General features: G+C 69.5%; 36 protein-coding genes and 5 pseudogenes (1 of these 41 running past the window's edge). 13 read left to right on the top strand and 28 right to left on the bottom strand.

Annotated features, from left to right (window positions below; translation table 11 throughout):
• Together OG485_RS00210 and OG485_RS00205 are read right to left on the bottom strand one after the other, a co-directional pair.
• Positions 1 to 3,902: the 5' portion of an AAA family ATPase gene (locus OG485_RS00210; RefSeq protein WP_328663250.1), read on the bottom strand. 2,440 nt of this gene lie to the left of the window's left edge; only the first 3,902 of its 6,342 coding nucleotides appear in the window; it begins with the start codon at positions 3,900 to 3,902; the stop codon falls past the left edge of the window.
• A gap of 362 nt (positions 3,903 to 4,264) precedes the next feature.
• On the bottom strand, positions 4,265 to 6,280 hold the full coding sequence (locus OG485_RS00205; RefSeq protein ID WP_328663248.1) for a hypothetical protein: 2,016 nt from the start codon (positions 6,278 to 6,280) through the stop codon (positions 4,265 to 4,267).
• Positions 6,281 to 7,022: 742 nt separating this feature from the next.
• Here OG485_RS00205 and OG485_RS00195 point away from each other — a divergent pair.
• From OG485_RS00195 to OG485_RS00185, 3 genes are all read left to right on the top strand, one after another.
• Positions 7,023 to 7,727 (top strand): hypothetical protein, encoded by a 705-nt coding sequence (locus tag OG485_RS00195; RefSeq protein WP_328663247.1) that lies wholly within the window; start codon positions 7,023 to 7,025, stop codon positions 7,725 to 7,727.
• Between the two features lie 339 nt (positions 7,728 to 8,066).
• On the top strand, positions 8,067 to 8,273 hold the full coding sequence (locus tag OG485_RS00190) for a hypothetical protein (protein WP_328663244.1): 207 nt from the start codon (positions 8,067 to 8,069) through the stop codon (positions 8,271 to 8,273).
• A gap of 314 nt (positions 8,274 to 8,587) precedes the next feature.
• Positions 8,588 to 8,935, top strand: a complete 348-nt coding sequence (locus OG485_RS00185) for a hypothetical protein (protein ID WP_328663243.1) — start codon at positions 8,588 to 8,590, stop codon at positions 8,933 to 8,935.
• Here the strand turns inward: OG485_RS00185 and OG485_RS00180 are convergent.
• Positions 8,901 to 9,125: pseudogene (locus tag OG485_RS00180) on the bottom strand (ATP-binding protein); the annotation flags it as partial. The gene OG485_RS00185 and the pseudogene OG485_RS00180 sit on opposite strands and share 35 nt — an antisense overlap.
• Between OG485_RS00180 and OG485_RS00175 the strand changes: the two are divergent.
• A pseudogene (locus OG485_RS00175) lies at positions 9,105 to 9,277 on the top strand (IS5/IS1182 family transposase); the annotation flags it as partial. The pseudogenes OG485_RS00180 and OG485_RS00175 sit on opposite strands and share 21 nt — an antisense overlap.
• 8 nt (positions 9,278 to 9,285) lie before the next feature.
• Here OG485_RS00175 and OG485_RS00170 read toward each other — a convergent pair.
• Entirely contained in the window at positions 9,286 to 10,071 is a 786-nt protein-coding gene (locus tag OG485_RS00170; protein ID WP_328663241.1) for a hypothetical protein, read from the bottom strand.
• A gap of 275 nt (positions 10,072 to 10,346) precedes the next feature.
• On the opposite strand from OG485_RS00170, the gene OG485_RS00165 reads away from it, so the two are divergent.
• Positions 10,347 to 11,153 carry an IS5 family transposase gene (locus OG485_RS00165; protein ID WP_328663239.1) on the top strand — a complete coding sequence of 269 codons (807 nt, stop codon included), beginning with the start codon at positions 10,347 to 10,349 and terminating at the stop codon, positions 11,151 to 11,153.
• Here OG485_RS00165 and OG485_RS00160 read toward each other — a convergent pair.
• Positions 11,095 to 11,601, bottom strand: coding sequence for a hypothetical protein (locus OG485_RS00160; RefSeq protein WP_328674192.1), 507 nt, complete (start codon positions 11,599 to 11,601; stop codon positions 11,095 to 11,097). The genes OG485_RS00165 and OG485_RS00160 overlap by 59 nt on opposite strands.
• Positions 11,602 to 12,180: 579 nt before the next feature.
• Here OG485_RS00160 and OG485_RS00155 point away from each other — a divergent pair.
• On the top strand, positions 12,181 to 16,584 hold the full coding sequence (locus tag OG485_RS00155) for a CHAT domain-containing protein (RefSeq protein ID WP_328663233.1): 4,404 nt from the start codon (positions 12,181 to 12,183) through the stop codon (positions 16,582 to 16,584).
• A gap of 218 nt (positions 16,585 to 16,802) precedes the next feature.
• On the opposite strand, the gene OG485_RS00150 is transcribed toward OG485_RS00155, so the two are convergent.
• Positions 16,803 to 18,791, bottom strand: a complete 1,989-nt coding sequence (locus OG485_RS00150; RefSeq protein ID WP_328663231.1) for an NACHT domain-containing protein — start codon at positions 18,789 to 18,791, stop codon at positions 16,803 to 16,805.
• Positions 18,792 to 19,086: 295 nt separating this feature from the next.
• Between OG485_RS00150 and OG485_RS00145 the strand changes: the two genes are divergently transcribed.
• The gene (locus tag OG485_RS00145; protein ID WP_328663229.1) at positions 19,087 to 19,236 is read left to right on the top strand and encodes a hypothetical protein; all 150 of its coding nucleotides are present in this window, start codon (positions 19,087 to 19,089) and stop codon (positions 19,234 to 19,236) included.
• 108 nt (positions 19,237 to 19,344) lie between these two features.
• On the opposite strand, the gene OG485_RS00140 is transcribed toward OG485_RS00145, so the two are convergent.
• From OG485_RS00140 to OG485_RS00125, 4 genes and pseudogenes are all read right to left on the bottom strand, one after another.
• Positions 19,345 to 19,881 carry a hypothetical protein gene (locus OG485_RS00140; protein WP_328663227.1) on the bottom strand — a complete coding sequence of 179 codons (537 nt, stop codon included), beginning with the start codon at positions 19,879 to 19,881 and terminating at the stop codon, positions 19,345 to 19,347.
• 661 nt (positions 19,882 to 20,542) lie between these two features.
• Positions 20,543 to 21,445 (bottom strand): annotated as a pseudogene (locus OG485_RS43840) (NACHT domain-containing protein); the annotation flags it as partial.
• Between the two features lie 70 nt (positions 21,446 to 21,515).
• Entirely contained in the window at positions 21,516 to 22,385 is an 870-nt protein-coding gene (locus OG485_RS00130) for an IS5 family transposase (protein WP_328663222.1), read from the bottom strand.
• 272 nt (positions 22,386 to 22,657) lie between these two features.
• Positions 22,658 to 23,163 (bottom strand): annotated as a pseudogene (locus OG485_RS00125) (transposase); the annotation flags it as partial.
• A gap of 397 nt (positions 23,164 to 23,560) precedes the next feature.
• Between OG485_RS00125 and OG485_RS00120 the strand changes: the two are divergent.
• Positions 23,561 to 24,322, top strand: a complete 762-nt coding sequence (locus OG485_RS00120) for a hypothetical protein (protein ID WP_328663221.1) — start codon at positions 23,561 to 23,563, stop codon at positions 24,320 to 24,322.
• A gap of 302 nt (positions 24,323 to 24,624) precedes the next feature.
• On the opposite strand, the gene OG485_RS00115 is transcribed toward OG485_RS00120, so the two are convergent.
• The 3 genes from OG485_RS00115 to tap all read right to left on the bottom strand — a co-directional run bounded on the left by OG485_RS00115 (position 24,625) and on the right by tap (position 27,875).
• Positions 24,625 to 24,894: a hypothetical protein gene (locus OG485_RS00115; RefSeq protein ID WP_328663219.1), complete on the bottom strand. Its 270-nt coding sequence runs from the start codon at positions 24,892 to 24,894 to the stop codon at positions 24,625 to 24,627.
• A 179-nt stretch (positions 24,895 to 25,073) separates the two neighbouring features.
• The gene (gene tpg / locus OG485_RS00110; protein ID WP_328663217.1) at positions 25,074 to 25,631 is read right to left on the bottom strand and encodes a telomere-protecting terminal protein Tpg; all 558 of its coding nucleotides are present in this window, start codon (positions 25,629 to 25,631) and stop codon (positions 25,074 to 25,076) included.
• A gap of 12 nt (positions 25,632 to 25,643) precedes the next feature.
• Complete coding sequence (gene tap, locus OG485_RS00105) at positions 25,644 to 27,875, bottom strand: telomere-associated protein Tap (protein WP_328663215.1); 2,232 nt, start codon at positions 27,873 to 27,875, stop codon at positions 25,644 to 25,646.
• Positions 27,876 to 28,065: 190 nt separating this feature from the next.
• Here tap and OG485_RS00100 point away from each other — a divergent pair, with 190 nt between their 5' ends.
• Positions 28,066 to 30,516: a DEAD/DEAH box helicase gene (locus OG485_RS00100; RefSeq protein WP_328663213.1), complete on the top strand. Its 2,451-nt coding sequence runs from the start codon at positions 28,066 to 28,068 to the stop codon at positions 30,514 to 30,516.
• Between the two features lie 160 nt (positions 30,517 to 30,676).
• A complete protein-coding gene (locus tag OG485_RS00095; RefSeq protein ID WP_328663211.1) occupies positions 30,677 to 32,761 on the top strand; it encodes an NACHT domain-containing protein in 2,085 nt (694 codons plus the stop codon).
• A 659-nt stretch (positions 32,762 to 33,420) separates the two neighbouring features.
• Here OG485_RS00095 and OG485_RS00090 read toward each other — a convergent pair.
• From OG485_RS00090 to OG485_RS00045, 10 genes and pseudogenes are all read right to left on the bottom strand, one after another.
• Positions 33,421 to 33,624 carry a hypothetical protein gene (locus OG485_RS00090; protein ID WP_328663209.1) on the bottom strand — a complete coding sequence of 68 codons (204 nt, stop codon included), beginning with the start codon at positions 33,622 to 33,624 and terminating at the stop codon, positions 33,421 to 33,423.
• 597 nt (positions 33,625 to 34,221) lie between these two features.
• Positions 34,222 to 34,272: a hypothetical protein gene (locus OG485_RS00085; RefSeq protein WP_328674191.1), complete on the bottom strand. Its 51-nt coding sequence runs from the start codon at positions 34,270 to 34,272 to the stop codon at positions 34,222 to 34,224.
• Positions 34,257 to 34,406, bottom strand: a pseudogene (locus tag OG485_RS00080) (chaplin); the annotation flags it as partial. The pseudogene OG485_RS00080 and the gene OG485_RS00085, both read right to left, overlap by 16 nt.
• On the bottom strand, positions 34,394 to 35,641 hold the full coding sequence (locus OG485_RS00075) for a hypothetical protein (protein WP_328663207.1): 1,248 nt from the start codon (positions 35,639 to 35,641) through the stop codon (positions 34,394 to 34,396). The gene OG485_RS00075 and the pseudogene OG485_RS00080, both read right to left, overlap by 13 nt.
• Complete coding sequence (locus tag OG485_RS00070; protein ID WP_328663205.1) at positions 35,638 to 36,222, bottom strand: RNA polymerase sigma factor; 585 nt, start codon at positions 36,220 to 36,222, stop codon at positions 35,638 to 35,640. The genes OG485_RS00075 and OG485_RS00070 overlap by 4 nt, the downstream gene beginning before the upstream one ends.
• A 448-nt stretch (positions 36,223 to 36,670) precedes the next feature.
• The gene (locus OG485_RS00065) at positions 36,671 to 37,489 is read right to left on the bottom strand and encodes a TIGR02391 family protein (RefSeq protein WP_328663202.1); all 819 of its coding nucleotides are present in this window, start codon (positions 37,487 to 37,489) and stop codon (positions 36,671 to 36,673) included.
• Positions 37,490 to 37,771: 282 nt separating this feature from the next.
• Entirely contained in the window at positions 37,772 to 39,166 is a 1,395-nt protein-coding gene (locus tag OG485_RS00060; protein WP_328663200.1) for a DUF2399 domain-containing protein, read from the bottom strand.
• The gene (locus OG485_RS00055) at positions 39,163 to 43,332 is read right to left on the bottom strand and encodes an ATP-binding protein (protein WP_328663198.1); all 4,170 of its coding nucleotides are present in this window, start codon (positions 43,330 to 43,332) and stop codon (positions 39,163 to 39,165) included. Before OG485_RS00055 ends, OG485_RS00060 begins: the two co-directional genes overlap by 4 nt.
• The gene (locus tag OG485_RS00050; RefSeq protein ID WP_328663196.1) at positions 43,329 to 44,570 is read right to left on the bottom strand and encodes a DUF2398 family protein; all 1,242 of its coding nucleotides are present in this window, start codon (positions 44,568 to 44,570) and stop codon (positions 43,329 to 43,331) included. Before OG485_RS00050 ends, OG485_RS00055 begins: the two co-directional genes overlap by 4 nt.
• Positions 44,567 to 46,126 (bottom strand): DUF2397 family protein, encoded by a 1,560-nt coding sequence (locus OG485_RS00045; RefSeq protein WP_328663194.1) that lies wholly within the window; start codon positions 46,124 to 46,126, stop codon positions 44,567 to 44,569. Before OG485_RS00045 ends, OG485_RS00050 begins: the two co-directional genes overlap by 4 nt.
• 375 nt (positions 46,127 to 46,501) lie before the next feature.
• Here OG485_RS00045 and OG485_RS00040 point away from each other — a divergent pair, with 375 nt between their 5' ends.
• Positions 46,502 to 47,878 (top strand): helix-turn-helix transcriptional regulator, encoded by a 1,377-nt coding sequence (locus tag OG485_RS00040; RefSeq protein WP_328663192.1) that lies wholly within the window; start codon positions 46,502 to 46,504, stop codon positions 47,876 to 47,878.
• A gap of 287 nt (positions 47,879 to 48,165) precedes the next feature.
• Here the strand turns inward: OG485_RS00040 and OG485_RS00035 are convergent, their stop codons facing one another.
• The 4 genes from OG485_RS00035 to OG485_RS00020 all read right to left on the bottom strand — a co-directional run bounded on the left by OG485_RS00035 (position 48,166) and on the right by OG485_RS00020 (position 51,644).
• Positions 48,166 to 50,448 (bottom strand): protein kinase domain-containing protein, encoded by a 2,283-nt coding sequence (locus OG485_RS00035; RefSeq protein WP_328663190.1) that lies wholly within the window; start codon positions 50,446 to 50,448, stop codon positions 48,166 to 48,168.
• Between the two features lie 172 nt (positions 50,449 to 50,620).
• Entirely contained in the window at positions 50,621 to 51,019 is a 399-nt protein-coding gene (locus OG485_RS00030; protein ID WP_328663188.1) for a hypothetical protein, read from the bottom strand.
• Complete coding sequence (locus OG485_RS00025; RefSeq protein ID WP_328663187.1) at positions 51,019 to 51,294, bottom strand: hypothetical protein; 276 nt, start codon at positions 51,292 to 51,294, stop codon at positions 51,019 to 51,021. Before OG485_RS00025 ends, OG485_RS00030 begins: the two co-directional genes overlap by 1 nt.
• Before the next feature lie 149 nt (positions 51,295 to 51,443).
• A complete protein-coding gene (locus OG485_RS00020) occupies positions 51,444 to 51,644 on the bottom strand; it encodes a hypothetical protein (RefSeq protein ID WP_328663184.1) in 201 nt (66 codons plus the stop codon).
• A gap of 97 nt (positions 51,645 to 51,741) precedes the next feature.
• Here OG485_RS00020 and OG485_RS00015 point away from each other — a divergent pair, with 97 nt between their 5' ends.
• A complete protein-coding gene (locus OG485_RS00015) occupies positions 51,742 to 54,834 on the top strand; it encodes a tetratricopeptide repeat protein (RefSeq protein WP_328663182.1) in 3,093 nt (1,030 codons plus the stop codon).
• 1,059 nt (positions 54,835 to 55,893) lie between these two features.
• Here OG485_RS00015 and OG485_RS00010 read toward each other — a convergent pair.
• Complete coding sequence (locus tag OG485_RS00010; protein WP_328443333.1) at positions 55,894 to 56,799, bottom strand: hypothetical protein; 906 nt, start codon at positions 56,797 to 56,799, stop codon at positions 55,894 to 55,896.
• 187 nt (positions 56,800 to 56,986) lie between these two features.
• Between OG485_RS00010 and OG485_RS00005 the strand changes: the two genes are divergently transcribed.
• Positions 56,987 to 57,148 (top strand): hypothetical protein, encoded by a 162-nt coding sequence (locus OG485_RS00005; protein ID WP_328443331.1) that lies wholly within the window; start codon positions 56,987 to 56,989, stop codon positions 57,146 to 57,148.
• Positions 57,149 to 57,671 lie beyond the last annotated feature (523 nt).

Genomic DNA, 57,671 nt, shown 5'->3' with positions numbered 1-57,671 from the left:
AGCGTGAGGCGCAGGGCGGTGGCCGTGACCGGGGCGACGGTGTCGCTCCACGCTTCCCAGAGGTCTTCTCGGGCGCCGTCGAGGAGGGTGTTCGGGCCGTTGCAGTCGCTGAGCAGGCCGGTGGCGGCGAAATTGGCGAGGGCCGCGGGATCGGCCCCGGCGAGGACGTTCCACCACCGAGGGCGGGCCGCGCTGGTCTCCTTGCCGTCGGTGTGATTGACCAGACGCTCGCACAGTGGCTGGATGCGCGCCACGCGTGCCCGGCCCCGGGCCGGGTCCGCAGTGACCAGGGCGGGCAGCGGATCCAGGACCTCGTAGACGGTGATGTCCTTGCGCCAGCCATAGGCTGCCAGGAAGCTGCAGGCGGCCAGCCAGAGTTCCTCGGCCTTGGCGAGGTCGTCGCCAGTGAGGGCGAGGCGCGCGTGGAGGAGGCGGTAGCGGGCGAGGTCGCTGTAGAAGCGTCCGCCGGCCTGCTGTAGGAACTCGATGCGGACTGCTTCGTCGACGTCAGCCTGCCGTGCGGGCGTGGTGTGCTCGACGGCGATCGTCAGGAGCGTGTCGGCCGGCAGCGGTCCGCCCATCTCGCCGCGCAGGCTGACGCTGATTTCCCGGCTGACGCGGACGAGGGTCTTCCACGCCTGCGGCCAGTCCTGGTCGGACACGAGGGCGGCCGCCCGGCGCACCGACTCTTCGATGAGTGGATGGATAGGGTAGAGATCACAGGCGCGCGGTTTGCCGGTGAAGGGCCGGAGGTCTGCGGTCAGGAGATCGAGGGCCTCGATGACCAGGACGGACCGGGAGGAGGCTTCGGCAGCTTCGGCGCGGGCCAGGGCGATCGCGTACCGCAGCCAGCAGGGGTACCAGCCAGGCCCCTGGACAAGAGCCGGTACCGCATCAAGGGCGATGGGGTCAGTTCGTGCCGTGATCGCCAGCGCATCGAGCCACCTGGCCACGCTCTCGGGGCTAAACCGGACCTGTTCGTTCTGCACGTCGGAGCTCAGGGCGAACAAGGTGTCGCGGGCCGTCGAGGCTTCTCCTGTCGCAAGTCCTGCGGCGAGATCGGCGGCGGCGACCCCAAGGGCGAGCAGCCGATGCGCCGTTCCCACCACATATCCCAGGTCGGCGGCCTTCTGCGCCCAGTCGTCCGCGCCGACCGCCGCTCCGGGCACCGCGCCTGCGGCGATCTGCTCGGCGAGTGCGAGGCATACCGGGCCGCCTGTCTGAAGGCGCGGCACCAGGTCGGTGACGGCCTCGATTCCGACGGTGTCGAGGAGCGTCTTCACGACGGTATCGGCCGCTGCCTGATCACCCCGTTCGTCAAACCACTCGGCGATGCGGTCCAGCGACACCGGCTGGCCGGGCTCGACCTCACGCGGCTCCTGCATTGTCCCCTGAGCGGTCGCCGACAGGCGCAACCGGCCCCGCAGGTATGCCAGTTCGACAGCCCGGTCGGACTCTGCGTCGTAGGAGGTGTTGTCCGATTCCGCCTCGCGGTCGTGTGCTGTCATGTATTCGTGCCAGGGTGACACGGCGTCTGCCGCGTCGAGGACGGCGCACATCTGCAGACCTGCCCGGGCGGGCATGACGGTCCGCCCGTCGTGCACGAGCCGGTCCGCCAGCGTCTGAGCCCCCATCAAGGCGATCGGCACGTCGGCGAATTCCACCAGGACCGCGTCGAAGCGCTCGAACTCGAACGTTTGTGCGGCCCTGGCAAGTTCGACGTAACGAGCGATTAGGGGCCAGTTCGCCGTCCTGGCGGCGCAGCGCACACCGGTGGCCAGGTTGTCCGTGATCGCCGAGGCCGGGTGGGCGGTGGCGACAGCACGGCTGACGAAGTCCCGCCCGATGTACTCGAGCACCTCCGCGTCGCGTCCCGCTTCGGCGAGGATCTGCAGGAGGCGGCGGAAAGCCCGCGAGTCGTCGAACAGTCCCTTCTTGGCCAGCCAGGTAGCGATCAGCGCCAGCGTCGATTCCAGGGCCCCGGGGTTGTTGTCGTAGCCCAGGCGGAGGTAGCGCGCGAACGACTCGTGGTAGACACGGATTTCTCCGGGTCCGGCTGTCACGGAAAGCACCGGGGCCAGCACCTTCAGCGCGCTGCCGATCCTGTGCACCCGGTCCGGAATGATCTCTCCGAGCTCCTCGTGAGTGACGGACACGCCGAGCAGGGCAATGATGTCCGCGACGACGTCGGCTTCCGCGCCGAGCGTGTCGTACAGGTGTGCGTAATAACCCTCCAGCGATCCCTGGTAGGCCGGGAGCGCCCGTACCACTGCCGCAGCTTTCGTGATCGTCTCCGGCCGGAGGGCGACCTCGCGGCAGAGATATGTTGCGTACAGGGCGTTACCGCCCGAGCGTTCCTGCAGCGCGTCCAGGAAGTCGGTCACGTCGCGGTCGTCGGTCAGGAACGATTCTGCGCGCTCGCCGTCCGCAGCTGGGACAAGCCCGAGCCGCTGCGCGACGGCGCGGCACTCGTGCACCGTCAGCGGCGGCACGGCGACGGATGCCGCACCCGTGTCCTGGAGGGGCACGAGGTGGTCTCCGGGCTGGCTGAGGACGATGAGGACGCTGCCAGGCGGAAGGGGCAGCGAGCCGAGGACCGCGGCGAGGGCCAGGGACGGATCGGCTCTCCTGGTCCTTCCTCCTTGCACGCGGGTGACATGGTCCAGTCCGTCCACGACGAGCGCCACGCGCCGGCCAGGGGCCTTGCCCAGAGCGGCTTCCACCGCCGCGGTCAGCGCTTGAGCATCAGCAGCGAAACGCGGGCGCTGCTCCTGGACAAGGTCGGGGTCCGACTCGGCCAGTCGGCCCAGCAGACTGCCGAAGACCGTTTCCGTGACCACCCGGGTCAACTGGTCGCCGTCGGCGTCACCGAGGTAGCAGTAGTGCTCGGCGGCCAGCCATCCGTCAACGCTAAGTTGGTCGACCAGCTGTTGGCACGCCCAGGACTTGCCCTGCCCCGGAGGGCCCGTGACCAACAGGACTCCCCCGGAAGCCGCCGCTGTCGCGGCCGCTTCCGCCAGGACGCCAACCATGGCGGGCCTTGCCACTTCCAGGGCGCGGTCGACAGGGTTCGCGCGCACGACAGCACCGAGGTCACTGCGCAACTGGGCCTGGCGCAGGAGCTCACGGAATGTCACCTCGGTGCCACGCTGCCGGGCAGAGCGGACCGTGCGGATGAGCGCCTCGGCAACGTCCACCGGCGAGCGCCCCTCGTTGGGGTAGATCCCCGCCCCGAGCTCGCCGCGCACCCGTTGGAGGACAAGCTCTTCGGCCGGCCCCGGCAGCAGGAGGTCCGTCGTCATGGCCGGAGCATTGACTTCCACCACCAAGTGCTCGCACAGCCATTCCAGGTTTTCTTTGGACACGGCCCTGTCACCGCTGGTCAGGAACCCGAAAATGTTGCCCGCCTTACGCCGGCCCCGCGCGGGCAGGTCGAACCCTCGCAAGAGCGCTTCAGCGTCGAACCGCAGGAGTGTGGTGTTCATCCCTGCCAGGAACGGCGAATCGGGGGAGCCGGCGGGCACCATTACCGCGTTCAGGACGTCGTCTTCCGGAGGAGCGTCGCGCATCACAACCCGCAACCGGTGGGCGGTTGCGCCCGCGCCGGGTCCGTCCCGGTCGGCGACGGCAGCCGCCACGAGGCGGTCCAGCCTCAGTCCGCGGGCGTCGGACGTGAACGTGGTGTAGTCGAGGGGGCTTTCCTCGTCCGAGTGCTTGAACTGGGTCCGCTCGCGGGATCCGTCCGCGGTGACCACCGTGAGGTCGTCGAAGCGGTCGTCCGTCACCAGTTTCTCGTCCACATGGACCCTGGCGATCCCACCGAGCAGCAGGTCGACGATGCGCCCTGCCTCCATCAGATCCTGGTACTCGTACCCGCGGTGCGCGGCAGTCAGATCTTTCATGTCGGCCGCATTCTTCCCGGTCGAACACCCTGCTGGCGCGGAAGTGACGAAACCGCGACGAACCTCTCGATCTGGGCCAGGTAACGGCCGGTCCATGACAGCGCAGAGAGCGAGCCGGACACCTTGGGGACTGCCCGGCAGGCCCGCTCACGGCAGTTCCTCCTGCTACAAGCGTGCGATCGGCTGCGTGTGGCAGGCATCGGGAGCTATAGTCCACTCAGGGCCGGAGATACTTCGGGTACGGCGATTCACCATCGCACCGGCTCGCCAGGAGGAGACCGGGGTTTCGAGTCCCCGACCGGCTTTCGAGCCGGTTCGTTCAGTTGGCAGGACACCTCCACTCTCACTTCTTCACCCTGACTTCACGGGCGGTCCAGACCGGTCGATGTGGGACTGGTCAGGTGTGTCAGATGCAGGTCTCGGACGCCTTTGACTTCAAGTTGGTCAAGGATGGACTTCTGGCGTGTGCCGAGGTCACTGACAACCTTGCTTGCCAGGTCCCCGGTGCTCGCGTGCTGGTACCAGTTGCCAAGGACCTCCAATGTGAGATCGACCAGGCCCCGTCCGCCCAGTGCGTCAAGTGTCCCGGTCTCGGATTCGAACCGGCCCTCGTGCAGCGCGGTGTTGCGGGTGGCGTAGAGCCATTCCAGCGCGGCTTTGAAGCGGTCCTCGGCCTCCTCGATCCACTTCGCGGTGGCCTCAGCGTCCGAGAGGCGCTGTTGCCAGGTTCGCACCACGTGGGCGGCCCATCCTCCGACGGCGCGGGTCAGGTCATCGAGCGCGCCGACAGCCTCCGCAAGGCTTGAGGGCACTGCCGGGGGCGGCGCCAGGACGTCAAGCCAGCGGTTGACGTCCGCGATTCGTCCACGGCCTCTAGCCTCCGTCCAGCGGTCGAGCACCTCCAGCGGCTGGCGAAAGACGGCCTCGGCCGCCGCGCACTCGCGCGTGCGGACCTTGACATCCCTCTGGCACGCTTCCACCGCCTCTTTGAGGCGGAGTGGGACCGCGCGGCCCTCGGCCGTTGCCCGGTCGTACTCACGCAGCACTCCTGCCCTGCGCTGCTCAGCAAGCGCGAGCGCACTTGTTGCGGCACTGTGCCTGCCGAGCGCCGCCACGCGTAGCTCCTGGTGGGCGGACGTCACCTGCTGGCGCAGGGCCTGCAGGCTCAAAGTCTTCGCGAGGGCTTGCGTTTTGGACTTCAGGCCCAGTGCCTCGAGGGTCGCCCAGCACAAGCCCGTACTGGCCGTCAGGCCCTGCGTGGACCGGGCGATGTGGGCTGTTCGCATACCTTCGCGCAACTGAGGCGGCCAGTGGCCGGTCAGCGGCTTCGCCGCAGCGGGGGCGGACAGGCTTCCCGCGAAGCGCCTTGTGCGCCCCGTAGTCTCCGCGCAGACCAGGGTCTCTTCGCCCAGCCGCAGCTCGGCGAGACGGTGACCGGCCACGTACTGGTCCAGCAGCTCGGCGGCCTTACGGCGACCGATGAGGGTCGCCGCGCCGTGATCGCAGGCGGGCACCCGGAACGTCAACAGCACCGCCTTGGGGCTCCCGCCCGCCCAGGCCCCCCGCTGCTCCATGCGCTCCCTCACCAGCGTGGCAAGGGCGTCCAGTTCGGCCTTCCCGTGGGCCCACTTCTCGGGCAGCCCATCGACCGGGAACTGTACGCAATCGGCGTCCGCAGGCATCAGCCAGCCTGCGGTGGCCAGCCCGGCAGCGCCTTCGACCACCACAACCACCCGAAACGGCGTCGATGCCGGGAGCAGCACATTGACCAGGTCCTTGCCGCCGATCGGGTTCGGCCGGCGCAGGAGGGCGTGCACGTCGTCAAGCAGGAGGTCGTAGTGTCGCTCGCTCGCCAGGCACAGCGCCGCTGTCTCGGCGGCAATCCACGCCAGGCAGTCGTTCGACGGCGGTGACTGCCACGCGCGGGCCGCGAGGTCGGCGATCGCGTCCTGGAAATCGCGTCGGTGGCGGTCCATCACCTTCGCCAGCGCACGACACTGCGCGGGCTGCTTCAATTTGCCGGCACCATCATTCACGATCTTGTGGAGGAAGGCCTTGGCATCGGCGAGACGCTGATCGGTCGCGGCAAAGGCGCAGGCCCTGTCGACTGCGTTCTTCGCGTCGATCTGGATCTGGAGAACCCGGTCCTCGTAGGGCTGCGCCTCGCGCGCATTGGCTGCGGTGCCGCGGGAATGCAGGACCGCGTGCGCCCTGGAGAGCGCGACCGCCGCTGTGCCCGGGGAGGCGGCGTGCTGGGTGAGCAGGCCGCGCGGATCCAGTGCGCGCAGGATCCCGCCCAGTAGAACCTGCTGGCCGTCCCCGATCCCTCGCTGCGCGAAGCGCTGGACCAGATCGGCTTCCGCTCCCACATTCGACATGACCGCACCCTACCTTTCTGTGAGTGGCGAATTCGCGCCCCGAAATGGGCAGTTGGCCTCGCGAAGTCCTAGGGTTCGTCTTCAAACGGATCTGGCCCAGAATAGGAATGACGCGAGACTGATCGCTGCCTCGTAGGAGGTGGCGGTCTTGTCCTACCTGGTGGCGATGTCGCGGAAGCCTTTGAGCCGGTTGACGCAGCGCTCGACGATGTTGCGGCGGGGTAGATCTACCGGTCGAACACCGGAGGCCGACCGCCGCGACGGCCCCGGTTGTGGCGGTATCGCTGCTGGTCGCGCTTCTCGGGAATGGTGTGTGCGATGCCGCGTCGGCAGAGGTAGGCGCGGAAGGCGGCGGGAGCTGCAGGACTTGTCGGCGACGACCTGGTCAGGCCAGCAGCGGGGGCGGCCGAGGCCGGTGCGCGGGACGCGGTGGGTGTCTCACGTTGACGGTCCGTACTGCCCGAAGCGGGAGCTGGCCGTGGCCGCGCTGACCAGCGAGGTTGGGCCCCGCTGCCCACGACCCCGCAGCCGGCTGTGGGGCCGTAGGCGACGGGCGCGGTGGCAGCGTACGAGCGTCGTATGGCGAAGTAGGCGCGGGAATAGGCGACTTGTGCCAGCGTATGCGGGTGCTTGTAGCCGAGGAGGTCGATTGACCGAGCGATCGGAGCGGAGAGTACGCCTGCGGCTAGCTCGCCGACGGACAGCGCCGCAGGTGGTACGGGCCCGGGTGCCGGAACCGAGAGTGCCCGAGCCTGAGGCGCAGCCTGCCACTGCCCCCGAGCCAGAGCCGGAGCCCGAGCTAGAGCCGGAGCCCGCAGCGCTGAGTGTGCGGGAACGTCTACGGAGGGCTGGGTGGACCCACGCCATCACGGTCGGCACAGCCGTACTTGCCGCTGTCGCCGCGATCGGCGGTCTCTGGGCGCAGGCAGTTGCCACGTACTGGACCCAGCAGACGGCGAAGGATCAACTCAGCCAGTCGCGGGAGGACAGCCAGCGCGAGGAGCAGGCTCAAGCATCACGGGTCACGTTCTGGCTGGAGTACCCGCCGTCGGGCGAGGGGCCTGAACTCCACGTCTTGAACCGTTCCCTCGACCCGGTGACGGACGTTTTCCTCGGAGCTCGACGCTTCACCATTGGGCTCTACTCCGCCCATATGGACGGTAATGATCTGCCTCCATGCACTGAGCGGGTGTTCGATACTGACGAGATGGTCTTGGTCCCTCGGAGCCGGCGGGCCAAAACGAGGGGCGGCATGGAGCGCTTCACGCCGATGCGGGTCGAGTTCAAGTACCTGATGTTCGTCGACAGCCACGGAAAGGAATGGGAGCGCTCGCCGACCGTCCTGTACGACCGCTCGGCGCTGAGGGACGACGACCCGGTGGGATCCATCTCTATGGGCCAGCCGCGCGTGAAGGAGGCGGAAAGCTGCGGCGACGACCGCAGTTGACCCAGACATCAAGTCGACGCTCGCCGGTGTGGCGCAGGTGCACAGGATGCTGGCGAGGTTGAACTTGGGCTTGCTGATCGTCGTCTGAGGCGGCGGACTGGGCTGCCCGGCGTCCTGCTCGCGGCCGCGCGGGCAGGGCCGACAAGCTGCCCCTGGCGGGTGATCTTGGGAAGGGAACCGTGACCGGGCGGGAGGCGGGGTTGATCGCGTATGTACCTGACTCGACGTCTGCTCACCATGGCGGCCGCCGTCCTTGCAACCGCCTTGACCGCTGCTCCGCCGACCGCTGCCGCTGCCGCGCCCTGCGCGTCGACCTGACGGGCCGTGCAGAAGGTGGCGGTGCGCAGGCCGGCGTGGAACGGGGGTCCGGTCGCGACGACGCGTTCGCCGATCGTGCGCTACCTGCGCCGGGGCGAGCGGGTGCGGTCGTGCATCGTCGCCGTCGGCCGGGATCCCTGGTCGCAGTACCGCGAGTGCGGCGGCGGGAGCCTGTGGCGGGTCGTGCCCGGAGGCCAGGTACCGTCCGGATGCCTGCGCCGCGCATGAGCAGACAGTCAGACCTGGCGTATGAGGACTCCCTGGTTGCTGTGATCGCGTGCCGTTGGCCTGCAGTCCTGCAGGTATATGCGATGAGTTCTGGGAGCCACGGAAGGATGTTTGACCTGATGTGCTGCTGGTCATGGCCGTGACGGTTTGAGTCGGCCCCACTTGGACGGTTTGACGTGGCCCCATCCGGAGATCGAATGGGGCGGTGTGACGTGCTCAAGTGGCCCCGGCTGTCGGTGCGAGCTGGCTCCACCGGCCTCGTCTGATGGCATGATCGCGGTATGACTGCAGTGTTTCCGCGGACAATCCGGGCCGTGGACACCGATCAGCTGCTCCTGTTGGAGGAGGAAGCGGCGCGGTTGGGCTTCAGCCAGCGGCTCCCGGCCGATTGGCTGCGGGAGCACGTCCAGGCGGCGGCAGTGCACTATCTGTTCCCGGCGATGGAGCACAGGCTCAGCCATCGACCGGAGGTGTCGCCGCAGTGGCGGTGCGAGTTGTTGCTCACGGTTTGGACCGGCGAGGAGGTATTGAGTCTGCTGGACGTCTGGCCCGCCAGTTTCGAGGAGTTGGCAGAGACACCGGACACGACGGCGAAGACGGACATCGCTGCCCGCATGAAGCGGGCGCTCAGCTTGAGGGAGTGGGCCGAGCGGGGGCGCTGATCCTGTTCCAGCGTGGGTCGCGGGTGCAGAGGACAGCCTTGAGCTGCTGCTGGGCCCTGGTATGTGCGAGGCGGTAGGACTGGGTGCCGGTTTCGATGATCGCTCGGTTGAAGGTGAGGCGGTCGACGATCGCCGCGCAGAAGCCGGGGTCGGTGAAGGTGTTGATCCAGCCTCCGAACGACTCGGACGCCAGAGGCGGGTGATCGAGCGGACCATGCCCTGGTTGACCAGCTACCGCAGACTCAGCCACCGCTACGAACGGAAACCCGGCACCTGCCTCGCCTTTCTGGACCGGCAGCTGTCATCTGCTGCTACAAACGGCTCCTCAAACTGACCGTGTAGGACACCGTCTAAAGTGCAGCGACCGCCTCGGTGATGCGGCAGAGTGTCTCGACGGAGCGACGGAGGGCACGCCAGGAGGCGAAGCACACGAGAACACCGGCGAGCGCCGAGGGCCACCACCAGAGGCCGACGATGGTGAAGGCGAGGCCCCAGACCACAGCCTCGCATGCACGGTCGAACGCGTCGCGGGTGGCGATCAGCGCTTCCCGGGCGGGGTCTGGGGCGGTCAGAACCAGGGTGGTCCAGCTTTCCGCAATGTTGGTGCCTGCCGTCTGCTTGATCCGTTGCTCGGCGGTCCGCAGGCGGTTGCTGGACCAGGTTGGACTGGTGGGCTGGTCAGGAGAGATCCGTGCGCGGCGCGCGTCGAGTCGGGCGGCTCGTGTTTCGTGCCCATTGGCGCGGGCCCGGACGGCCTCCACGGCGATTCTTTCGCGTTGCGACCAGCGGTGGTGGTGACGGTGAGTGAGCTGCTGTGCGAGCGGGGACAGCCACCAGGGCCAGGCCCCACATGTCAGTGCGGCGACCGCACTCGCTGCGAACGGCACGGCAAAAGCGGCCGCGGCCGCCGCTGAGGCGAGCAGGACCAGCACCGCGACGCTGCTGGAGGTGAGGCCTTGGTCGGGCCGCAGCCCGGAGGCAATTCGCTGGCAGGCGAGGTTGAGATCCGACCAGCGCGCCCAGCCGAGCTGCCCGCCCCCAACCACAGCCACCACCACGAACAGGGTGGCAGGCAGCAGGCGACGCAGCAGCCAGCCATCAGGGATGCGCTTTTGGAGTTCGACGAGCAGACCCATCGTCTAACTGGCTGTTCTCTATCCGGCCGTGTGATCGGTGGGGTTCGAACAGGGGCCTGGTTCGGGTGAGTTGTTCTGTGTGCAGGCATGGAAGAAGGGCCTCTTGGTAGCTCGCGGATGTCGAGTCCAGCGAGAAGCAAGAGGCCCTGTTGTCGAAGTGTCGCGTGGTCACGGTTGCCGAGTCCAGTTGGTCCACTCGTGGGTGTGACTGCCTCGCCCACAGGTTCGGGAACGCGGCCGACCGGCCGGATCGCCGGCCCCGGTACGGCTCGGACATGAGCGATTCCGAGTGGGCTCTGGTGAAGGATCTGCTGCCAGTTCCGGGCTGGCTGGCAGGCCGGGGCGGCCGACCGGAGGGCTACTGCCACCGGCAGATGATCGACGCGGTGCGCTACCTCGTCGACAACGGCATCAAGTGGCGGGCGATGCCGTCCGACTTCCCGCCCTGGCCGCGTGTCTACGCCTTCTTCGCCCGCTGGCGGGACGCCGGCCTCGTGACCGAGTTGCACGAACGGCTCCGTGAGGCCGTCCGCACCAGCGAGGGCCGCGGCCCGGAACCCAGTGCCGCGGTCGTGGACTCGCAGTCGGTGAAGGCGGACGCCACCGTCGCCCACGCCTCACGCGGGTTCGACGCGGGCAAGAAGATCAACGGGCGCAAGCGGCATCTGCTCACCGACACGCTCGGACTTCTGCTGAACGTGCTGGTCACACCGGCGTCCACGACCGACCGGGACGCCGCCCGGATCCTTCTGCCCGCGGCAAAGGAGGGCTTTCGGCGGCTGACGCGGGTCTGGGCCGACGGCGGCTACACCGGCCACCTCACCGACTGGACCAGCCGGCATCTCGGGCTCGTCCTCGACGTCGTCCGCCGTCATGAGGACGTCCAAGGTTTCCAGGCACTGCCCCGCCGCTGGGTCGTCGAAAGATCCTTCGCCTGGCTCCTGCGCAGCCGGCGTCTGGTCCGGGACTACGAGCGACGCACCGACACCAGCGAAGCCGTCATCCGCTGGTCGATGATCGCACTCATGAGCCGCCGTCTGGCCGCCCGACATGATCAACCTGTTCCGACGGCGGCGTCGTGAACCTTCCCGGCTTCGCCTCCACCAGCCAGCCCCGTTCCACCAGCCTCTTCAACCGTGCTCTCGCACCCTCGACGCGTGAGACGGAGGCACTGTCCCAGCCGAGTACCACCGCTGTCCGCCGGGCACCCAACCCCTCGACTCCGGCCTCCGCCGCGGCAGCCATCACCGCCCGGTAGTCCACCGACAGATCCTCGACCCCGACCGCGTTCTCCCGATGCGGCACCGCACGGCGCGGACCCACCGGCTTCTTCCGCGACGGCCCGCCGACCACCACGGCCGGCGCTTCCTCCTCGGCCAGCGCCTCCAGATACTGCTCGAGCCCGATCACCCGACGCCTGAGGACTTCTTCGGCGTCCGCCAAGTCCGCCCGCACCCGCTCCAGTTCGGCTTCGAGCTCCTCCACCCGCACCACCGCGGCCTTCCGCCGCGCTTCCAGAACCGCCCGCATCGACGGCATCCGCCACCCCCGCAACATCTCGACCGGCAACAAGCCGAGACTTCCGCGACAGATGCCATCCCATGTCTGACCAGCGGAATCCGCACACAAGGTTCGGAAAGAGAACGACCTCTAACTCAGTCCACTGGGCGGAGTGGCCCGCCGGTGAGTGCGCACAGCGGGCCGGGCGAATCAAGGGTGTTGCCGTCCGGCAGGTCCACGCGAGGGCAGCCGCCGGTGGGGCAGACCCAGCCGACTGCTCTGGGCGGTGGCCCGGCTGGCCAGTCGCCGACGGACATCGTGGAGCCCAGGCCGAGGCCGCCCGGGATGTTGGCATCTACGGCCGCTGTGTGAAGGCTGAGGATGGCTGAGCGCCAGGCGTCGGTTGCGGGTTGAGTGTCGCGGACGGCGGTGAAGTACCTGGTCCAGTCAGCGGGGCTGAAGGCTGTGCGCAATGACTCCGCGTGGCGGCAGAGGTATTCGAGAGCATCCTCGTAGGCGCTTCTGTTCCTGGCGTCGCGCAACACGGTGCCCCCCGCGGATCCTGCCGAATTTATGAAATACCACGCTACGCCACACTACGTTGAGTCGGTGAGTGAACTTCACAACCGCGTTCTGGCACGGCTGTTGACCGCGCGGAAGACCGACAGTCCCGCGCCCTTGCGTGTTCCTGAGGCCGTCGAGGAGGCGTTCGCGCTGCTTTGCAGGGCGGCCCCGTGGCCGGAGGCAGCTATCAACCTGGAGGTGGTCCACGCTGTCCTGTGGACGTTCCATCTCCGGCACCTGGGACCCAGCGACCCTGACGCGGCCCTGAACACTGCCGTCGTGAGCGCCGCGTTCGGCTTCCTGTACCCGCGTGCACCTGAGCACATGGTGTTGCCGGCGGTCGCCGTCGAGGATGCCGATGCTGCCCCGCTTGTCGAGGCCCGCTTCGCGCAGCTCGTCGCCGACGCCCACCACTCGGCCGCCTCCGAGCCCTGGTCCGGGGACGCTGGGCAGATGGCTGCGCTGCAGCGCGCATTAGCCTGGTCCGCGCAGGCGAGGCGGCTCCTTCCGCTCGAACTTGCCCCGAATGCCGAGCTGGAATTGAAGGCCCTCGAGATCGAGTTGACCCGGTTCGAACTGGACGCCGATCCCGACGCACTGGCCCGCGCTGCCCGGCACGGGCAGGTGGTGTGCGACGTGCTGTCCGCGAGCGGGCCCGAGCGCATGGACCCAGACGTGGCCGAGACAGCCGCCATTGCCCTCAGCACGATGGTCCACGCCGCCCAGGTACTCGGGCGGCCCCCGCTCAACGAAGTCGACCGGATGATCGATGCCATGCCCTCTGGACCGCTCCCGCCCGAGACCCGGGATCTGCTGAGCGCCGTGCGGTGGCTCGAAGGCTACGCGACCTCGTGGACGGGGCAGTTCGACCTGCAGATGGGGCTGATGTCCACACGCATCGGCATGCTCAATCACCATGCCGGATGGATCGCCGGCGCCGTACGTCGGCTGCGTGCGGCCCTCGACGCCACCCCGGTCGGCCATCCATCCCGTATCGCAGTCATATCTGCACTGGCCGACGCCCTGGAGGCATTCGCCCACGAACGCGGGGACGCGGCAGCAGCACGTGAGGCAGCCGACCTGCGGGCCCAGGAGCCGGGAGCTGACGCGACCCGACACTACGGCCTCGACTTCCTCACTCGCCTCGGATTGGCAGACGACTTCGACTTCCCCGACGCCGACTTATTCTTGGATGTCGACGCGTTCCTCGACTCGGGCGACTTCCTTGACGACCCGGCGACACTTGAGGAACACGCTGGCGGACAAAGGGAGACTCTGCAGATCGGTGGGGAACTCGCCGAACTCCTGGACAGCATGGTGGCATGGGTCAAGTCATCAGGTGACCCCCTCGAATATGCGGTCTCCGAACAGCAGATCGGACGGTTCCGCTCGGCTCTCGGCGCTGTCCCTGCCGATGACCCGCGCCGTCACCTGTACGTCGCTGTGTTGGCCGGCCTCGTGGGCACTCGGGCCTGCGAGCTCCGTACATCTGAGCCTGGCAGGGCCGCCGAACTGCAAGCGGAAGCTGATTCCCTGGCGGCAGAGACCGCTGCCATCGCACCGCCCGACCTGACGCTGACCGGCTTCCTGGCAGACGGCCATTACCGCATAGCCCTGCAGATCGCCGTCGTCGATGCCGTGAACTGCGAGCCAGACGGTACCGTCGATGATCCGGAACTCGCGCTCTCCGCAACCTTGCTGTCCAAGTACGCCGGCTTGCAGCCCGACGACCCCGCCAGCGATCACAACATCGCCATCATGCGTGAGGCCATGGGGCTCATCCCCGAAGACGACACTGTGCGGCGGGCATACCTGTCGGAGGACCTCGGTGCTGTCCTCCGCGACCGGTTCGGCTCGACCGGCGACCCGGCCACTGGCAATGAAGCCGCAGCGCTGCTGCGCTACGCCCACGCGCACTCGCCCGAGAGCTCTGCACTGACCGACTTCTTGCTGGCTCAGACCCTGACGCTGATCTCGATGGACCGCAGCGACCCGGCAGCCGCGCGCGAGGCCGCAGCCGTTCTGGCCGAGGCGACCGCGCGGGACGCGTCAGCCGCCAAGACCCAGGAGGACGACGGTGCCGAAGCCGAGGACCCGGGACATGAGGTCCGGAAAGCCGTCCTGATCGCTGATCTCGAATTCCACAACGCTGTCGTCAACTATTTGCTCGGCCATGATCCAGCTGAGCTCGACCGGGCCCGGCAGATCGCTGTGCGGCTTAAAGATCTCGGCACCAGCGTGGGCGGTGATGTATCACGCGAGCTGGGGCTCGACGTGATGGGGGACAGCTACCTGAACTTGGTGAACGGAATCGGCCCCAATGGTGGGCTCCACAGGAGTATCACCGATGACCAGGTGGACCGATGCCGGGCAACGCTCGCCCAGTGCCAGCCCGGTCACCCCAAACGGAACTACGCTGCGGGGGCGCTTGCCCGCGCGCTCATCCAGCGGGCCCAAGGGTTCTCGGACATGCCGCTGCGCGCGTTGCCGCTCCTTGCCGAGGCCCTGGACGCCGCCGACGTCCTTGCTCTGGAAGGCTTCGAAGACTCCGCTGACAGCCTGCGGCTTGAAGCCGCGCGGGCCCTGGACATCATCCTTCAACTCCCTCCGCCCGTGGAAATGCCAGAGCCTCAGGATGACGCCGTCCAGGAGAGCACGGAACCTGCCGACCCCATCGCGGATGCGATGCGACGGCTCCGGCATCTGCCGCGTCCAAACGGTGACCAGGCGCAAGTCGATGCCGCGGCGATCGCGCCCGTGTACCACGCACACCTGGAGATGGACAGGGCGACCCATGCCATGAAGGGGACAGATCCACGCTTCCGCGTCGCGCTTTCCCATCTGGATGCGGCCGTCGGGATTCTGTCCCGGATCACTGACCGGGGCAGTGACCAGCAGTCTGCCGAGCATGGGCTGATGTCCTTTGACGGGGTGCTTCGGACGACCATCGCGGCAGTCTTGCTGGTGATCGGCCTCCGAGATGACCGCGGCCATATGCGGGTGCCGGGATTCGACCTGACCGCGTTGCCACGCGCCGCCCTTGCCCACGCGAGACCCGCTACCGGCCCTGACGTGGACCGGGCCCTTGAGGTGCTGGAACGTGGGCGAGGCCTGCTGCTCTCTCGACGGATCGAGACGCGGGCCGATCTCACGGCTCTGCGGACCGCGTACCCCGAACTGGCGGGCGAGTTCGAGCAACTTGCCGAACGCATCACCGCTCCTGCTGGTCGTGTCCCCGAGCGGACCCGGTTCGAGGCACTGGAGGCATCACGTTCCCTCGACGACCTCGTCGAACGCATCCGTGGGCTGCCCGGGTTCGACAGCTTCCTCCATCCGCTCACCGCCGGCCAGTTGCGCGGTCTGGCCTCCCACGGGCCAGTGGTGCTGCTGCTGGAAAGTAAGTCTCTCTGTCAGGCCGTCGTCGTCACGGAGCAGTCGATCACAGCATTTCTCCTCGATGTTGAGAGCCACGAGCTGGCGAAGCAGGCCAGGCAGTTGCGCGATGCGATCCAGGCGATCAATGCCCGAGGTAGGTTCCGGCCGTCCCCCGCCGAGCTGATGGATGCTGCGGCGACGCTCCAGCGGTGCCTGTCCTGGACGTGGCACAGCATTGCCCGCCCTGTACTGGACCACCTGGGCATAGCAGCGCCGGTATCTGAGGGCGGGGACTGGCCGCGGATATGGTGGGTGCCAACAGGGGCGTTCAACGTCCTGCCCCTGCATGCTGCTCAGTGCACTATCGCGGACTGCGGTTTACAGGGGTGCGGTGCCGCGCTCGAAGCCGTTGTGTCGTCCTACGTGCCAGGGTTCCAGGTTCTGGCACACGCGCGCAGACAGGCTGCGCAGCGCGAGCGGCGCGCGGATACCCCCTCTGACGGTGCCCTTGTCGTCGCGGTCTCCGACGACGAGCTGCCCGGTGTGGAGGCAGCGGCCCGCTACGCTGCCGAAGTGCTCGAGGCGCCAGCTCCGCTCGTTGGTGCCGCTGCCACACGCGCCGCCGTGCTCGACGCGCTCGAGGGCGTCCGGTGGGCGCACTTCGGCTGCCACGCCTCCGCCGATCCGGCTGAGCCGTCTGGCGCCTGGCTAGACCTACCGGCCGGTGAGCGGCTGTCCATTGTGGAGATCTGCCGGGCCCGGCCAGCTGCAGCCCGTCTGGCCTTTGTCACGGCATGCGGTACGGCACGTACCTCGGACCGGCTCAGCGATGAGGCGATTCACATCGCAAGCGCGTTCCTGCTGGCGGGATTTCCTGCTGCGGTGGGCACACTCTGGGAGATCGATAGCGTGCACGCTGAACAGGTGACCCGAACCTTCTATCAACACAGCATGGGGAGGTCTGACGGCCCTGATGACAGCGCACACGCTCTGCACCGTGCCGTCCGTGAGCTGCGCCGACGACTGCCGGGCCAGCCGCACCACTGGGCGGCATACGTGCACGCGGGCGCATGAGATCCGGTGCCCTCGCCGTTCATGGACTTCCCTGCGGTGCGGTCAACACGGTTGGCCAGCTCATATCGGCCAGAGGTGTCGCCGATGAAGCGGTTCTTGCTGTACGTGAAATACCACCAGATCAAAAAGCCCGAGTTGGCGGATCGAGGGCCCGCATGCCGGAAGGCCTGATGGGTGGCATCCCTGGGCTGCGCAGATGATCGTGACCCATGCGGGTGTCAGGTGACGGGGTCCGGGTGGGCTGCGAGCCACAGCTGCAACTCGCGATGCCGGAATTGGTAGGCCGGACCTGAGTACCGCATCAACCCTGTGTGGCAACTCCAGTCGAGGAACCGGGCCAGGCGGAACGGCACTTTCCTAAAAGCGCACAAAAGGAACACCAAGTATCTCCACGCACAGCTCGCGGAAAGGAGGCTGCCTGCCAGGCCAGCCGCAATCCCGCCGCACAGCCTCACCGTCAGCCCTACGGCCAGTCCCGACGCCAACCCGACTATCAGCCCAGCCACTAGGCCCGCAACCAGACCGAGCCGTGCGTTCTCGCCGATGACCGCACCGGGCTTGGCAGCGGAATTCTGCGCTGCGCCCAATGCCTGTGTCACCGCCACCAGCAAGAAGAACACCCCCCATGCCAGCCCCCCTGCCAGCCCGGTCCCCAGCGCGACCGTCTGCACGGTCGCCATTCCGAACATCAAACCGACGGGCAGCACGACCACATACAAGGCGAACAGGTAGGTGATCCCCCCGCAGAACAGCGTGAACAGCGTCCCCATCACCAGGTCGTTTGTTAATTGCCTCCACCCTTCGGCGGTCGCCAGCCGGCGAAGACCGAGACGCCCCGCATCTCCTGGTCCGGCGACTATGTAATTGATCCCGATCATCAGGGCTAAAACTCCGATACCGCCGGAGGCGATGTAGGCCACGGGCACAGTGACCTGAATCGGGAACATAAAGGATAAATGCACGGTCGTGGTGACCTGGGCGAAGAGCACGAAAGGCAAAGGAAGGAAAATGATCAGGGTGGTCAGAAGGGCGCCGCAAGTACGGACCAGAGCTTGTCCGGCCAGTGGCCACAGACTGCCCAGGTCGATGTCGGTGCGGGCCGGAGTGGAGGGAGTCGGGGCGAGGTGGGTAGCGAGTTGGTGGAGCCAGTGGTGGATCTGGCGCGGGTCGTATCTGTGAGGGTTGGCGTCTTCGCCGGCTGCCGAGGTGACGGCAGTGATGTAGCGGCCTAAGAGGTGGTCGTCGAGGTCGCCAGGGGTAGTGTGGGCGAGTACTTCCGCGGGGTCACCACTGCGGTGGTAGACGGTGGCGGTCAGACACAGCCTCCACGGCGTCGACAGCAGTACCGCGTGCACGGAACCCGGCTGAGTGGTGATGTGATTCAGCAGGGGCTGCCAGCGCGGCAGGTCGCGAGCGCGGGCCGCCAGGTAGGCAACCGCCGGGCAGGCGTCTACCGGGGCTACAGCGATACGGGCCGAGTCCAACAGGGGATCCATCGTGGCAAGGGCGTCATAGTGCGCGGTGCGGCAGGTGAGCACCAGTGGCGCCGCCGCCCCAGCATTCTGATATTTGCTGAGTTGCTCCAGTGCGGCGCGGGCCCTGGGTGCGGTCGGGTCGGGGTCGCCGTTAGTCAGGGGCGGATCCATTTCGTCCAGGCCGTCCAGCAGCGGAAGGACCAACTCGTGGGCGACGAGATTTTCGGCAACTGCCCGCTGCATTTTGAAAGCATCGACCAGCCGTTGTACGAGAACATCGCGTAGGGGAATGTCAGTGTCCCACTGAGCCAGCGGGACCCGCACCGGCACCGGGTCAACGGTGTCACGTTTTGCAATCAGGCCGAGCAGGAGTTGCAGAGCGAGCACGGTCTTGCCAGCGCCTGGGGCGCCGGTGATGACCAATCTAGCCGGGCGAGTGGAGCGGTAGTAGGCCGTGATGTCTGGGAGCCCCGTAGGGGGGTCCGCAACGGCGAGCCCGGCCACCGGCGCTTGTGCTGCCCGCCCCGGACTCGGCACACGGTCGTAGTGCAGGTCGATCCGCGCAGTGTCGCTGCCCAGCAGCTGCGTGAGGACCAGACCCTCGCTCGTGGCCACCAGGCGAGCCAGCGTTGCCGCCTGCTCCTTCGCACGCGCCGCGTCAGCACCGTCGCGCGGCGCGCGCAATTGCGCAAGACCTACCACCAGGCTGGCTACGGCGAGAGGGACACCCACCACCGTTGCGCAATCCGCAGGTTCGAGCTGTCCACGCGATACCTGCCAGACCGCATATACCAATGCCGCGGCTACCGATCCCGCGCACACGCCAGTCGCCAATTGCAGCCAGCGCCGACCGCTTCGCCCCGTAGCTGAGTTCACAACTCTGATACTTGCCAGCTCGCCCGGAGCTCCACGGGCAGACTGGTGTGCTGTTCTCAAACCGTGACAGGCGGTCCCGAAACGGGTTGTCATGTAGCCAACTGAAGTGCTGAGTCACAGAAGCGGTCTGACTGAGCACTTCAGTTGGCGAGTGCGCGAACCTCGTGGCGGGCTGAGCGTCGGGCCATGGGGCTGGCCGGATGAAGATCCCGTCCCCAGCCGGGTCTGGCGATCCGTCCGGGTCGTGTACTTCGTCACCGCGCTGCGCACCGTCGTGGTCGTCGCGTACATCGAGGTCTAACCGCCGAAGCAGCCCGCGTGCCCTTCCTCGTTCAGCAGCTCTCTGCCCACCGCCAGCTCACTGCGCTGCACACCATCGTGCAGTGCGACATCCGGTAGGGAGCCGTGGTCAGAGAGTGGGGTGTGCGGTGAGCCAGTCCTGTAGTTCCCGGTGGCGGAACTGGTACGCCACACCGGAGATCCGCAGGATTCCTGCCTCGTAGGCCCACTGCAGGAAGGCTCCGAGATGCCAGGGCAACCGGGTTCGGGCACAGCAGAGGAAGACCAGGTAGCGGCGGCCAACCCCAGTGAGCCAGTACAGCCCGCCCGCAAGCCCGATCGCAAACCCGGCGCCGAGCCCGACCATGAGCCCGCCTGCGAACCCGGCACCCAGTTCGCCCGCGAACCCGACCGCGAACCCGGCGCGGAGCCCACCCACGACCCCGCCCACGACCCCGGTCGCGAGCGCGACACCGACCCCGCCCACGAGCCCGACCACGAGATCGTCTCGTACTGGATAGCGCGGGTCTGTTGGCGGAGCAGCACTCAGGGGTGCCGCGAGTCCGGTCACGAGCCCGACCATGAGCCCGGTCGCGAGCCCGACACTGAGCCAGCCCACGAGCCGGCCCGCGAGTCCGGTCGCGAGCCAGCCCGCGAGTCCGGTCACGGGCCCGACACTGAGCCAGCCCACGAGGGTCTGGGATGATGCCGCCGCTGGCCCGCCAGACAGTTCCCAGGGCGACGAGTGCGAACCCTGCGGCGCTGACCTGCTGGCGGGGTGAGAAGCCGATACGGGTCTGGGCTAGGGGCAGTGCGGCGAAGGCGAGGGCAAGGAGGGCAGCGAGCAGGGCGTCGGCGGTGCGGACGCGTCGGGGACCGGCCATGGGCCACAGCTGGTGGAGCACGATGTCGGTGCCGCTTCCGGCTGATGTGGGGATGGTAGTGGTGAGGTGGGCAGCGAGCGTGGCGAGCCAGTGGTGGGCCTGGTCGGGGCGGTAGCGGCCAGGGCGGGTGGGGTGCTGATGGGCGGCCGCGGGCAGGTAGCGGGCGAGGAGGTGGTCGCGGACCGCGCTGGGGGAGCCCATGGTGAGCAGGTGGTCCGGTTCGCGGAGGTAGGCGAGCGTGTCGGGATGGCGTTCTTCGTAGGCGGTAGCGGCCAGGTTGAGGCGCCAGGGGGTGGCAAGAGCGCGGGCCAGGGTGCCGCCGGGCGCGGTCGTGAGCATGTCGATGACAGGCCTCCAGCGGTCGGGGCTGGTGCTACGGGAGGTGAGATACGCGGCGGCCTGGCCCGGGGAGACGGGGTCGAGTTCGATACGGGCGGCCTCACGCATCCGCAGGTCCAGGGCGGCCAGGTCCTCGTACTGGGTGATGCGGCAGGTGAGGATGGCCGGAGCGCTGCCGGTGGAGTGCTGGTAGTCGTTGAGTTCCTGCAGGGCGCGCGCGGCGCGGCGGCGGCCGGCCGGGTTGGCGTCGGTGTCCATCTCGTCCAGGCCATCTAGCACCGGCAGGATGCGGTGCCTGTCCACCAGCACGGCCGCGTCGGCGAGGGTGATGCCCTGGTCCCGGAACTGCTGGTGGACCTGGTGGGCGAGCCATTCCTGCAGAGGGCGGTCGGTGTCCCAGCCGGCCAGAGAGAAACGGACCGGGACAGGGTCGGTGTCGGTGCGGCTGGGGTGGGTCAGCATGCCGAGGATGAGGTCCAAGGCGAGCAGGGTCTTGCCGGCGCCCGGTTCGCCGGTAATGGCCAGACGAGCGGGGCGCAGGCCCTGGTAGTAGGTGACGATGTCGGTGAGGTGGCCGTGAGGGGCGGCGCCGGTTGCGTTGTTCGCGGGCTCGATGCGCTGATGGAAGGCCACATCGATGCGATGAGCGCCGGGCCCGATCAGCTGGGCGCGCTGTCGGGTCTCGGCCGCGGCCACGGCGGCAGCCAGCGTTTTGGCCTTTGCGTCAGTATCCGCTGCGGCCTCGCGGCGGTCGTCACGGTAGGCCGCCCAGGCCAGGTAGGCGCCCGGCAGGGTGGGGGCCAAGGCGATCAGCGCGGGGTACAGCCGCGTCACCTGGGACTGCTTGGACAGCCACAGCGCCAGCGCCACGGTGGCGACCTGCAGGACTACGTAGATGAGGGTAGGCCGGGCGGGTTCGCGATCGTTGCATAGGTTGCATGGTTGCCAGCCCGTCGAGTAACAGCAGACGATCGTCACCTTCGGCGCCGAATTGTGACAAGACGCCATATGCCGACGCCGTGCAGAGAGCAGGTCAGCTACCCATCGCCTCTCTTAGAGGTCGTTTCATCCTGTTGTTTCATCCCTGAATGCGGCTTTGGTGTGCTGGTGTCGGGTCGCGCCAGGAGATGGTGTTCTCGCTGGTGAGGCGGCGGGCCATGAGGTCGGTCATGGCGATGTGGATCATGGCTTCGGAGCGGGCGGGCAGGGTTTCGTAGTCGCGGGCCAGGCGGCGGTGGAGCATCAGCCAGCCGTAGGTCCGCTCGACTGCCCAGCGTTTCGGGATCGGGGTGAATCCCCTGGTCCCGGGCTTGCGTTGAGTGATTTCCATGTCGATGCCGAGGGTGGCTGCATGCTCGACGAGGTGCTGACGGTAGCCGCCGTCGACCCAGACCTTGCGTAGGCCGGGGTGGCTGGCGGCGGCCTGGTCCAGGAGGGTTTTTCCGGCGGTGGAGTCCTGGACGCCGGCCGCGGTGACCAGCACCGCCAGCAGCAGGCCGAGGGTGTCGGTGATGATGCTGCGTTTGCGGCCCACGATCTTCTTGCCCGCATCGATGCCCTGGCTCGCGGCAGGGACACTGGTGGAAGTCTTGACGCTCTGCGCGTCGATCACGCAGGCCGAGGGCTCGGGGCTCTTTCCTTCCTGCTGGCGCACCAACTCCCTCAGCAGACCGTTGAGCTGGGCGAAGACACCGTCCTTTTGCCATCTGGCGAAGTAGCCGTAGACGCTCTGATGCGGTGGGAAGTCGTGCGGGAGATAGGCCCACTGGCAGCCGGTGCGATCCACGTAGAGGATCGCGTTCATGATCTCGCGCAGGTCATGCCTCGGGGGCCGGCCGAAGTCCAGAGCCCGGCCGCGACGCTCGAAGCGCCAGGCTGACAGCACCGACTCAATCAACTCCCAGCGGGCATCGGACAGATCACTCGGATACGCACGACGTTCCGTCATGACCTGGACATACCGCTGCCCGGGGGCGTGCGCCCAGGCGTGCACCCTGCCGCGTCGAAGCACGGAACAGACCTGGACGTCCTGGAATGAGACAGGCGCAAGCAGACCTTCATCCCATCCGTCACACCTCCAGCCTCACCGAGAAGAACCGCCTCCACAGACTCACCAGCAACACACCAAGAGGCGGAACAAACCAACCCAGAGTGCCGCACTCAAGATGAAAACGACCTCTTAAAGAGTGTTTTTCCCGGCGAGGTTGTTTGGTTCGAGGTTCAGGTGTCGCGCCAGTTGGGGGTGGATTCGCTGGTGAGTCGTCGGCTCATGAGGTCGATCATTGCGACGTGAATTATGGCTTCGGAGCGGTGGGGGTCGGTTTCGTAGTCGCGGGCCAGGCGGCGGTGATGCATGAGCCAGCCGAAGGCGCGCTCGACGATCCAGCGCCGCGGGATCACCTTGAAGCCTTTGACGCCCGACTCGCGTTGGTCGACTTCGACGTCGATGCCGAGGCGGGCGCCGTGGTCGATGGCTTTGGTGCGGTAGCCGGTGTCGGCCCATGCTTTGGTCACGCGAGGGTGAGTGGCGGCGATGTGGGACATCAGGTGCATGCCGCCGACGTTGTCGGAAACGCTTGCCGCGGTGACCCAGGCAGCGAGGAGCAGACCGAGAGTGTCCACTCCGATATGACACTTGCGACCTGCGATTTTCTTGCCGGCATCAATGCCTTGGCCGGCCGCGGGCACGTTCGCGGAGGTTTCACGCTCTGCGCGTCCAGCACGCACAGGCCTCAGGATGTGAGAAGCCCGCAGCGCCGGCAGTCTCGACCCCGATTCCACCGCCGAACTCGATGCCCTCGACACGATCTGGGGGCAAGCCCGACGCCTCCCGGCGTGCTCACTTCGCCGCCGCCGCCGACGACCACCGCACTCGCGGCCACCTCGCCGCCCCGGTGACCACTCCTGTCGGCGCCTGGTGCGCAGAACAACGCCACCGCGCCACCAGAAACGCTCTCACCCCCGCCCGCGCCACCGCACTGACGGTCCTCGCCCCGTTGTGCCAGGCCAGCTCACCACAAACGACCCGTGCGAACCCTCAGAAGCCTCCTGCCCACAGGAAACTCGATCTTGCCGCACCCGCAATAGAGTCGCACCGGACCCTCAGCAGAGAGGAGAAGGCACATGGCCGAGACCACTCCGACCGGACCAGAACGACCGGAGTTCACGAGCGGACCGGAGACCGCCAGAAGCCGTGAGGAAACGGCTCTCCAGCTTTTGCGCACAGCCCGTCGGGCCCGCGGCATGCTCGGGGACCTCACCATGCAGGCCGAACTCAAGGCGACAGCGACGGAACTGGTCGGACAGCTGCGAGGGTTCCTCCCGCCGGATTCACCGTGCACGGTGCCGAGCACTCATCGTGAGCTGCAGAGCCTCATCGACAACGCGGCCTGGATCGCGGTCATGATGCGCTCCCACAACTGGGTCTCCTGCGGACTCTCCGACGACTTGATCCAGCAGGAGGCAGACGAGCCCGTACATGCGGGAGAGCGGACGGCGGCAGGGACCATAGACGCCCTGGGGAAGGCAATGCTGCCCGGTTCGGGCATCGAGGGCTGGGTAGGGGAGATCGCCGCCGAAGCCGCGCGCGGTGACAAGCACCTGTCAGCCGTCGTCAAGGCGGCCAAGTACGCCCTGCACCCGACTCCGTTGCTTGTGCTCAACGACACGACACGCATGCTCGGTGAGGCGGTCTACGCACGAAATGTCAGCAAGCTTCGCGGCTACGTCGCGAGCGTTCAGGCAATCTTGGCTCCCAAGGGCGTCAGCCTTGCCGCGCCAGTCGTCGAAGAGCCGAGCCTCGACGAGATCAGGATCAAGGCAGTTGCCATCGCAGCTGCCAGGAGGAAGTTGGGGCGGGGCGGCCGCGGCGGCGTCAGTCTGTGAGGTCGCTCCGGAAGCGGTGGCGTAGTCACTCGGCTTAGGGAAACTCCTCCCGCTGTGGACGGCAGGAAAATCGTTGGGCTGAATCCCTGGTCGTGATGTTGTTCGGCAGCCCCACACCGTCGGTCGGGGCTGGCTGCCGCTGCGACCGCAGATGCCGAGAGTCCTTATCGAGGTTGGTGAGTTCGTCGAAGTCGTCCCATTCGATCTGCGACGGGCGAGTTCCTGCCACCTCCTGCCTGACGGTTCTATCTGGCAGGCCCCGCGCGCTTACGCGCTGACAGGCCCCCGAAGGGGCCAGTCGGTCAGGCGGCTGAGAGACGTTCCTTGCACGCATCGCAGATCGTGAGGGAGATGCCCCGGTTCCGGCAGTCGTCGCAGAGCTGGTCGAGGATGGGTGTCACACGGCCCGCCTTGACGTCGGCCTCGTAGCGTACGACCTGACGCCAGTCCCGCATCTTGCTGAAGCCGAGGCCCAGGAGTACGACCAGGGCGGGGATCGCGAGCCACCACGTGGTCACGAGGGTGCGGGCGGCAGCAGCCCCCCAGACGAAGATCTCAAGAAGGAAGATCATTGTGCTCCTTGGCAGGCCCACCAGCCGCCAGGACCGTGCACCCCACAGTCACAGAGATCATCTTTTTCCTCAGCACACCCGTAGCCCCGGCGTCAGATCGGTCATCCGCCTCAGCGGCTCGCGGCATTGTAGACACCTGCCCTGAAGGCACAACGCGTCGCCGGGGTGTCTGTTCTCGTCTACAGCTCGAACCGGAGGTCGACGAGGTCGGTGAGTTCGACTTCGAGGCCGTGGGCGCGGCGGCCGTTGTCGCGGAAGTAGACCTCGCCGAGGGCTTCGGCGGCGATCTGGCGCAGGTCGTCCTCGTCGGTGCCGTCCTGCTGGGCCTGGAGGAGGCGTGCGGCGTGGTGGGGCGGGAGGGGGAGGGTGAGGTGGCGGACGCGGGACTGGTCGGTGCTGCCGTCGGCGGCGGTGTAGCCGAACCGGCCCTGGACGTCGATCATGATGCCGCTCGTGGTGACCGCGGCCTGCCTGGCCCGGGCTCTGACCTGCGGCTGCCAGCGGGCGAGGACCTCGGCCCCCAGTCGGTCGGCGAGCTGCGGGCGGGGGGTTTTGATCTGGTTGTTCACATAGCGCTCCACGGTGCGCTGGCTGACGCCGAGGAGTTCGGCCACCGGCTTCGTCCTGCCGCCGTGCTGTTTGACGAGGTAACGCATCTGCGCCCCGGCGGACTTGGGAACGGGGCGTGTGAACGCGCCGTGGACCGCCCGCTCGAGTTCTTCCGCGACGGTGACCATGCTGTCCCCCTTCTATTTCCCGGTGTCCGGGCCGTCGGCCCGGCCGGTCTTGATGTAGCGGGCGAGGTTGGCGATGTGGCCGTCGCCGCCGAGCTCCTCGGACTTCTCCGCCCCCCACAGCACGCTCTGGGTGCCCTCGTGCTTGACCATCCCCGGGGACACGCCGAGGCGGAAGCTGCCCGCGACGGTCTTGCCGTCGGCGCCGTAGGGCAGCACGTCCAGCGGGCTGGGTCCGTCGGCGGCGTACACGGCACAGTCCGAGAGGACCGCGATGGGGTAGCGGCCGGTGGCCGCGGCGAGGTTGAGCATCTTGCGGTGCATGTTGATCCGGGCGCGGGAGATGACGGCGGCGCGGATGTCGGGGCGCCAGGTCGGGCGGGCCAGCGCGGGCCAGGTGTTGCCCGGCTTCCAGCCTTGGCCGCGCGCCTTCTCCTGCAATTTGCCGATGCCGCCCTTGACGGTCATCTTCACCGCGTCCAGGACGATCGCCAGTTCCGCATCGCGCTGCTTGTAGCCGTCCATGGCCTCAAGGAACTCGCGCGGGCCCATTTTCTCGCCCACCCCCAGATCGGCCATGGTGGCGACGTAGGCGTCACGCAGCCGCTTGTACCAGCCGTCCAGGTACCGGCCGCTGTCGTGGCGCAGCCAGGCCTCGAGCGGGGCGACGTCATAGCCCAGCTCGACGGCGTAGGCCACCGTCGGGGTGGCGTACCAGGCCGGACCGGTGGGGCGTTCGCCGGTCGGCGTGAACGCGCTGGGCAGCAGGTCGCCGTCCAGGTTGCTCCACTGCTTGCCGATCTTCACCCGGGACGGGTCGACGTGGGAGAGGTCGACCAGCCAGGAGCCGGGCACCGCCGCATCGAACGCCGGACGCACGACGTGCACCGGGGGAGTGGCCAGGCCCACGACCGCGCCGTTCGCGGCCGCGCCGAACGCCAGGTTCACGTCGATGCCCACCAGGAAGCGCTGCATGCACTCGGCTTCCGTCATCTCCCGCGCCCAGTCGTAGGCCTCCTCCATCAGCTTCTCGTCGGGCCCGCGCACGTGGAAGCGGGGCAGGTGCGCCAGGACGGGGTGACCGTCGGTCGCCTCGCACGGCGCCGGATCCAGAGCCTGGGTTCCCAGCGAGCCGGGCCGCAGCTCGCGGTGCCGCTTGCCGTCGGCGTCGGGCTCGCTCGCGCGGGTCGGCGGATTGAGCGCCGTCATCAGGTGAAGCCCCGTCACCGCGGTGGTCCCCACCGGTGTCACGACCCGCTGCGCGTACACGCCCAGCACCCGGGCGAGTTCCGCCGGATCCAGCCGCGCGGCATGTCCCCAGGCACGGTCGTCGAGGGCGTGCCAGGAGGGGATGCACAGCTGCACGCAACTGCGCCGGCCCCCCTGTACGGGACGGTAGATCCGCGCCCACGGGCCGAATCCCCGCTTGGTGAGCTGCCACTCGGCACGCTCGAGCTGGCCCAGCACCTTGTGCCCCTCCGGAAGCCGCCCGGCGAGCCTCGCCGCCTCCGGCAGCTGGGCGGGCAGACCGTAGCGCTCACACGCCGCCGGAGTGAGGACCAGCAGCGGGTCGGCATCCTTGCCCGAACCGTGCAGCCGCTCCGCCCCCAACTGCGCCTCGCTCAGCGCCCACTCGACCAGGTCGGGCAGGGACTTGGCGGGCACGTCCAGGAGCAGACCCTCGACGCCGTAGCCGGTCACCTGACCGTCCGCGTCGGCATTCAGGACCAGCAGCGGACCATGTCCGTGCACGGTCCCGGCGTCGGGCGTACGCACAGCGGCCTTCGGCGCGCCCGGACGCCGCGAGGACGGACGGGACGGCGCGGCAGCAGGCGTCGGATGCGGCGCCTGGGCCGCGTCCCCGGACTCGGAGGCCGGAACGGGCGAGGGTGCGAGGGAAGAGGTGGGCGCGGGGGAGGGCGTGCCCGTCGCCTTCACGGGTCGCGCTGCCGTCGCACCGGACGCCTCCGGTGCGGGGGCCTCGGGCTGCGGGGCTGCGGTCTCCACGGCCGGGTAGAGGAGGGCGAGTTGGGCGAGCAGGCGCGCGTACGCCTCCCGCTGCGGGGGCCTTGGCTCGGCCTTGCCCGATTCCCAGCCGCCGATCGTCGCCCGCCGGACGTCGAGGGCCGCGGCCACCTCGTCCAGGGTCAGGGCGTGCGCCTGCCGCAGTCGCCTGCGTTCGGCCGGCGGCGGCAGCGGGGACCGGGACGCGATCAGCGCGTCGACCGCGTCGAAGAGCTCGGACATGGGACACCTCCGCTACCAACCCTATCCCATGAAACGCACATTCTGCGTACGAGTACCGTACTTTTCGCGTACGAATGATGTGCGGGCTGGTAGGATGCTCGGTTGGTGGGGCTTCAATGGGGTCTCGCCGACCTCCCCGACCGCGGTAGCCCTGTGGCTGCCGCCCCGTTCTCGGATTGAGGAAGCCCGCATGACCGTGGCCGCTGTGTTCACCCCAGACCAGCCGAAGGAGCGGCGGCGGCTGTTCGCCGACCAGGCCGAGGCCCTCTCGCGGCTGGCGCGTCATCTGCGGCGGCCCGGGACGCGCGCCCTGTACGTGTCGGCGACGGGCACCGGCAAGACGCTGGTGTCGATCCGGCTGGCGGACGAACTCGACGCTCGGCTCGTCCTGTTCGTCGTGCCCACCCTGGACCTGGCCGCGCAGACGGCGCTGGCGTGGCGCCGCGACGGGCACCTCGAGCACATGGTGATCGTCTCCTCCATGGACGTGGAGGGCCGTAGCGACCTGGTCGCCGCTCACGTCATGTCGGCCACCGACCCGCGCACCCTGGCCGCGCTGATGTCCGTGGTCGGCGACGAGGAGGACCAGATCCCCGCGCTGACGGTGATCTGCACCTACGACTCCCTGGACAAGATCGAGAAGACCCGCAAGACCCGGTACGCGGTGCCCGCGTTCGATCTCGCGGTCATGGACGAGGCCCACCGCATCGCCGGGCGCGCGGACAAGAAGTGGTCCCGTATCAACGACGCGAAACGCATCCACGCGGACCGCCGCCTCTACATGACCGCCACCCCCCGCACCTTCCTCGCCCCGGAGCTGGCTGAGTCCGCCGACACCAGCCGCCCGCGCCGCCGCCCCGGCACTCCCCAGGCCTCCGACGTCGATGCGTTCGCCAACTCCATGGACAACGAGCAGGTCTACGGCAAAAAAATCTTCGAATATCCGCTCGCACAGGCGGTGGAGGACGGCCGCGCCGCGGACTACCGCATCGTGGTGCCCACGCTGACCGACGCCGACCTGCGCCGCCGCCTGAACATGCCCGCCCCGGGCACCGCGGGCACGGCCCCGGACACCGCGGGGGAGGAGGGCGACGATGGTGCGCTGCGCACCACCGCCCTGCACCTGTCCGTCTTGCGCGCGATGACCGAGCACGGTCTGAAGAAGGTGCTGGTCTACTTCAACCTGGTCGCCGACGCCCGCCGCTTCGCCCGCGAACTCCCGCACACCCTGCGCCTGCTGGCCAGAACCGACCCCGGCCTCGTCCCCGACATCACCCCGCAGATGTTCTTCGCGCACGGAGAGAACACCCCCGCCGAACGCGCCGACACCTTCGCCGCCTTCGCGGCCGCCGACTGCGCGATCCTGGCCAACTCCCGCCTGATCGCCGAAGGCGTCGACATCCCCAGCGTGGACGCGATCGTCTTCGCCGACCCCACCCGCAGCGTCGTGCGCTGCGTCCAGGCTCTGGGCCGCGCGCTGCGCCTGGACGTCTCCGGCAAGACCGCCTCCCTGATCGTCCCCGTCTACATCCCGCCCGGCGCCGACAGCCAGGACATCCTGGGCACCGCCTACGAACCGGTGTGGGCGATCGCCTGCGCGCTGGCCGGCCACGACCACCGCATCATGGAGCGCCTGCCGGACAAGGCCAACCGCCTGCCCCGCGAGACCAGCCAGGTCATTGCGCGCCGCTGGAGTTTCGACTTCACCGTCCACCCCGAGCGCATCGCCCAGGCGATGGACCTGGTCTCCTTCGACCCCCGCGACCAGCCCGTCTCCCGCAGCCGCCGCCTCGGCCTCGCGGCCGCCCAGAACTACCGCGACGAAATGGGCCACCTCGACGTCCCCGCCGACTACACCGACCCCACCGGCTACCGGCTGGGCACCTTTGTCGCCACCATGCGCGACGCCCGGACAGCCGGCCGCCTCGAAGCCGACTGGACCGCCGAACTCGACGCGCTCGACATGATCTGGGACAAGCACGCCGCCGCCTGGCGCGCCCGCCTGACCGCGGCCGCCGACTACCTGCGCGCCCACGGCCACCTTGCCGCCCCCGCCACCACCCCCGTCGGGGCCTGGCTCGCCGAACAACGCCACCTCGCCGCCCACGACCGGCTCGACGCGGCCCGCGCGCAGGATCTGACCGCCCTCGCCCCCGACTGGCGCCTGCCCCACGGCGCGGACTGGCACCGCAAGTACCACCTGCTGCGCGCCCACCTCGCCACCGGCGCCGACCCGGCCGCCCTCACCCGCGACATGGTCCTGGCCGGGGTGAAGATCGGGTCCTGGCTGCAGCGTCAGCTCACCACCTGGCCCGCCCTCACCCCCGGCCAGCGGCAGATGATGACCGCGCTCCGCCTCACTCCTCAGACCAACCCGCTCACCCCCGACCGCCGCACCCGCCGCAGCTTCGAGGAGACCGTCCAGCTCCTGGAACTCTTCCTTCACCGCGAAGGCCGCGCCCCCGCCTCCCGGGAGGAGATCGTCGTCGACGGCGACACCGTCAAGCTCGGCGCCTGGCTCGCCAAAGCCCGCACCAAACACCGCGACGGCCAACTCCCCGAAGCTCACGCCCGCCTGGTCGCCACGCTCTTCGACGGCGACTGGACGACCGAGGGCGCCGTCCCCGCCGCCGTGGCGTAAGCCCATTTCTGGGCTGCCGCCTCGAGGGCCGGGACCCAGCACGGTGGCCACGAGGTCAGAACCCCGAGGGGCGTGCGCTGGCTGTCCGCGCGCCGGGAACCGGCGGCCAAGCGCGGGAAGCGACTGCGTAGCCCAGGTGCGCGCAGGCATCATCACGGGCATGGACATCGGAGGGCGCCGCAAACGGCGGATATGGCAGACGGTGGGCTGGTGCGGCGGGGGAGCAGTAGCAGCGACCGCGGCCTACGCCGGGGTGCAGCTGACCCGGGGCGGGCTCAGCCTCTCGGACACCGTGGGGCTGCTGGGCCTGCCGATCGGCGTTGCCGCGCTGGTGGTTTCGGTACTGGCGCTGCGCAGCCAGCAGGGCAACGAAGCAGAGCAGGCCCGCGGCTGGGCCGCGACGCTGGCCGTGCAGGTCGCCACCGGTGAAGGCCGCGTCTACGAACAGCTCCTTGGCAACGACACCGTCCCCATCGACCTCGCCTACACCCTCCGCCCCGCCCCCGGCCGTGCCGCCACCGCACCCCCCGCAGGCCGACTCCTTCCCACCTCCCACCCACCCACTGCCCTGCTGCTCCCGGCCTCGCATCCGACGGAAGTGCCGGATGTGGCCGCGTACTGGCGCGCCATCCGGCCCTGTCGCCTGGTGATCACCGGCCCGGCCGGGTCGGGCAAGACCGTCACCGCCCTCGCCCTGATCCTCGCGCTGCTCAAGGACCGCGCCGAGACCGACCCGGTGCCACTACGCATCCCCCTGCCCCTGTGGGATACCGACACCCCCCTGGACATCCTGCTCACCGAACGTCTGGTCCGCGCTCACGGCTGCTCCCGGGCGCAGGCGGCAATCCTGGTCGGCCACGGCCTGGTCCTGCCGGTACTGGATGGCCTGGACGAGATGGACCCCCTTCCGGTCAGTGGCGCCCCCGACCCCGAGGCCTCGCGGGCCCGCACCGTCCTGGGCCAACTGGACGGCTACCGGCTTCGCGGGGAGCCGGGACCGGTGGTGCTGACCTGCCGCACCGCCCACTTGGACGCCCTCGGCAACCGCGGCGTCCTGCGCGATGCCGCCCGCATCGACCTTGCCCCCGTCCCCCCGCACGACGCGGTGACCTACCTGACCGCCCGGACCAACGACCCGGCCCGCTGGCAGTCCCTGACCGACCGCCTGACCACGAACCCCACCAGCACCCTGGCACGCCTGCTGTCCACGCCATGGCGGCTGTGCCTGACCGCCACCGCCTACCACCACAGTGGCAACCCAGACGAACTCACCGCCTACACCACCGAACAAGCCCTGGACGACCACCTGCTGGCCTGCTTCATCCCCGCCACCACCCACCCACCCTCCCGCCTCACTCCCGCCACCGCCCACCTCAACCCCCGCGCCTACACACCACAGCAGGTCCACCGATGGCTGCACCACCTCACCGGCGCCCTCACCCCGGCCCCCACCGCACCTGCCTCGGCAGGTGCGAAAACCGACCTGGTGCTGCACGAACTGTGGCCCCTGGCTGGCCGAACCCACGTCCGCACCCTCGACGCCATACTGACCGCCGGCGCTGTACTCCTCACCCTCTCCATGGCCTGGACCACAACCAGCCCCGGAACTACGACATGCCTGATCATTCTGTTCGCCGCCATCGCTGCGGTGACGGCGCAGGCCAAGGCAGGACCCCCACGCCGACTGGGGCTCCCCGTACGCGCCCGCCCAAGACGCATCCTGGCGGCGGGGCTGGCGAACGCGCTGCCAGTCGGACTGACGGTCGCACTGGCGTCCGGGCTGGCCATCGGGCTTCCAGCCGGGCTGGCCTACGGGGCGACATCCATGCTGATGGCCGGGCTGCCGTCCGGAATCAGCCGACCGCTCTCCAGGGAGGCACGCCCCTGGCATCTACTGCGAGACGATCTCTGGGCGGGGCTGACACTTGGAGTGTTGATGGCGCTGACCCTCGGACTGGCGTCAGGACTGGCGTCGGGCCTGATGGCTGGGCTGACCCTCGGACTGTCGTCCGGGCTGATGGCTGGGCTGGCATGCGGGCTGACGTCCGGCGTGGTGCGTCGTTACGCGGTGTTCCTGCTGTGTTCCCGAGGCCAGTTGCCCTTCCGGTTGGTGGTGTTCCTGGACTGGGCCTGTGAAGCCGGGCTGCTCCGCTACGCCGGCCCGGCCTACCAGTTCCGTCACCGTGAGCTGCAGCAGTGGCTGACCACCCGCCCCGAGCCCGCAGAGCCCCTGCCCGGCCCATAACCGCCCGGCGCCCCCGGCGTGAACCGCAGTCATCCTCGCGAGGCTGTCCATATCGGTCGGTGAGTTGTCAGGGGCGGCCTCTACCGTCGAGGGCATGACCAGTCCGCCGAACTCCCCTGGCAACGCATGGGTGTTGCGCGAGCCCGGCCATCGACCCGATCGGCTGTGCGAGCCTGGCCCTGCCGCCGGGCGCCGGTGCGTGAACGGGCGGCGGCTTCGCCAGCCGGGTACGGACCCGGGCAGCCACCCCGGCGCCCAGGGCAGCGGTATACACGCGACTTTGCGGGAAAGTGGAAATGGTATTTCCGTACGGCCGTGAAAACTCTCCTCCGGATTCTTGTCCCGTGAACTGCCGCATGAACTGTGCCGACGGTTGCTTTTCCGGGACGCATAGCATTCATGTCTGAAGCATTTCAAATGCTGCCGACGGGAAAGTTCTGGCACGCCCTGAAATTGGGGGTGGGGATTGTGAATCCTGCCCGGGGCGCGCTAAAATGACTGTGCCCGAAAGTCCGGCAATGCCGAACCTCCGGGCGCAGTCTTGGAAAATTGTTCTCCCGGGAATCTCTGGACTGCAAGACCAGATGGGATTCCCGGGAGGGGTTTCCGGACTGCCGCAGGGTGCGGGGCCACCGGCAAGTGGCTCCGGCCCTGCGGGCCTACAGCGTGTCGATGACCTGCGCGAGCAGGCTGATCAGCTTGCGGAGCGCGGGCCACAGCCAGTGCTCCGTGGTGTAGATGCTGTAGTACACGGTCGCCGTGACGACGTGGAACGCGAGGACCCACTTCCACCAGCGGCGAGCGTCAGATCCGGTCACCTTGCCGCCGGAACTCTCGGGAACCGACTCGTTGGTGCCGGACATCCTTGGCCTTTCTCTTCGAGGCTCTCCTTTTTGCGAGAGTCAGGTTATCAAGGCGCTCTCCCGTCGTTTTCTCCCGGCGAAGTTGATCACCTTTTCGATCTTACTTCCCGGTCTTTTCGATGGGTAATTAGCCCGCTTTTTTCCGCTATCGTGATCGAATTCATTTGCGGCCGCCCCGATTTCTTGTGAAGTGCGTCACATCACGCTCTCTCGGGGTGGGGAGGCCGAGGGGCGGCGCTGTCCGTCCGTCCTCGACGCGCACTGCCGTCGGTTCGGACCCGTCCACCCCGTCCCCTCCTGCCTTCCATCTTCTTCATCGCGCGGGGCGCGGAGGTCGGGTACCGGGCTCTTCAAGATCTTTTAGCCGGTTCGCGGCGAGGGGCCCTATCAAGGAGGGCCGTTGTCGAGCGAGGACTGGCGCAGTCCGGGCGCTGCATGAGTTCGGCGCAACTCGCTGCCGCCGACGGCGGCCGGACCGTCGGCTCCTGCACGCACACGGCCCAGCCGCAGAGCCCGCGCGCCAGCCTCCCTGACCTGGCAGGGAAGCCGGCGCACCGCATCGCCATCCGCGGGCGCAGGTGTTGCCGAACGCCGGATTCAGCCCCCTGCGGTGGACGCGTTGCCGCAGACGTTCACCGGGACGTCGATCGGGACCTGGACCACGTTGCCCGACAGCACGCCGGGGCAGCCCGACAGCAGCCGTTGACGCAGGTGTTGCCGAACACCGGGTTCAGCAGCGCGTTCACGACGATGGTGTTGCCGCAGACGTTCACCGGCACGTGGCATGCCCCGCCTCTTCGACTCCGACACCCTCCGGTTCCGCGCTGTCCTGGTCCGCCTCCGATTCGATCTTCGTCATGGCTTCGCCCTTCAGAACCATCGGCATCCCCAGCCGGAAGGGCACAGGCGTTCTGTCGGACAACGGCCAGAAAGTCTCCTCCCCGTCCGTCAGGTATCCGACAAGAGACATAGCCGTGGCGTAGACGTCCGGCAGGCTGGCAGAGAAGCGGTGCGTGCTCAGCAGGAACTGAGCATGCGGTTCCGCTGACCCCTGCGGCAAGGTCGTGCACGCCCCTAGGAGCACGAAGCGATGTGCCAGCGACGGACCCCCTTCCGCGGTCCACCATCCGTCCGGCACGGCCATCGCGCAGTGAACAGCATCCACATCCACGTCGAAGCCGGTGCCCAAGGCGGCGGGGACCCGCCGGATCTTCAACGGGGCGTGCGGCACGACCACATCCACGGGTTCGCCCTGCAAGGGCTGCGCCGAGATCTGGATCTGCGACACCTCCTGGCGGGCGGCGCGCAGGCCTTCGGCCTGCCGCCGCGTCTTGTCCAGGAGGCCGGAAGCCATCTGGCGGACCCGTTCGGCGACCCGGACAGCCGCACGTACATCGTCTCGGGCCTGCGCGGCAGCACGTACCGCCGCACGCAGATCGTCCCGTGCCTGCCGCCGGGCCTCGTCGAGGATCCCGGCGGCATCGCGGCGGGCCTGCTCCGCGATGCGGGCGGCTTCAGCCCGGGCGAGAGCCACCCGGTCCACCGTCACCGGCTCAAGCCCACGGGTGAAAACGCCACAGATATCCCCAACATCGGGCATCCCGTCCTGACCGGCCGTCCTGACCGGCTGGCCGGTGGTCCCGCGCGGCACGGACCCGTCCGCCCCGCGCGGGATCAGGCTCCCGCCGGCCTGTACCACGCCCAGAGCGAAGCTGGCGATCTCCCGCGCGTCCGTCTCCGCCAGGGTCGCCTCGGCACCGGGGACGCCGTGGCGGGCGGCCACCTTCAGCCACCGCCGCGCCTTGTCGTACGCGCCGCGCTCCAGGTACTCGTGCCCCAGCCCGTACGCCTCGTAGCCAAGGACCGCACCCTCGGCCTCGTTCACGAGCTCGGCGCGCTCGGCCGCGCTGCGGCTGTTGAGCCGCTGCATGACCGCGGCGAACCCGGCCGCCTGCGCTGCGCTCGGGGAGCCGTGCTCCTGCGGCACATCCTGCCCGTTGTCCTCCACGCGCTTCATCGACGCACCTCCTTCACCGCTGCGACCGTCTCGTACGTCTCCATCCGCGGCGACTGCCGCAACGACGCCCGTGCCTTCGAAAGGATCTTCTTCATGTTCTCGACGCCCACCTGGAGTACCGCGGCGCAATCCTTGGTCGAGAGCTCCGCCACGTAGTGCAGCAGCAAGGCCTGTCGCTGCCGTTCGTCCAGTTCAGCCAGTGCACGCTCGAGGTCCAGGCGCACCTCGATGCCTTCGAATCCGGCCTCCCCGTACCATCCTCCGCCGACGGCGAGGATCTCCAGGTCGGCCACCTCGAAGGTCAGCTCCCGGCCCGCCTTGCGCAGATGGTCGTTCAGACGGCAGCTGGCGATCCAGTACAGGAGGGCCACCGGGTTGTCGTGGTCGGGGTTCTTCTGCCAGTAGAGGAAGAACTGCTCGAACACGTGGCCCTGGAGATCACCGGCGTCGTCGCGGCCGACCTTGCGCTGCAGGTAGCGCATAAGAGGGCCGAACTGATCGGTGTAGAACGCGGCGAACTGCTGCCCGCCGTCAACCGCGCCGCCTGGCTCCTGCGGGTACGCGTACTCTTCCCCGGTCACCGGCGCCTCTCCGTCCGGCCCGCCATACGGCCGCCCCGTCCTGGAACTGCGGCGGCCGCCCAGCCGAGCCGGTCGGCGAAGGGGCCGCCCGGCCGTCCCTGCGCCCGAGAGCCGCCCTGTGCGGACACCCCCTTACACACTGGCCACTCCTGCACTTCGCCTACCGCCCTGTTCCTCGTGGTCCGCGCGCTTTCACCCTCTTCATCGCGCGGGCGACCCGGATCGGGTAACGCATCCTCCAAGATCTTTTAGAAGACCCGGGCAGGGACGGATCCGGCCGGGCGCTCGCTGCCCGCGAAGCGGCCACGGACACAGCACCGACGAATCCCCGGCCAGCGCCCATCACCGCCCAGCCCGGTCTCTGGCGGATGCGTCCGGACCGCTGCGGTCGGCCACCGACGAGCCCCCTCCCGCAAGGCCGACACCCCCGCACGCGCCGTGAGGTCCGTCAGGGCTGCACGCGGGCGTGGTCGAGACGGCGGTGGACCATCGACAAGGTGGTCAGCAGTTCCAGTAGTTCTTCGTCGCTGACGGGCCGGTTCAGACGCGGATCGTGGGCTGTGGGATTGCGGTACATGCTGCCCAACCCCTTGATCAGCATTGCGAACCCCTTCTGCTCCCCGGTCTCCGTCGGTGTCGTACCGGTGTTGACGGCCACCCGCGGTGTGCCGGTGGCCCCGGGCATGAGGACGGCGTCGACGAGCTGGGATCCGTCCAGCTGTTCGCCGGTGAGCTGCCGCAGCCGGTCCAAGACGGACTTGGCGGCCTCCAGACTGGCGTGGAAGGCGTTCTTCGTCAGGATCTCCCGGGTGCAGTAGGCCAGGACCTGTGGGTGTGTTCCCCGCCGGCGCAGCTCCGCCCGCAGCGAGTTGGCGTGCCGGGCCGCTTCGTCCAGGGTGCTCGCGGCCGGCCCCCGTGCCACCTGTCCCGCCTCGTTGACTCGCAGGCCGGCATGGACCAGGACCTCGTTGAGGTCGTCACGGCGCCGGGAGAACACCTCGAGCCGCTGCGCATAGCGCACCGGGGCCATCGCCTCGGTGATGAACCGGATCACGCAGTTCGACGCCCCGTCACGCGCCTGCCGCGCCAGCAGGGCGCGGGCCAGCCGCTCACGCTTGTTCGATCCCTCAGCATCCGCAACGCCGGTCAGAGCGAGCAGGTGATCGATCTCCCGGCCGGTCAAGCCGTCGTTCGTGGCGGCGAGGACGTCGGAGACCGCAGTGACCGTGGCGGGCGACCAGAGGGGGTGCTTGGTGGAGGCGCTCATGCCAATGCCCTTCCTGGGCCTGCTCCGTGTACAGGCCAGCCGACCAGGATGACACCAACAGCCCTCGCGCCGTCGGGGATTTCACTCGCAGTCTCTCGATCACACCCCGGGTCGTAGCGACCAGCGCCGCTGGAGCAGCAGGGCCGGGGAGAAGCGCTTCGCCCGGGTGGGTGCAGGAGTTCACCTGGAGAAACGCCACAGCAAAGGGACCTGGAGCCATCCGATGAGTTCCTGCGTATCGGGGCAGGCGGCCATCGGCTCATGCAAGATCCGGTCCTGCCATCAGGCACTGCCTGCCGTGCGACCGACACGCAGGGGCATCTGAGCGCTGACCGGGCCGCTGCGGGCCGGCGCGCTGCCGGGAGGGCGGCTTTGTCGCAGGTCCGCAAGAAGTTCGTCGATGAGGGCTTCTTCGTAGGCGGGCCGGCCGTGGGCGCGCATGACAGCGGCGAGCGAGGGGTCCCAGAGGGTCTCGCCCAGCCGGTCCGTATCCAGCAGGACCGCGTCGAAGGGTGCTGGGTGCAGGCTCGTGGTGTAGTCGGCGGCTGTCATGCGCCACACCTCGGCGTCGGGGACTGCAGCGATGACGGCCCGTACGAGGGCGAGGCCGGCACAGTCGAAGTCGGCGCGCACGGCGATGCGCCACCCTGTCGCCGCCAGGCGTGCCACGGCGTCCAGTTCCGTACGCGAAGGGGTGCCCACCGTGCACAGCAGCCGTACGGCGTCCGGGATGCCGTCCAGGGCTGCGGCGGCGACCGAGGGGTTCTCGGTGAGGAAGACCCAACGGTCCTCGTTGTGCCGGGGCGCAGGCCACAGGGCGCGGTGCAGCACCCAGGGGACCAGAAGGCTGGGCTGGCCCGGGGGGATGTGCCAGCCTGCGGGGTGGACTCCCAGGGTGAGCAGTCCACCGGTGAGGGTGTCGAGGTCGACACCGAGCCGGTCCCAGGCCTCGCGGGCCGATGCTCCGCCGCCGGTATCTGCCTGTGCCGTGGCGGCTTCGGCGAGGACGAGCCCCGCCAGTTCGGTTCCGGCGTCCAGAGCGTGGGGGTTGCCGGCGGCGGTGTGGGCCAGGCGGCGCCGGTCGGCGCGTGTCGAGGCGGGCAGATGCTGCAGGACGGTGAAGGCGGCGGTCAGCAGATGCTCAGGATCGGGGTGCTGCAGGAGGCGGGCGAGGCTGCCGCGGCGGCGCAGGCTGTCCCAGCCGGTGTCGTCCGGCCGTACCGGCGCGGTGGGGGGCAGGGCGCATGCCAGGCGGCTGCGCAGGTGCTGCAGTGTGGTGAGGCGGGCGGTGCGCCGGGCCTTGTCGGCGGCGCGGTGGGCCAGGGGCCTGCCGAGTGCGTGGGCGGCGACCGCACCCGGCGTCAGGTGCGGTCCCCGACGGTTGAGAGTCTGGGTGAGGCGGTGCAGGTCGATGCGCCGGGCGACGCCGGGTGGCAGCGCCCGCGGCGCCAGCAGACCGATCACGGCGGCGCGCTGCGCGGATGAGTCCGGAGTGGTGATCGTGATCGTGCTGCTGTCCATGGCGGCGTCGCCGCGCTGGTCGGCCCGCCGGGCGATCTGTTCCCACAGCCATCGCACCTCGGGTGAGAGCAGGGCGGTGAGATCGGCACTGCGGCAGGCGCCGTTGTGACAGAGCTGTTCGGGACAGTCGGCCTGGCTGCTGCCGGGGGGACTCATGACGTGCCTGCGGGGAGCGCGGCGGCGTGGCCGGTGGCGTGTTGGAGCAGAGGGCTGTAGACGCGGACGGGGAAGGCGATGACGGTGTCCTCGGGGGCTTTCTCGAGTTCGAAGATGTCGATGCCGTCCCAGGCGCCGGGGGAGCCGTCCCAGTTGTGGCTGGTGCTCATCAGGTCCAGGTCGAGGGTGGCGAGGTAGGCGGCGATGCCGTCCCGGCCGTGGTCGTCGACGTCGCCGGGGACTTCGTCCAGGGCGCATAGGCGCGCCGCGTGCGGGGGGAGATCGCGGTACTCGGCGGCCAGAGCGGCGAGCATGGGAGCAAGGACGATCAGGCGGCTCTCACCCTTGGATACGGTCACGCCGCGGGCGCCCCAGCGTTCTTGTCGCGTCGTCCCGGGCCGGGTGATCATGTACTTGACTGTGACCCAGGTGCGGATGTCGATGGCTTCGGCCAGCCGGTCGGCCCGTCTGGAGTCGGGTCCGGCATCGCCCGCCCGCATCTCTTCGCCGAGCCGCATGACCGCCAGGAGTTCCTCCCCGATACGGCGCTGCTGCTCGGGTGTGCGCTCCGCGTCACCGATCTTGCACGTCAGATGGTGGATGGTGGCGATGGAGGGGGGAAGGTCACGGCGCAGCGCAAGCTCGATCTGCACGCCGACTCCGGAGGAAGCGGCGGTCAGCTTCATCTGCTCGTTGACCTGCTGGGCCCAGTCCTGCAATTCGACCCAGGCGGTACTGATGGCCGTGGGGATCCGGCCGAGGACGAAGTTCTCCAGGGCGTTCTCGTCCGCCGCGCTGTAGGCGTGCTGCGCCTCCGCCCGGTGTGCTGCCGCCATCCGTGCGGCTGCGTGCGCGGACATGCGCCGGCCGGCCAGGGACAGTTGGTGGGTGGGCATCCTCTCCGGTGCCGGGCCGTGTCCGAGGCGCCAGTCCTCGTCCGGTGCGGCAGCCAGGTGATGGCGCAGGGCGTCGGCGCACGCATCGATGCCTGCGGGTGGCTGCGGTACGGCCAGCAGGCGGGCACGCAGTTCCCTGAGCCAGGTCCCGGCGTCGCCGTGGCCCGCCGAGCCGTCCTGCGCCGTCGCGGCGAGGGCTTCGGCGAGACCGTCGAGGGCCAAGCACCGGCGCACCGCCTCCACGGACGCCTCAGCCCGGGGCCGGCTCTCCTGCAGGCGCCGCGCGGCGTCCGTCTGCGCCTGCCGTGCCGCTGCCGCGACGGAGTTCGCCTCCGCCAGTTCCCTGCGGGCCCTGCCCAGGCGTTCGCGCACGCCTGTGTGCGCCTGCCGGGCTGCGGACGCCTCCTGCACGAGGGCGAGTTCGTCCATGCCGCTGCGCTGCCTGCAGGCCTCCAGCGTGGCCCGCGCATCGCTGAGCTGTCCGAAACTGTCGCGAACGGTGCGCCTGCTGCGTTCCGCAAGGTGGCGTGCGTCAGCGGCGGTCCGCGCCGCCCGCTGCACGTCTTCGAGCAGGCCGCTGACGCCACGCATCTCCTCGACCGCCCGGCTGAGGAGGTCGGCGCGCCGGGCGGACGCCTCGGCCTCGTCGCGCACCAGGGACAGGCTGTCGGGCAGCCCGTAGGCGGCGGCCTGTTCGCGCCACTGCGCCAGCGCGCGCCGGGTTTGTGCTTCCTTCGCCTGCGCCAGCCTGTCCTCTTCGCACGCGTGAGCACGGGCGTCCTGCTCGGACACCGCACACTGCGCGCGGACGGTCTCGGCCTGCGACGCGGCCCGGGACAGCTCGTGCGGGAACTGGTCGGCCAGATGTCCCAGCAGCGCCGCGTACTGCGTGAACCGGGCCGCAGCCCCGGCATGCCGTGCTGCGGCCAGCTCGAAGCGGTCGCATGCGCGCTGGGCCGCGGCGGCCTCCCGCTGGGCCGCGGCGCGCCGGGCTTCCCTTCCGATGTGCGAGGCCACCGGTGTGCTGTGGCGCACCGCTTGCGGCGGCCGGGCGAGGAGAGGACCGCAGCGGTAGGTACCGTCGGCGCCGATCAGCAGTTCCGGCCTGCCGGTGGTCTCCGTGTCATCGGCGGTGGGCGCGTACCCGATGCGCTTGAGGACGGCCTCGGCCACCTCGCCCAGCCGGTGGCCGGGCACGGCCGTCAGGAGCGAGGCGAGACTGTCCTCCACGGGGAGTTCCGGTCCCAAGGGCCCCACCAGCCAGCCCTCGTCGCCGGCCACGCCCTGCGGTGACAGCTGTGCGCAGAGCAGGCCGGCGGCGGCCATGGCGGCTTCCACCGCGTTCCGGCCCGGCCCGGCGGGCAGGGCGCCCGGGCGCCAGTCGACGGCCACGGCGAAGCACTTGCCCTCGTCCGCTGTCTGAAGCCACGCCGGGCCGGGCAGCGCCGGCAGCTTCCCGCTGCCCCACAGCCGGGCCTGCTCAGCCGCCTGGGCTGCTGCCTGCCGGGCGGCGGCGGTCTGGTGCCGATAGTGCTCGGCTCGCTGCCGGGCACGACTGGAGGCGGCGGCTGCACCGGTACTCACGCGCCTGCCCAGGGCGGCGGCGTCACGGACCGCCGCGGTGAACTCCCCATCCTGTCCCCACGCCCGGGCCCGGACCGCGACGGCTGCCAGGTCGAAGAGAGGCGCGCGCACCTGCGCCTGCGCCCCCAGGGCCCACCCGTGTACGGCCTCGGACAGAGCGGTCACCTTGGCGTGTGCGTCATCGTGAGCACTGCGGTGCCGCGCGACGGCCCGCTCCGCAGTCGCGGCGGCGGCGTTAGACCGGGCGCGCGCCTCCTTGCCCTCCTGCCGCAACGTCTCGACGCCCTGGTGGGCCACCGCGAGCATCTTGGCGTTCGCGCCGCGCTGGCGCAGGCGGTGTTCCGCCTCGGTGAGCGCCGTCACCGACTCCTCCACCACGCCGGGAAACGTCTCGGCGCTGATCTCGGTGGACGGGCCGAAGCTGCGCGCACCGATCGTGACGGGGGCCTGCTCGACGTGCTCCATCCTGACGGGTGAGGCCACCACGCCGGGCACGCCTGCTTCTGCACAGGCGTGCGCCACACCCTCCACCACCTCGCGCACGCCGTTCACCGCGGCTTCCAGCCGCTCGGCGGCGCCCGCTGCTGCCGAGCAGTGCGCCTCCAGCAGCTCTTCGGCCTGGCGGTGTCCCGTTTCGCGCCCCTCGGCCCTCTCACGGGCACGGGCCATGTCGCTGGAGGCCGCATCCCGCTCCAGGGCCTGCGCGCGGGAAGCCGTCTCCCCCTCCGCCACGTCGAGTTCCTCCACAAGGGCCGCCAGTTCGGCATGTCCCTGCGCCGATGCCGCGGCGTGCGCCTGTGCTTCTTCGGCCTGGACCTCGGCGCGTTGGCGCGCCGCAGTGTGTTCCAGGGCGTCGTCCGTGGCGCTCAGCACGGTGCGGGCACACGAGTGCAGCCAGGCCGACGACAGGTCTTCCAGGAGGGCGGAGGTCTTCTCCGCCCGCAGGTACCGCGACCGGGTGGCCTCGGCGGCGGCCAGGGCCTCCCGGGTCACGCGCAGGACCTCGGGGCTGACCCGCGGCAGCACGTCGTGCAGTTCCTGCTCGGCCTGAACGGGTGTCAGATCGCTCAGCAGGCCGGGGTTGCGGACCTTCTTGATGCGGCGGGCGATCTGCTGAAGCCGGGCAGGAGCGCAGCCGAAGACGCGCTCGGCGAGATCGGCGACGTAGTGGTCCAGGCTCTCGAAGACGGTGCCGCCGTGGCCGGTGACGTACTGGGTGAACGCCTCGAGGCTGAGCGTGCTCAGATCGTCGCGGTCCGAGCCGGGCACGAGGGGCATCATGAATCCCACCCGCGTCACCGACGGACTGGTGCCCTGGGCGTAGTCCAGGCGCAGCCCGTAGTGCACAGTGCCGGTGCCGGCCTCGGGAGCGGCCTGCGGCGGACGGAAACTGAGCCAGAGGTACCCGACCCTGCGCCGTCCCGTACTGCCGCTTCTCATCAGGAACTCCAGGGTGGTGCCCCGGTTCTTTCCCGAGCTGAGGTGCGCCGCCGTGGTGGGGTCCAGCAGGTGAGGGCACAGCTTCTCCAGCAGGGTGGTCTTGCCGGTGCCGTTCGGGCCGGTCACCAGGATCCGGCCCGAGGGAGAATCGAAGACCTCCCGGGGGAGCAGCCCGACGTTCTCCACCCCCGCACCGGCCAGACACCACCGGCCGGCCCACCGGGCAGGAATGCTCAACTCGTTCATCGCGTCTCCGTTCCTGCGCCGTCGAGGGGGCCGGGAAACGGTCCGTCGTGAGCGACGACCGTCCAGCGGGCCGCCGCGGGGGACAGCCACCACCAGTCCTCATAGCCCGTGGCCACACGCAGCAGATCGGCCCCTTCGAGCAGCGTCCGGATCTGACCGGCCAGTTGCTCAGGCCGCTGCCGGTACTCTCCCCGCCACCTCGTGTGCCGTACCGCCAGCTCACCCAGGCGGCGGACCACTGCTGACGCGGCGGCGCCGCACCAGCCCTGGCCGGGAGCCGTCGGTCCGCCCCGCTCGCCTTCGCCGCTCAGATAGTCGATGAGGAGCAAGGTGGCGTGCCGGACGGTGCCCGAACCGCCCTGCTGCCGGTGGGGAAAGCGGAACGAGCCCAGCACCCGGGCGTCGCAGATGTCTTCGGGCACCACCAGGCTCGCGCCTTCCAACCGGTGCTCCAGGTGCAGCCCCAACGTCTCGGCCACGTGGGCCCCTTCGCGGGCGAGCCGGGTGCTGAACCACTGCCGCTCCGCCTCGTCCAGGTCGCAGACGTGGACGACCGCCCGGTCGGCGAGCATGCCGACCACCCGCACCGCCTCGTCGCCGGGCCGGTGCAGTGAACGCAGCCAGCCCCCGGGATCCCGCCCCGGGTCACAGGCCCACTGCCCCTCTTCGTCCAGCGGCACGCTGCGCGGCAACAGGTGCAGCAGACGGGCATGGTGGATCTTCAGCAGCACCGGCGGATCGTGCGCACCGTCCATCAGATCATCGACGCGGCCCTCGAGTTCACTCAGCACTCCGCGCTCGCACAGCATCCTCAAACCGGCGACCAGCGCACGCAGCTCGGGCTGTGACTGCGTCACCGGGATCTCGGCCTCCGCGGCGGCCGAGCGCACCGCGCCCACCACCTGCCCCAGCCGCGCCCGGGGAGGAAGAGCCTCCAGCACGGCGACCGTCAGCCAGAACCACACCCCCTCCGGGGCGTCACCGCCGGACATCAAACCGACCGGCTCCACGGGCACGTGCACACGCACCAGATCCGGCTCGACCGTCAGCATGCAGCCCAGTGCTTCCAGCACCGCACGCACCGCCGCGGCATGCCGGTGCACGGCTTCGATGAGCTCATCGTCCCGCCCGCCGATCAGCCACGTCTGCCCCCGAAGCCGCCGCACCAGCGCCGCGACGGCCTCCTGCTCGTCCTCCACCCACCGTCGGCCGCCCACCCCGCCGAGCACCGCGCTCACCGGGCAGCCTCGACCAGGACGGCCATCTCTGCCGGAGCGGCCCGCCGGCCCGCCGGGACCCGTCTGGCCGCCACCGCAACAGGGGGATGAAACAGCACCCTGCGGCCGGGCACCAGCACCGACCACCGCACTCCCTCGACCCGCCCCACCATTCCCGCAGCGGCCACCAGAGTGCACCCGACTCCCTCAGCCTGACCGATGCGCCCCGCCTCGTCCTCCGGCGCCCGCGCGGCAGCCATGACCGCCCTCAGCGCCAGTCGGCAGGCCGCCTCCGACAACGGGCCTTTCTCGGCCAGCACTTCCGCCACCGCGGCGCCGTGCCGGGCCTCGCGCTGCGCACGCCGCCGCAGCGCCTCACTCTCATCGCGCGGCTTGCGCCCCGTCACGGCCCCGCGGGCCGAGCTCTGCCCGGTCGCACGCAGCATCGCCAGCGCCGCCACCCGAGGACCCTCGTGCCACGACACCACCTCACCCGTGTCGGCCTCCGCGACCGTATGCAACTTCGTCCACGGCCTGTCCGCCAGCGCCTGGCGCAGCACCGCCCGCCCGTAGCGCGGATCCTGGCAGGCAACCGCCAGCGACAGCGCCCGCGCCCGCAGCGTCGCCGGCCCGCCCACGCTCTGATGCCGCAGCAGATTGGCATGCAGCATCGGAATCGCCCGCACCAACTGCAGCCCGAACCGCGCCGCCTTGCCGCTCCCGGGCGAGAACCACCCCAGCAGCTGCTCCCAGTCCGCCGCCCGCAGCCCCCGCGCTGGCGCCAGCACCCCGCGCGCCACCAGCGCCCCGGCCGGAGACTGACCACGCCGCGCTGCCGCCAGCTCGGCGAACCGAGGCCGCAGCCGGACAAGCTCCGCATGGATGCGGACCACCGCCGCATCCAGATGGACCACCACATGCGTGGCGTACTCCAGGATCAGCTGCTTCAGCTCACCCGTCGCCCGCAGGTCCAGATTGAACCGGTCGGCCAGCTGCGCCAGCATGTCCGCCTGGCCCACCAGTGCCCCGTCGAGGTGGTCGTGCTCGACGAACACCTGCCCCGCCAGCTCCGACAGAGCGGCGTCGGACGACTGATCGCCGTGCATGGCGGCCAGCGCCTGCTGGATCCTGGACAGCCCGTCCATGGGGATCTCCCGCGGCACGAGACCGTCGCTGGCCAGCTGTGTCCACAGGCGCTGCATCTGCCGTCCTCGCGGCGTCGCGCTGTAGCGCCAGCGGGCCCCGTTCAGCTCGTGCCACCGCTCGACCTCCGAGTCCGGCCGGCCCGAGGCGGCGAGGAACGTGTCGCTGAGCGCACGCAGCCGCCCGGTCACCGTGGCAAGAGGCATCTCCGTCCCCTCAGCGGCGAGCGCCGCACGGACCTCCGCCGGGGTCAGATGGTCGACCGACTGCTCGAGCACCTCCATGATCGCCAGGTACTGCCCGCGCAGCGGACTGAGCACATAGCCCACCACCCGTGCCGGATCTCCCGCGGCCATGCCCACATCAGCCCAGCCCTCCACCACCCAGTCCGCCTCGCTGTCGCCTGCGAGGACCTCCGGAACCGCGATACCCACAACCACCTCCCGACCGATGAGCAATATGTCCGATGAGAGACTAAATGTGACCACTGACAATCGGACTGCGGCTCAGTGTCGGCACCCCCTGAGCCGTGGTCAGGCCGGGGCGCGCCCGGGACCGCAAGGCTCATCCGCAGCTCGCAACGTCACGATGCCGCCGACCGGTCGCGCCAGGGCGGCGCGCTCTGGCCCGCCCGAGAGTGGCGGGGGGAGGCGCGAGGGGGTCGCGGGGCAACGGCCTGCGGCGCATCCCAACGCCCGCTGTGCAATGTTGACTTGAAAACGCTGTGCCGACGTGTTTGTAAGTGGTGTACCAATGGGCATCGGAAGTGTTGTAGCCAACTACAGCACTAAGTCGAGGAGGAGAAGTCCTTGGTCTACGACATTCGCCCGCTCGCCAACGGGCTGCGGACAGACCACCCGGTGCCCGGTCTGCCGTTCGTCGACGACTCACACCTGCCGCTCGACGACGGCCCCGACGCCATCGAGGCAGTCGGCCGGAACAAGAGCGAAGGCATGTGGGGCCGGTGCGACACCTCCCGCGAGGGAGGCTGGCTGGCCTTCACCACCGACCCGATCGCCCACCACCTGGGCTGGGCCATCCGCTACCACCCCGAGCACGGGCGCACCGTGCTCCTGCTGCGCGACGAGGACACCGCCAGCCTTCACACCTACTGGTCGGGGGCGCCGCTGCTGTACCGGGCCGGCGGCTACTGGTGGGACGGCGACACCTGGTACCGGCCCGGACAGATCTGGGACCCGGTCACCGAGGACTACGCACGCAACACGGCACGCGCCACGGCCACCGTCCACGCCAACGACATGCTCGACGGCCGCGCCCACCCGGACCGCGCACCCGTGCACAAGGTCGCCACGTTCGACCCCGCCACCGCGGCGCCAGGGGACTGGCTCGACCACCTGACCCGGTGGGCGCAGCACCACCAGAAGCAGGACGATCCCCTGCCGCTGGAGAAGTGCGTCGTCGACCTGGCCAGTCCCGAACTCACCGGGGACCGGCTGCTCGGCGTGCCCGAGATGGCCGCGCTGGGCGGCATCACGGCCTCCACCCTGCGGGGTTACATCTCCCGAGGCGAGAACGACGTGCCGCTTCCCCAGGCGACCGTCGGCGGACGGGCCCAGTGGTCACGACCGGTCGCCGAGGACTGGGCGGAAGCCCGGCAACGCTCCTCCGAGGGACTGAAGGACGCCATGTCGGCCGGCGACCGGCACCGTCTCGCCCCGGGAGCGGCTCAGATCCGCGACCGCTTCAGCGAGACCTTCTTCAGCTTCCTGTGGAAGCGGCCCGACATCCGCAAGCGATGGGGCCTGCGCCATCGCAACGAACCCAGCGTGCGGGAGGTGGCCGACCAACTGGCCTTCGAGGTCGCCGACAGCCTCAGGCGGATCATCCCGACCGACGCCCTGGGGCCGACCATCCGCCACGCCGTCCTGGAGGACTTCGCCACCTCGCTGCGCGTCAGCGAACGCCGGGGCGGCCAGCTCAAGGGCTTCGATCTCATCCTGTCGGTTCCCCTGGCGAAGATGCTCAGCTGGTTCATCCAGCACTTCCCGACCTCGGCCCAGTGGTACGTCGGCGAGATCATGGGCGAGGCGGACAAGCAGCTCGGCATCCCGGCCCAGGTGACGGGCGAAGCGCTGCGGCGGTCCGCGACCACGAACGGGGAACTCGACGGGCAGACCGCGAAGGAGTTTTTCTCCCGTTCCGTCCCGCGCGAGCCGGAGGGCTGAGGTCCTTCACCGATCGTGAGGGTGCCAAGCCAATCCCAGTGGCTTGGCACCCTCACGACTCTACTGGCGAACGGACCGGCCCGAGAGCAGCGCCGGGGCGCAACCCGGCCATCACGCTGCCGTCCTCAGGAAGACCTTCTGAACAGCCCGCAGTCGCCCCCCGGAGGAAGGGGGGGGTGGGGCGCCACGCATGGCACCCAGGTGTCCGCAACGGCACCGCAGGGGCGGCCGGACCTTGAGACCGGCCGCCGATCCCGCTCGACTCACGAAACACCTCACCGGCCGCTTCAGCCGGCCGTGCTTGTGCGTAGTGCCTGGCGTATGCGGGGGTTGGCGGTGCGGTCGTCGGCGAGGTGGCTGAAGTGCTGGGCGGATTCCGGGTGCTCGCGCAGGACGGCGGCGATGAGGGATGCGGCTTCGCTCTTCAGAGTCCGCAGCCAGGAAATGATTTTGTCCTGGGCGCTCCACTGGTCCCAGGCGCCGTCCCAGGTGCACATGGTGTGGGCGGCCTCTTCCAGCAGATCCCAGTCGCAGCGGTCGGCGGCGTAGGCGCAGATGCCCCGGAGCCAGATCACGACGGCTGCGGCGTCGCCGAACTGCACCATGTGCGTGTCGTCTCCGTGTACGTGCTCGGCCAGGGCACGCAGGAGGCTGTGAGCTTGCGCGGGGTCCCGTTCGAGGGCCGGTCCAGCCTGCTGGATGTCGAGGCGGGCGAGCACACCGACGTGGATTTCGTAGTCTTCGGGGTGACCACCGACCAAGGACAGCAGCGTGTCCGCGGCGGCCGAGTCGCCGTTGCCGGCGGCTTCGAGCAGTGTCTCGGCGGCCGGGAGGGGGTCTTCGGGGATGTCCGCGTGTTCGCGGTCGATCAGGGCGAGCAGCTCGTTGACGGTCTGGGGGCGACGCTGCGGATCCAGATGTGTGGTGGCGCGGACGATGGGGCGCCACGGGCCGGGAGGTGGCGTCAGCGGCAGGTTGGTCTCCGGCAGCTTGCCGGTGAGGGCCCAGGCGATGACTCTGCCGATGCTGTAGATGTCGCTGGACGCCGTGGCTTCATGAGGCGTACTGGACAGTTCGGGGGCGGCGAAGCCCTCGGTGCCGATGTAGAGGCCGGTGCGGCCCACCTTGGTGGTCTGGCCGCGCGGCCGGCGGACGATGCCCCAGTCGGCGAGGGTCCATCGGCCGTTGAAGTAGAGGATGTTCGACGGTTTGATGTCGCGGTGCAGCCAGTCGTGTTCGTGCGCTGCGGCCAGCACCGATGCCAGCGCGTCGACCAGGGCGCGCAGCTCGGCCGGCTCCCGCAGCAGCTCTTGGCGTTGGTCGGCGGTCGCGTCCGCCCACGGCATCACGAACCAGGTGTGGTCGGCGCCGAAGTCGAGAATCGGCATGGCGTGGGGATGACCGTCCAGCAGCTGGCCGATCTCGATCTCCCGCCGCATGCGAGCCACTTGCCGTTCGGGAGGGTGCTTGCTGTGCAGCTTCTTCAACGCGACCCTCGTGCCAAGGGTCTTGTGGGTCGCCTCGAACACGTCCGCCTGGCCTCCGTCCGGGACCGGTTCGCGCGGGCAGGCATAGTCCTTGCGCTCGCCGCGAGCGGCGCGGCGGACCGCGGCGTAGGCGCCCTGTCCGGGCGGTGAGGACGTCACGGCGGCCGGGGGAGCGGGGTGTGCGGCGCGGTGGCGTGCCGGGATCCGGCGGGCCCCGTATACCGGGTAGCCGCTGACGGTGCGCGCCTCGACGAGCTCGTAGCCGTCGGGAGCCAGTGTGTCGTTGACCAGCGACAGCAGCCGCTCGACCTCGCTGGAGTCCGTCCGCACGGCCGGGTGGATCATCTCTGTCAGGAAGCGGAGCAGAACCTCGTCGCTGCCGTCGGCGAGCCCGAAGCGGTCGTCGCTGAAGACCCAGTCGTCCTCCCAGTCCTCGGGGTTGTTGTAGCGGTGCTGGACGATGTCGCCCTCTGCTGTTGCGAACCGCGGATCATGGCTTGGCAGACGGTCCAGGTCATACAGCCTGCGCAGGAAGGTGACCTCGTCCAGGCTGCCCGGCCAGCTCGCCCCGCTGCTGCGCAGCGCGTCGAACAGGCGCCGCCTGGTGACGTCGGTGATGGCCGCCGACGGCCCTGCGGGTATGCCGCTGTCCTGGAAGCGGCCGAGGACGGTGTCGGCGGAAACGGTCCGGAGCAGGGACGTGCCTGTCACGCTTTCGGCGCGGGCACGGGAGAAGAGTTCCAGATCAAAGGAGACGTCGTTGAGCGCCTGCAGCACGGTGCGCTGCAGCTCAGGACCCAGCTCGCGCAGCCGGTCGTAGTAGGTGTCCTTCAGGCCGAGCGAGAAGAAGGCTCCGTCCAAGCCTATAAAGCCCTCCGGCAGCGGTGTCCTGGCCGGCGCTGCCATGCCGAACCGGCCGATTTTGACCGCGCCGATTTCCCTGATCTCGCCGCCTGGATCGACACAGAGCAGCTGGAACGTCGTCTTGAAGCTGTAGTCATCCCAGTTGTCGCGGACCAGGAAGGCCTGCCCCGGCATGGGGGAGACGGGCCACCCGCGGACAGGCAGGACAGTGAACTGCACGGTTCCTCCGGAGAACACCTCGGCCGATGGCCGGGCACATCAGAACAGACAACGCAACCGCCCTGCCCGCGAGCGGCGCTCCTCCCACTGAAGAGTGCCGGGTCTTGCGTGCTCCAAGGGCCAGGTCCGCGGCGGCGCGGGCGGGCTGGAGAGAGCGTCCAAACGCCCGCTGCTATTGGCCGGGGTGGACGGCCTGGACGCCGGTGCCCGCGTACGCCTTGGGCGTCAGAGTGAGCAGAAACCGCCCGGCGGGATGGGCGGCTGAGGGCCGGGCGGCGTGGATGGCGTGGACGGCGGCCCAGGAGTGCCCGAAGCGCAGCAGTTCGGTCGCGGTGACCGCGGCGTCAGTGTCGAACGCCTCGATCCGGATGAACCGCAGCCCCTTGATGTAGCCGAGCAGCCCGGGCCGTTCCGTGTCACCGGCCGTCAGCGACAGCACCGGCGCGTACAGGCTGCCAAGTCCGCCAGAGGCCTGGACGTAGAACGCGGCGACCGCTTCGTTGAACGGGTCCTTCGGGTCGTACAGGGCCCCGGCGGCGGTGTGGTCCAAAACGACCGCGATCGCCGCCACTACGCGGCCGCCCGCGGCCCGTGCGAGGCGGCGCCCAGACGCTCCAGCAGGGCCCGGGCCTTCGCCTCGGCCTCCGGGCTCGGCGCACTGCCCAGAGCGGAGGCGAGCTCGGCGCGGGCCAGCTCGGCACGCTCGGCGTACTCGGCCTGCGTCGGCGTGCTCTGCGCCAGCTCCTCGACCAGGCTCCGGATGGTCGTACCGTGCTCGGCCGCCAGCCGCGCCAGCCGGTCCCGCGCGGCCGCGCTCACCTTGATGCTCGTCTCGTCTGCTGCCATATTCCGACTCTACCGCGCCCCTCTACTGGCAGTAGAGGGGCGGTGGATGTCTTCTCTCCCCTTTTCGAGACCGGGCCGCCGCCTCTCGCAAGCGGAGGACGAGTGATGGTGTTCCCCGTCCGGCGGGACTTTCCGCGATGTGGAGCCTGTCAGGAGAGCACCTGGGCGAGCACGCCGGTGACGGCGGCGGCCAGTGTGAGGACGGCGGCGAAGGTGGCCGCGGCGCGCATCAGGGCGGCGGGATAGGTGGCGCCGTCCAGGCGGGTGAGCACGCCGGCTGCCGTGGCCGCGAGGAGTGCGAGTACGACAACCAGACCGGTGCTGAGCAGGACTGTGGCGAGGTGGTTCACGGCGATCTCCCCGAGGAGGGCGGATGCTGACCCGCCCCAATTTCACGGAACAGGTGTCCGCCCCGGTCCAGCTGGACAAAGATGGACTTCTTTGGACGTGCGGGACTCAGGGGGGTATGTGGAGGGGGACGCCGATGGGCGTAAGGCAGCGGCACTGGCCGAGCTGCGTGCCCGCCTGGAGAACGCCGTGGCTCTCTCGGGTCTGAACAAGGACCAGCTCGTCGGCCGCATAAAAACCAGGGTCGGGCCAATAAGCCGCACTACCGTCTTCAAGGCATTTCAGCCCGGCGCTCCCGTGCCGACGAAGAGGACGGTCGCCGTGATCGCGGCCGGGCTGAAATTGCCGGAGGAGCAGACACAGGAACTGCTGGACTTGCAACGCACTGCGGCCAGCAAGCCTGTTCCAGCACCGGAAACGACCTCAGGGCCAGGCCGAAAGTTAGGCAGGCCGGTCGACGGTACTGGGGCGGTAGCTGGCGTCGGGGACAACCACGGCCCGACAATCCCCCATGTCACGCAGCTCCCGCCGACGGCGATCCGCTGGGCTGCCGAAACCGAGGCCCGCGGCGAATCCAGCCTGCGCCCTCCGAAGGCGACCTTCACCGGCCGGGCGGACGAGCTGGCCGCGATCCGGACCGAGCTGCTCCGACGTGCCGACGGCGTCGGCATCCCGGTTGTGGTGGTGCATGGCCTGGGCGGCGTCGGCAAGACCGAGCTGGCCCGGCAGTATGCCCAGACCCACCGGCATTCCTACGACCTGGTCTGGTGGATCGATGCAGCCGCCCCCGGGGCCGTCGACGCCGCGCTCGCCGAGATCGCGGTACGGCTGAGTCCGTTCTGGGGCGGCACCGTGCCGTCCGAGCGCGCGCTCACCGCCTGGGCCCTGTCCTGGCTCCAGCAGCACGACAACTGGCTGCTGGTCTACGACAACGTCGAGGACCCGAACCTGCTCTGGCCGCACCTGGGCAGCCTCGGGCGCGGGCACCATCTGATCACCAGCCGCCACACCACGGGATGGAAACGCCGGGGGACGCTGATCGGCCTGGACGTCCTGCCGCGCAAAGACTCCGTCGCGCTGCTCAACGCCTGGGAACCCTTCAGCTCCCTCGAGGAGGAGTGGCATGCAGGCCAGCTGGCGAAGGAACTGGGCGACCTGCCACTGGCCCTGGAACAGGCTGCCGCCTACATGGCCCAGACGGTGACCAGCATTCAAAGCTACCGAGACAGCCTCGCCGAGCAGTTGGACGAAGCTGCCCAGGACCACTCCGGCGAGGAGCAGACGGTGGCCCGGGTCTGGAAGCTCACCCTCACCGCGTTGGAAGAGACCGTCCCGCTGGCCGTCGAACTGCTCCACGTCCTGGCCTGGCTCGACCCCGACAACTGCCCCCGGTTCCTGCTGGCCCCGCTCGCCCCCGGCAAGGTCCCGGTTCCCAGTGCCCTGGGGTGGCTGAGCGCCTTCAGCATGGTCTCCCTCACCGACAAGACGGTCTCCGTCCACCGCCTGGTGCAGACCGTGCTGCGCGACAAGGCGATCCGGCACGCCAGCCGCGAGACGGCCGAGGGCAGCGTCCCTCCGCCGCCACGCGGCCGACCTCAGGCCGGGCGCGTCCTGCTCGAAGCCGTGTATCCGGACGGGGCCGAAGCCGCCCCGGACGAAGCCCCGGACGAGGCCGTGCTCGCCCTGCTCGCACCGCATGTGATCGCTCTCTCCGGCACCGACCCCGGGGACTACCGCCCGGACCTGGCCCGGCTCTTCGGCGAGACCTCGGTGTACCTGCACCGGCAGGGCCAGATAGTCCGATCCCTGCCGGTTCGCCGGGCGTACGCGCGGCAGGTGGTGGCGGGTTTCGGCCCCGACGACCGAACCGCCCTGATCGGCTGCGACGCGCTCGCCTCCGCCCTGGTGGCGGCCGGCGAGTTCGACGACGTGATCGACGACTTGAAAGAACTCCGCAAGCGGAGCACCCGGGCGCTCGGCCCGGGCGACCTCACCACCCTGAACATCCGGGCCACCCTTGCCTCCGCCTACCAAGACAGCGGCCGATTAGAGGCCGCCGTCAAAGAACGCATCGATGCCTCCGCCGTCGCCGCCGAGCACCTGGGCCCGGAGCACGCCCGGACCCTGACCCTGCGCAACGACCTGGCCCGGGCATACGAGTACAGCGGCCGGTACGAGCAGGCGATCGAGATCTACGAGGACCTGCTCCGCCACGAGGAACTCCTGGTCCGCTGGGAAGGCAACTCGGCACCCCTGGCAGCAAACGCGGCCCAGGTGCGGAACAACCTCGCCGGGGCATACGCGAGCGTCGGCCGGCACGAAGAGGCGCTCGCGCACTACCATGCGGCACTATCCGAGCTGACCCACCTCCTCGGGCCCGGGCACCCGACCACCGTGGACTGCCTCAGCAACCTGGGCTACACCCTGGAGGCGGCCGGTCGGATCGATGAGGCGTCCCCCTATTACCAGGAAGCGTGGAAGCAGCGACTGACGAGCCTGGGCGAGGACCACCCCGACACCCTGCTGAGCCAGAGCAACCTCGCCTACCTGCACCTGAAAAAGGGTGAGGTCGATACCGGGCTGCAGCTGTGCCGCCAGACGCTGGTCCAACGCGAGCAGATTCTGGGCCCGACCCACGTCGACACCCTGGTGAGCCGGAACCTGCTGGCCTCGGCCCTCGCTTTTGCCGGGAAGCCGGAGGAGGCAGTCGACCTGTACGAGACCACTCTCGGACAGCGCCGGGAGGTCCTCGGGAGCGGGCACCCCCAGACCCTCCTGACCCTGGCCGCCCTGGCGCTCTGCCGCCTCCAACTGGGCAACGCCGCGGCGGCCGTCCCGCTGCTCGAGGAGGCGCGGACCCTCCAGGAGCAGCTCTCCGGGCCGGACAGCCCCGATACCCTGCGCCACCTCCACAACCTCGCCGCCGCCTGCAGGGAGGCCGGAGCCCTCGACCGGGCCCGGGAGCTGTTCACCACCGCACTGGACCGGCGCACCCAGGTGCTGGGCGCGAAGCACTTCGAGACCCTCATCACGCTCAGCGGCCTGGCCCGGCTGCACCAGGCCGACGGAGACTTGGAACACGCCATCCCCCTGTACGAGGACGCGATCGCCGGTCTCACCGAGGCACTCGGCCCCGACCACCCCACCACCCGAACCGTCTCCGGCTACCTCGCTGAAGCCCGCACCCCCTGACCGCCTCGAACCGGGCCAGCTCACCGCCGACCGGCTAATCGCGGAAGATCCCCTCCTGTGACAAATCCGCTAAGGATCACTGCGTGATTGATGCGTTGAGCTGTTGGTCTAGTGATCGTTGCGGGATTTCTGGTTGTTGTGATGTGTCGACCTGAGCTGGGGTTTCGGCAGAGGTTGAGGAGCCGGAGAGGCTCCTGAAGTGCGAGTTCAGTGATTGCTTCGGAATGTGGTGATCGTCGCAGGATTTCCTATTGCCGGGCACCAGTAGGGTGCGTGGGATGAACGTATGCGTTGAAGCCTCGTTCGATGCGGCTGTGCCGGGCAGTCCTGGGGCATCGCTGGTCCGGTGGTTTCGTGCCGCCCGCACCGGGTTGTACAGCGGCCTGGTGGAGGCGGAGGCCGGGAGCGGGGGAGGGGTCGTCTCCGAAGCGCATATCGTCCCGGACATCGACGACTCGGTGCGCCGCTTCCCCCGCATCGCGAAGACGTGGCCGCAGTTCGAGGAGGAGCTCGCCGCGTTCCCTTGGGGAGCCCAACTCGTGTTTCTCACGGAGGGCGGGGAACTGGACGACCTGGGACGGGCGAGCTCCTACCACGTCCTGAGTGACGGTTCCATCTGGCGGGCATCGGCTTTGACCAGTGTCAATTCCCCAGATGACGCCGCATCCTGCACTGCGGTGGTGGACTTCCTGTACGCCGCGCTGGATGGGAGCAGCCCCCTCTACGGCCACATCGAGTGGGACGACTTCGACGAACTCAGCAACCTCGATATCGTGCTGCGCCGCAGGCGGCGCACGTCCCTGCGCGAAGGTCGGCAGTTCCTGCGCGGCTACGCCTGGGTGACGGTCTGCCCGGCGGAACTTGCGGCGCGGCTGGGCGGCGCCGCGGTGCTGGAGGACTCGGGCGTATTCCACCGGGTGCTCCCGCTGCGGGCGGGGGGTGTGCTGCTACAGGCTTCGGCCACGATGGACGGGTACACGGACCAGGTGATGGAGCGGGTGTTCGAGACGCTGGCTCCCGTGCTGCCGCCGGGCGAGCCGAGCCCGGACCCCGCCCACCCTACACGCGGTTCGTCCCGCGAGACGCCGCCACGGTGCGCTGAGCCGGGCGGGGGCGGCGGAGCAGTTCCATCCCCAGGACGAGCAGGAGCTGCTTCCCGGTCTGGTCGAACTGCTCCTGGAGGGTGGGCTCGCGAAAGAGGCCGGCCAGCTCTCCGGCACCGGCGGCGAGGTCACCGCGCTGGGCGAGGTAGTCGGCCATGGAGACACGGTGGATGGCGCGGGCCCGCTCCAGCAGCGCACCGTCCACCGCCTGGTCCAGGGTGCGGCCCAGCGCGGCGCTGAGGGCCTCGACGTGGCTCACGACCGCCTCGACGGTCATCGGTGTCTGCACGGGGCCGAGCGCGCGGACGAGGCCGCTGGCGGCGAACACCGACTCCGGCTCCATCACATCCCGCACGGCGTCCAGCAGCTCGGCTCGCCCGCGCACCGTCAGGGCCTTGCCGTTGCCCAGTGCGGTGATGGTCCGCACGAACCGGGCCCGCGCGGTCCCGCCGGCCAATGGATGCCCGACCTGCTCCAGCAGACCCACAGCACCCTCGCGCGCCACCTCCTGGCTGCGCCTACCGCGCCCCACCCAGGTCACCCATGCCCGCTGCGCCTGCCGGGTGGAGACGTAGCCGTCCCACCACAGCCACATCGCCAGCGGCACCTGCGCCAGCGCACTCAGGTGCGCTACCTGCTGCCGCTTGTCGAGCAGGAGCAGCAGCAGCCGGCGCTGGTTGACGCTGTGCTCGGCCTTGTCCGAACCGCGGTGCCGGGTACGCAGCTGCGGCTGGTCCAGCAACCCCTTGGCGATCCAGTCGTGGACCCGCCGCACGGTCATGTCCGGATGACCGGCCGCATGCGCGTCCGCGACGAGGTCCTCGATGCTGCCGGGCCCGGTGATGCTCTCCCACGTGTACACGGGGTGGAAATTACATCGTTCTCCCGCCAACCAGACCCCTGTTGAGGATGCAGCGCCCACCACCCGGCTGCCACGATCAGTTCAGCAGCACAACAACCCTGCCGACCCCCGGCGGACCGCCTCGCTGCACTACCCACACCCCGCAAGGGCGCGCGGCCGCGCCCTGCCCGAACGAAGGACACCCGTCATGCCGAAGAAGAACCGCACCCCCTCCACCACCGCGCACCAGGACCACGCAGCCACCGCCTCCTGGCGGCGCCTCGTCTCCGCAGCACTCCTCACCGGAGCCGCCCGCCACATCGGCGGCCTTCTGGCCGGCCTCGCAGTCACCTGGTGGCAGCACGACTGACACTCCACCACACCTCGCCTGACACACGCCTGCTGAGGTGATGTCAGGACAGCCCGGCTACACACCCATTGAGTCCTCCGCGCTCCCACCTCAGCGAGACACACCGCCGAGCACCGCCCGCAACTCCAACTCAGGGGCACCCACCCCGAACCCGGATTCACCAAAAGTTCTACAGCAAAGGAAACAGCTCACCGACCACCCGCCCCGTGCCTCCGTAGCCAGCCGCCCGCGGAACGCGGGCCGGGTCCGGGAGCGCAGCGGACGGACCCCAGGCTCCTCAAGGAGCGCAGCGACGAGGAGCCGCCGGCTCGGAGCGTAAGCGGAGAGCCGGAAGGGCACCAGCCCAACCTCCGGATTCACCGAAACTTCTGACGGAAGGAAACACTGGCTCGAAGCGCAGCGCAGAGCCCAACTCCTCGCACCGCGAGGAGTTCGCTCCGCCACCCGCGCGCAGCGCGGGGCTTCCGCTCCAACTCCCGCGCGCAGCGCGGGAGTTCCCTTGGAACCTGCGAAGCAGGTTCTT

Origin of the sequence: Streptomyces sp. NBC_00328 (assembly GCF_036139655.1) — a bacterium.
GTDB lineage: Bacteria > Actinomycetota > Actinomycetes > Streptomycetales > Streptomycetaceae > Streptomyces.
Note: the sequence above shows the minus strand (reverse complement) of the source record. Positions and strands in the feature narration are given on the sequence as shown.

What these genes read in the sequence shown, in the direction of transcription:
- OG485_RS00205 (WP_328663248.1), bottom strand. Translation starts at nt 6,280, where the DNA reads ATGTCGAATGTGGGAGCGGAAGCCGATCTGGTCCAGCGCTTCGCGCAG.
- OG485_RS00170 (WP_328663241.1), bottom strand. Translation starts at nt 10,071, where the DNA reads ATGGGTCTGCTCGTCGAACTCCAAAAGCGCATCCCTGATGGCTGGCTG.
- OG485_RS00165 (WP_328663239.1), top strand. Translation starts at nt 10,347, where the DNA reads ATGAGCGATTCCGAGTGGGCTCTGGTGAAGGATCTGCTGCCAGTTCCG.
- OG485_RS00160 (WP_328674192.1), bottom strand. Translation starts at nt 11,601, where the DNA reads ATGCGGGCGGTTCTGGAAGCGCGGCGGAAGGCCGCGGTGGTGCGGGTG.
- OG485_RS00130 (WP_328663222.1), bottom strand. Translation starts at nt 22,385, where the DNA reads ATGACGGAACGTCGTGCGTATCCGAGTGATCTGTCCGATGCCCGCTGG.
- OG485_RS00120 (WP_328663221.1), top strand. Translation starts at nt 23,561, where the DNA reads ATGGCCGAGACCACTCCGACCGGACCAGAACGACCGGAGTTCACGAGC.
- OG485_RS00115 (WP_328663219.1), bottom strand. Translation starts at nt 24,894, where the DNA reads ATGATCTTCCTTCTTGAGATCTTCGTCTGGGGGGCTGCTGCCGCCCGC.
- tpg (WP_328663217.1), bottom strand. Translation starts at nt 25,631, where the DNA reads ATGGTCACCGTCGCGGAAGAACTCGAGCGGGCGGTCCACGGCGCGTTC.
- tap (WP_328663215.1), bottom strand. Translation starts at nt 27,875, where the DNA reads ATGTCCGAGCTCTTCGACGCGGTCGACGCGCTGATCGCGTCCCGGTCC.
- OG485_RS00100 (WP_328663213.1), top strand. Translation starts at nt 28,066, where the DNA reads ATGACCGTGGCCGCTGTGTTCACCCCAGACCAGCCGAAGGAGCGGCGG.
- OG485_RS00095 (WP_328663211.1), top strand. Translation starts at nt 30,677, where the DNA reads ATGGACATCGGAGGGCGCCGCAAACGGCGGATATGGCAGACGGTGGGC.
- OG485_RS00090 (WP_328663209.1), bottom strand. Translation starts at nt 33,624, where the DNA reads ATGTCCGGCACCAACGAGTCGGTTCCCGAGAGTTCCGGCGGCAAGGTG.
- OG485_RS00075 (WP_328663207.1), bottom strand. Translation starts at nt 35,641, where the DNA reads ATGAAGCGCGTGGAGGACAACGGGCAGGATGTGCCGCAGGAGCACGGC.
- OG485_RS00065 (WP_328663202.1), bottom strand. Translation starts at nt 37,489, where the DNA reads ATGAGCGCCTCCACCAAGCACCCCCTCTGGTCGCCCGCCACGGTCACT.
- OG485_RS00060 (WP_328663200.1), bottom strand. Translation starts at nt 39,166, where the DNA reads ATGAGTCCCCCCGGCAGCAGCCAGGCCGACTGTCCCGAACAGCTCTGT.
- OG485_RS00055 (WP_328663198.1), bottom strand. Translation starts at nt 43,332, where the DNA reads ATGAACGAGTTGAGCATTCCTGCCCGGTGGGCCGGCCGGTGGTGTCTG.
- OG485_RS00025 (WP_328663187.1), bottom strand. Translation starts at nt 51,294, where the DNA reads ATGGCAGCAGACGAGACGAGCATCAAGGTGAGCGCGGCCGCGCGGGAC.
- OG485_RS00005 (WP_328443331.1), top strand. Translation starts at nt 56,987, where the DNA reads ATGCCGAAGAAGAACCGCACCCCCTCCACCACCGCGCACCAGGACCAC.